Genomic DNA, 57,671 nt, shown 5'->3' with positions numbered 1-57,671 from the left:
CGGGATTATTCCCGGCGTTTGACGATATTCAGCTGGTACAATTCGGGATGCATATACAATTCGTCGAAATCGAAAATCTTCCCGTTTTTCATATAAACTGTATTTGCGATCTTGATGATCGGCATCTTGGGATCGCAGCGCAGGATTTCCGCAATGTATTCGGGCGGGAAAATCGCCGAGATATTCTGATAGTCACAGTCGATGTCGTAGCCGTTTTTTTCGGCATAGTCGTATTTTGAGGATTCCAGAATTTTAATCGACATGTCGGGATGCAGATCGACGGCCATGTAGGTACGTTCAAACATGATCGGTACGTCGTCGGCCATCCGCGTCCGCTCGATGTAGTAAATCCGATCCTCCGGCCGGATGCCGAGAATCCGCGCGACGGTCTTGCCGGCGGTGGTCACGGAAAAGGTATTGACGATGGAGGTCGGCACTTTTCCCATGTCCCGCATATCGTCGCTGAAGCTTTTGATCAGCGGGGTGCGTTGGATGACGTTGGGCTTGGCGACGAATGAACCGCTGCCCTGATTGCGGTAGATGTAGCCCCGGGTGGTCAGATTGCCCAGGGCCTGACGGACGGTTACGCGCGAGACGCCGTATTCCCTGGACAGCTCAGCCTCGGTGGGAAGCAGGTCGTCCGTGACGTATACGCCGCTGTTGATTTTATCAATCAGATCATTTTCAATTTGTTTATATCGCGGAATCCGCGCTTGCTTTGAGCTTGCCATGGTTTCACCTTCTGGGCCAATCATAGCATATTTGTATTATTATGACAAGAAAGAAAGGGGTTAATAGTAATACAAATTGAGAAAATGTGACTTGAATTGACAATAAATTACAAAATTTGTATTGATAAATTATGATATTGATAATACAATGGACTCGGAGATAAACCTTGAGGGGTTTATGAGAAATAGGGAGGAAAAACTTTATGTCTTTAATTCAGGCACTCCTGATAGGCGTATTCGCTTATCTCGGCCGAAACCAGGTACCATGGCTGTTTGGTACGACTGGCGGATTCTACTGTGTCGGCAGACCGTTGGTAGCGGGCGCTATCGTCGGTTTGATTCTGGGGGACGTCACCACCGGCGTATTGTGCGGCGTGGCGGTTCAGGCCATGTATCTGGGCCAGATCGTCGCGGGCGGCGCAATGCCGTCTGACGTGAACTACGCGGCGTTCATCGGTATTCCGTTAGCGATGGTTGCGGGCGGCGGCGCGGAAGCAGCGATCGCGTTAGCCATTCCGTTAGGCGCGTTAGGCACCGCGATGCACAACTTCACGATGACGGTCAACTCGTATTGGGTTCACCGGGGCGATAAATGTGCGGAACAGGGCAATGTTTCGGGAATCGCCCGCAACAACCTGTGCGGCACAATTCTGCATTTAGTTGAACGCGTCAGCGTCGTAACGATCGCCTGCTACTTCGGCGCTCCGGCTGCGGAAGCGATTCTGCACGCGCTGCCGCCGATCGTCTTACAGTTTTTGCAGGTTGCCGGCAAGATGCTTCCGGCGCTGGGCTTCGCGCTGCTGCTGAAGCAGATCGTTGCCGAAAAGTGGATGATCGTGCTGTTCTTAATGGGCTGGATCATCACTCAGGCGACCGGCATGACGACTACCGCGTTAACCATTATGGCCGTCGGCGTCGCGCTGCTGTTCGTTATGGCGAAATATAACGGCGCCGGCAACGCGGCTGCCGCTGATGAAGGAGGAGATTACGATGAGTAAGAAACTGGACCGCAAGGACGTTAAGAACGCCGCATGGACTTGGATGTTCTTCCACCACTGCGCGCAGAACTTTGAACGTATGCAGGGTTTGGCCTTCTGTCATACGATGTCGAAACCTCTGGAAAAGTTATACGGCGATAATCCGGAGGAACTGGAAGCGGCGCTGACCCGCCACATGCAGTTCTTCAATACGGAACCGCAGTTGGGCAGCGTCATCCCGGGCATCACGATCGCTCTGGAAGAAGCGCGGGCCAACGGCGGCGAAGTCGACGCGGAACTGATCATGGGCACCAAGAACGCCCTGATGGGTCCGTTTGCCGGCATCGGCGATTCCATCTTAATGGGAACCTACAGCCCGATCCTGCTTTCGATCGCGATCGGTTTGTCCGCCGGCGGTTCGCCGATCGGCGCGATCTTTTTTGTGATCGCCTGGCTGGGTACCGTCATTCCGTTAAAATACTTCATGTTCATGAAGGGCTATGATTTAGGCATGGATGCCGTCAAGCTGTTGATGAACAAGGAAATCAAAGACAAGATCACGACTGCACTGACGATGGTCGGTCTGATCGTTATCGGCGGCGTCGCTTCGACGACCGTGGCTGCGCCGATCAAGTTTGTCTTCACGGCAGGAGAAATGACCGTTTCGATTCAGGAAATCCTGAACAAGATCATGCCGACTTTGGTCCCGATGTTAGTCACCGTGGGCTGCTGGCTGCTGGCGGACAAAAAGGGCTGGAACAGCAACAAGCTGATCCTTGGCATCCTGGGTCTGGCTGCCGTCATGGTTCTGTTAGGCATTATGTAATTCACGACAGTCAGGCGCTGATTGCGCCTGTCTGTTTCATCAGAAAATGAATCTTCATTCTCTGATGAAACAGAAATGAGTGTAAACAATAACGATAAAGGGAGGAAATAGACGTATGGATTATAAAATTCTTTGGACGGATATGCACAGCAACATCCACCACGAACAGATGAACGAACTGCCGCAATGGTTTGACCAGGTACAGAAGATGATGGATTTCTGGCCAATCGCCTATTATCCTTATACCATGCGCAAGGATGAAACGGGGCTGGGCGTGGAAGACCGTTATCCATTAGACGTAATTGAAAAAGATTGGGAAGCACTGCGCGAGTTTACGGAGAAAGTCAACGCCGCCGGATTCCCGATGTTTATGGGCTACGAGTGGCAGGGCGCCGGACAGGATGGTGATCACAATGTTTTCTGCAAGGATAACCGGCAGAAGATGGAATATCCGCTGCGCTATGCGGATCTGGTCCAAGCGTATGCGGGCAAGGACGTGATCGGGATTCCGCATCATCTGGCTTATCAGCTGGAAAACCGCGGCAAGAACTGGGCCACGCATAACGAAGCCTTCTCGCCGTTTGTGGAAATCTATTCTTCCCACGGCAGCAGTGAAAACGACAACGGCCCGATTGAAATGACGCGCCATGTCCACATGGGACCGCGGACGGGCGAAACCTGTGTTGAACGGGGGTGGGAAGATGGCTACAAATTCGGCGTCATCGCCTCGGGCGACAACCATTCCGCTCCTTGCGTCTATGGCTTTGGCTACATGGCCTGCTTAGCCGAGGGCAACACGAAGGAAGCGATCTGGGACGCGATGCAGAAGCGTCATACCTACGGCGTATCGAAGGATCGGATTCAGGTCAGGATGCAGGTCGACGGCAAGCTGATGGGCGATGTCATCGAACCAAATCCGAAAGCGAAACTGACGCTGGACGTGATCGGCAGCGACGCGATCGACCGGATTGAAGTCATTGAAGACAATCAGGTTGTGGAGATGATTCCGCATACCTCCACCTGGGAGCGCAAGCCGCTGGGTGAGACGATCCGTTTCAAATTTAAAGTGGAATTCGGCTGGGGACCGGACCGCCGGATTTTCCCGGACATCGCTTCGCGTCAATGGAAAGGCGCGCTGGAAGTTCCAGGTGGAAAACTCCTCAGCATCGAAAAATGCTGGAGCAACTTCGGACAGGATCTGCACGACGTGACGGATAACCGCTGCGAATTTGATCTGACAACGTACAAGACAACGGCCACTGGCAAGTGGATGGGACCGTCGGCTGTCACGACGGAAGGCTTTATCTTTGAAGTGGAAACCGATCGGGAAGGCACGGTGCTGCTGAGCGTCGACGGCGTTGAATATCCGCTGGCAGTCGGGGATCTGTTAAAGACCTCGCGGGTCGTGGAGCTGGAAGAGGAAGCGCGTCAGCTGGTGAAAGATCGCTTTAACTTCACAGATTATTACCGGACTGATCCGTGGTGGCATAACGCGTATAAATTCAAAATCGGCCAGGCCGTTGTGGAAAACGGCTATCATGTCCAGCTGGAAAGAACGCTGGATCTGAGCGACGTCAAGCACCTGCGCTTACGGATCTGGGAAAGAAACGGAGGATGCGCCTGGACAAGCCCGGTCTTTGTTGAAAAGAAAGGGGAATAGTCATGAATATTCTGTATATCCACACCCATGACAGCGGCCGGATGGTAAGCCCCTACGGCGTAAACGCGCCGACGGACAATCTGTTGGCGTTTGCCAGGGATGCCGCTGTGTTCACCCAGGCATACTGCGCGGGGCCGACCTGTTCGCCCAGCCGCGCGGCGCTGCTGACAGGGACTTATCCGCATCAAAACGGGATGCTTGGTCTGGCTCAGCGGGGCTTTGGACTGACCGACTATCGACGCCATCTGGCGCAGTTTCTGGGGCGTCATGGCTATCATACTGTCCTGTGCGGCATCCAGCATGAATCCGGCTGGTATCTGGATGCCGATGCGCCCGGCAAGCTGGGCTACAACGAGGTGCTGACCGCTTCCGCAGATCCGTATAAAAAGGAAGACCTGCATCTGTGGGACGCCATCAACGCCGATCATGTCTGCCAATGGCTGGATCAGGCCAAAGCGGACGAACCGTTTTTCCTCAGCTATGGCATGCACAGCACGCATCGCCCTTATCCGGTTGAGATCTGCGAGGCGGTGGATGAGCGCTATGTACGCCCGCCGTTTCCGATCGACGACAATGGGGAAACCCGGCACGATCAGGCACAGTTTCTGACTTCAGCCTATTACATGGATCAGAATTTCGGCAAGGTGATCGACAAGCTGAAGGAAACAGGGCTGATGGAGAAAACAATCGTGATGTTCACGACCGATCACGGCGTTGCACTGCCGTTTAATAAATGCAATCTGACCGACAGCGGGATCGGCGTATCGCTGATCATGCGGGTGCCGGGGGCGAAGGCCAACGGCCAGGTGATCGACGCCTTGGTTTCGCATGTCGACGTGATGCCGACGCTGTGCGATCTGCTTCAGCTGGAAAAACCAGACTATCTGGAAGGCACCTCGTTTGCGGAAGTCTTCGAGGACATCAGCGCGGAGCCGGTCTCCGAGATCTTTGCCGAGGTGAATTTCCATACCAGCTATGAACCGATCCGCTGCGTGCGCACGCGCCGGTATAAATATATCCGCTACTATGATGAAAGCTGGACGAAGCTGAACCTGTCGAATATGGACTCGTCGGCGTCCAAGGATTTCTACATGCGCAACGATTTAGCTACGCAGACAAAAGATACGGAAGCGCTGTACGACTGTTATTACGATCCGGGTGAGCGGAAGAATCTGGCGCAGGATCCGCGCTATCAGGAAATTCTGGAAGACCTGCGTGAAAAACTCAGAACGTTCCAGATCCGGACGCAGGATCCGATCCTTCACGGTGAGCTGGAAATGAAGCCGGAGTACAAGGTAAACAGAAAAGAATGCGTCAACGCGTCAAGCAAGGATCCGCAGGATTACGATCCGCGCGGGCGCTGGCAATAAATAAGCGAAAGTAAAGCGCTGAGAAACGGAAAATTCCGCTCCTCAGCGCTTTTTGTATAGGAATCCTCCGGCAGCTCTGGAATTTATGATAGAATAAGACCAACGATGCGGGAATGATTAACATTATTTAGAAAGGGAGGATCGGCGGATGGCAAAGCTTTTCTATTTTATTCCGGCTGTGCTGGCCGGCTTGTTCTACGGTTTTTTCGGAGGAGTGTTCGGCGATTTTGGAGCGATCAGTCCCCTGGCTTGGGTGTGTACCGCACTTCTCGCGGCTGGCGCTGTCCTGATGGCCAGGAAAATCGCGTTGGGTTGTCTGTTTAGGATTGCGGTCGGTGCTCTGTTGATCGGAATGGGGCTGCGAGAAACCGGGCAGATCGTGAAAGAGTGGCCGGCGGGGATGCTGTTGATCGCCTATTCGTGCGGCTCAGGCTGGCTTTGCTGGAAATCCGCGGCCAAGCGCGAGGCTTGATCATGCGGCTGCTGTTACGCTTAGCGTCCGCGGAGGATGCGTCGGTCATCTGGGAAATGCAGAAAATTGCTTTTCGCGAGCTGTTGGAACGGTATCAGGATTACGATACCAGTCCCGCCAATCAATCGCTGGACCAACTGCGGCTTCGCTGTTCGCAAAAAGACCGTTATTATTATTTCATTGACGTAGATGGGAACCCGGTTGGCGTGCTCAGCGTCACCGACAAGCAGGATGGAAGTCGTAAGCGCCTTTCCCCGATGTTCATTCTCCCGCAGTTTCAGGGCCGGGGCTATGCGCAGGAAGCGATTCGACAAGCTGAGAAAATCCATGGCGAGCGGGGATGGGAGCTGGATACGATTTTACAGGAGGAACGTCTGGTCCATCTCTATGAGAAAATGGGATATCGGAAGACAGGAAAAACCGCGGCGGTGAATCCCCGGATGACGTTGGTGTTTTATCAGAAACTTTAGCTTGCTTACGCAGATATGAAGAAAGAAAAGCCGTTGGATTTCATGATCGAAATCGGGCGGCTTTTTACAAGATGCATTGAATTCACAGGGAAATCCGATTGTAAACCGGAATTCTCCATCATTCCTTTCGCAAGACCGGATTGCCTGAACGATTCATCAGGAGCCGGTCTGTTTTCCTCAGAGCTGGCAACCGGAGTATTTCAGACTGGAATCCTGCGATAGGGATTATTGACCGGGTTTGATTTGAAACGAAACCGTGTAGGTTTGATTCTGCTTAATCTGATATTCTTTTAACGGCTCTGCGCCCCAGCTGCCGTTGCCCAATCCGCGCTGGGCAGCGTCCAGATGCAGCAGCGGCTGATCTAACTTTTGCGCGTCCTTCAGATGCGCGGCGGAGGCGAGTGAAAGTTCATCCCAGGTCATGATGTTCATGCCGACGGGTTCGTCAAACGTCAGGGTCAGCGCGTTCGTTTCACCGTTGAGCGTCAGGCTGCGGACCTCTGTCCGGTTGCCGCTGTCCTGCGGTTTCAGCAGCTGATCGTTATAGAAATCATTAATCTTTGCCGTCCATTGTCCCAACCGGGAACCGGTATGGCGGTCGATGTAATTCTCTTCGGGTCCGCGGCCATTGTAGCGGATCTCGTTTAACGAAGCGTCCAGACTGAGCGTCAGCCCTGCCCGGGCGAGTGGACCGACCTTCTCTTTCGACGGCACTTTCATCGTCATCGCCACTGCGACCTGACCGTTGCCTTGAATGGTAATCTCCGTTTCCAGACCGGTGTTGAATTCGTTGATCGTCCCGGAAGCCTTGATCGACAGCTGTTTTACTTGGCCGTTTTCTTCTTTGCGCTGAATCGAAGGCGACTTGTATTCAACCGCTTTGCCAGCCTGCCGGACTGCTTCGGAGAACTGCGGATCGCCGGAGGTTTCGGCACGGTAGAACGACGGCTGCGGACCGCCGGTCAGAAAGGTCTGATCGCCGAGCCGGTAAGCTTCAATTTCCATTTTTGCGGGATTCAGAATCATTTCAAAGTCCTGATTTTGTTCAGTCTGGCCCTGAATCGTCCATTTGCCCTCCTGCTCGCTTACGGTCAGCGAAAGATCCGGGGACACGGATGCCGCAGGCTTGCCTTCCTGCAGAACAAACTGTTCAAACGCCAGGATATCGCCCTGTTTTCCACCATAAGCATTGGCCCAGCTTTGATCCTGGCTGTATTTCACGTCGATCTCCAGAATCACTTCCGCGTCGGAATCATAATCCGGCAGCGCGACGTCGATCGTTTTGGACATCCCGGGCGGCAGTGCTTTTTCTGCTTCGCTTAAGGCTGTCGTATGGAACAGCGTGCCGTTCTGGTAGAAGTTCAGCTCGACCGCAAAAGCATTCAGATCGGTCGCCAGAAATTCGTTGGTCATCGTTAACCGGCGCTTTTGGGAATCATAGGTGAAGCTGACGTCCTGCTGGACCTTCTTCACTTCCTCCAGCTCTGCGCTCGGGGTGCGGTCGGCATTGACTAAGCCATTGCCGCAGAAATCACCGTCGTTGAGCGGCGTCCCCCAGTCGCTGCCGTAGCCGTAATAGAATTGGCCTGTGGCTGGATCGCCGGTCAGAATCGTCTGGTCGATGAAATCCCAGATGAAGCCCCCCTGCAGCTGCGGACAGGTCTTAAAGAGCGCGAAATACTCCGCTAAATTCGCGACGCCGGTGCCCATCGCGTGAATATATTCAGACTGGAAAAACGCGTGCTTGTTTTTCTTAGCGTAATCCTTGAGCTGATCCAGCGTCCAATACTGACTGCTGGCCACATCGACCATCGACGTTTCGCGGGTATCGCCGATCCGGTTGTCGCGCTCATACACACGCAGACGCTTCGGATCCCGCTGAAGGATCCACATCGAAGTGTTGTAAAACGGATAATTTTCATTCATTTCATATTCGTGATACGTCGCTTCGTTGCCCAGCGACCAGAACAGCACGCTGGCGTGGTTTTTATCCCGTTCGACCATGCTGACGGTCCGGTCCATGATCAATCCGTTGTAGAGCGGATTGTTGCCGGGAACGCCCAGCTCCTTCTCTCCGATATGCGATTCAATGTTGGCTTCATCCACGACGATCAGCCCCAGCTCATCCGCAACGTCGCAGGTCAGCGGATGATTCGGATAATGCGAGGTGCGGAAGGCGTTGATGTTGTAGGCCTTCATCAGCTTCAGATCGGTGATGATTTCCTGCGCGCCCAAGGCCCGGCCCTTGACTGGATCGGTTTCATGGCGGTTGACGCCTTTGAGCATCAAGGGTTTCCCGTTGAGAAGCATCTGCTGGACACCGTCGACGGTCTGAACTTCGATTCCGCGCAGCCCGATCCGCTGGCAAACGCTTTCCATAACCTCGCCCGCTGCGTTTTTCAGCGTGAGGACAAGCGAGTAAAGATGCGGCTGATCGGGTGTCCACAGCTTCGGCTGATCAATCGTGAAATGAGCGCTCAGCGTAGTTCCCGTCTGATTTTCAGTTGTTTCCAGTACGGGTAATTCCGGACTTTCGAGGTTCAGGGGCTGATTGAACACGGCGTGGCCCTGATCGACCAGCTCCATTTCCAGCGTCCAGCCTGCCTGCGGCTGCTGCGAAAGATTACGCAGATCGACGTCAACCTGAACCTGCGCCTGGGCGTAGTCCTCAGCGAGATCGCTCTGTACAAACAGATCGCGGATTTCCACCGCTTCCCGCCCGATCAAGGTTACATCGCGGAAAATTCCGGACAGCCGGATAAAATCCTGATTTTCAAAGTAGCTGCCGTCCGACCAGCGGTAGACCTCGACTGCGATCGTATTGACGCCTTCCTTTAAGTAAGGCGTGATATTGAACTCCGCGGGTGTGTAGCTGTCTTCGCTGTAGCCGATCGGCTGACCATTGATATAAACATAAAACGCCGACTCCACACCTTCAAAGCGCAGGAAGACATGCTTGTTCTGCAGCCCTTCATCCAGCGTAAACTCGCGCTTGTAGTGACCGACGCTGTTGACGGCGGTCGCGGCGACGGGCTGCCCCTGTGCGCCGTATTGGATCGCTTCATAGTTCAGCCACGGATAAATCTGATTGATGTAAATCGGAGGCTCATAGCGGAAGCTGCCGTCTTCCTTCCACTGAGTCTGAATATTGGACGGTACGTCGATCTGATCCCAATCCGACGTGTCCCAATCTTCCCAATACCATTGCGCGTCGTAGCCCGCCAGGTTTTTTAAACGGTCCGTCGGTTTGGCGGCATAGTAAAACGCCCAGCGGCCATTGAGCGACTGAATCCGCGAGGACGAGGCGGCATTGATTTCATCCAGAGCGCTGGTCTCTGCCAGAAGCGCCTGCTGGGATGAAGGATAAGGCGTCAGGGCAGCCCGGGCCGGTTCCCGGTGAAGCTGCCAGACCTCCATCTGATCGTACCATTCCTCGCCCGCAAACGAAGCGTCGGTCGGCAGCGGTTCAATGCTCGGCCGCGGCGTACCCTGCGGTTCGACAAACTGATCCATTTTCGATGAACAGCCGCCTAAGATCAGGCCGCTGATAACCAATCCAAGTATGATTTTTTTCATGAAAACCTCCGAAATTGTTATCATCACTATACCATAATTCACAAAGCGAGAAAATGCCGGCTTGCTGGAAGATCATGAAAAGCTGCGCTTCCCGAAAGTCTGCGAATGTCAAAGCAGGAATACTGCAGGTATGGAAAACGAGGCGGATGCAGCGTTTGGATAGAAATAGGATTTTCAAGGAGGATCCTCGAACAGAGAGGATGAAAGGCTCAAAGTTATCGCAAAAGCGGTGAAGTTGTTGGAAGAAGGCTGTATTTTTCCGCTATTTGAGCTACAATAAGGGACGTCTAGGAGGGTGGATATGAGAGAAACATTAATACAGCTGCGGCAGGTGATGGAACAGAAACATGTGGATATCGTGCTGATTCCGTCGTCTGATTTTCACGGCAGCGAATACATCGGCGATTATTTCAAGGCCCGGGCGTGGATGTCGGGCTTTACCGGTTCGGCGGGGACATTGGTCGTCACGCGCGATCAGGCGGGATTGTGGACTGACGGCCGTTACTTTATTCAGGCGGAACGGCAGCTGGCCGGTTCGGGGATTACTTTATATAAGATGGGGCAGGAAGGCGTGATCGACTTCCCGCAGTTCATCGAGCAGGAAATGCCGCAGGGCGGCTGTCTGGCCTTCGACGGACGGATGGTCAGCGGGGCGCTGGGCAGCCAGCTGGAAGCAATGCTGGCAAGGAAGCAGGCACAGATTTTAAGCACGGAGGATCTTGTGGATTTGATCTGGAAGGACCGGCCGGGCTTATCAGAAGCGAAGGCGGTCTTGTTAGAAGAACGTTACAGCGGCCGGACGACGGCGCAGAAGCTGGATGAAATCCGTGCGGTCATGCGCAAGGAAGGCGCTGAGGCGCTGTTGATCTCGACGCTCGATGATCTGGCGTGGCTGTTCAATCTGCGCGGCGACGATGTGCTGTACAATCCGGTTGTTTTGGCGTATGGCTGCGTGACACTGGAGCAGGCCGTGCTGTATCTGGATCCGCGCAAGCTGTCGGAATCCGACCGGCAGGCGTTGTTCGATCTGAATATTGAAATCAAGGATTACGATACATTCCTTGGAGACGTTGCGGCGCTACCGGCGCAAACGGTCTGGGCTGATCCGCAGAAGCTCAATTACGCGATCCTCCGCGCGATTCCCCGGCACTGCCGGCGGATTGAGAAAACCAATCCGATTGTCTTAAGAAAAGCGATCAAGAATGAAACGGAGATTGAAAACCTGCGGCGTTCGCATCTCAAGGACGGCGTCGCGGTGACAAAGCTGATGTACTGGCTGAAAACCCGTGTCGGCAAAGAAGCGATGAGCGAATGCTCAATTCAAACGAAGCTGCATGAGCTGCGCGCCGAGCAGGAAGGCTTCATCGAGGAAAGCTTCGGCACGATCTGCGCCTATAAGGCCAACGCAGCGATGATGCATTACAGCGCTGATCCGCAGCACGAGGTGCCGGTCGCGGCGGAGGGTTTGCTTTTGATCGACTCGGGCGGTCAGTATTGGGAAGGCACGACGGATATCACCCGGACGTTTGCGCTGGGGCCATGTTCGCCGGAAATCAAAAAGGTCTATACAACGGTGCTGCAGGGGATGCTGAACCTGTCGGAAGCGCGGTTTCTGTATGGCTGCAGCGGAATCAATCTGGACATCCTTGCCCGCGGACCCGTGTGGCAGCTGAATCTGGATTATCAGTGCGGTACCGGTCATGGCGTCGGATATCTGTTGAACGTGCATGAAGGCCCGCATGGAATCCGCTGGAAGAAGACGGCGGCGCTGAATGAAATGGAACGGCTGGAAGCGGGAATGGTGGTCACCGATGAACCGGGCGTTTACATCGAAGGAAAATTTGGCATCCGGATTGAAAACGAGCTGATCGTCCGCTGCGGCGAGAAGAACTTCTATGGTCAGTTTATGGAATTTGAAACGACAACCTTGGCACCGATCGATCTGGACGCGGTTGACCCGCAGGTTCTGACGCCGGCTGCCCGTGAGGCACTGAACCGCTATCATCTGCGCGTTCGCGAGGCTTTAACGCCGTATCTTAATGAGGAGGAAGCGCAATGGCTGAAAACCGCAACCCGGTCGATTTAAGGGAGCAGTCTGTCAGTCCCCGTCCGATCCGAATGGTTTGTCTGGATCTGGATGGAACGTTATTCAATGGAAAAAAGGAAGTCGGCTCGCTGAGCCGCCAGCAGATCCAGCGTTGTCTGGATCAGGGCGTGGAAGTGGCCGTGGTGTCCGGCCGGGCTTATCAGTTCGCCTACAAGACGGCGCAGATGATCGATCCGCGGTTATCGGTGATCGGCTTTGTCGGTGCTTACCGGTCCTTTCATGGTCAGGCTCAGGGGGAACCGATTCCCCGGGCGGCGCTTAACGAGGTGCTGACCCTGCTGAAACGTGAAGATTGTCCGGCGTTTATGAAACAGCTGAACACGATCTGGTGCAGTCACGACGTCCCGCTATCCGGCGATTATGTGGCCTATACCGCCGATCAGCCGCCGCAGCATCGGATTGTGGTGCATTCCAATCAGGATCTGCCCGCCATTGCGCGGCAGAATCCGGATCCGGTTTATAAACTGTTGATCCGGGCGCGCGGCCGGACGGAAGCGATCGCGCAGCAGCTGCGGCCGCTTTCCGGTATCCGGATCTTCATCTATCCATACGGCGATATCGAAGTGATCAGTGCCAAGGCGGACAAAGGTATCGCGATCCGCAAGGCAGCTGATCAGCTGGGGATCGACCCGGCTCAGATTCTGGGCATCGGCGACAGCGTCAACGACCTGCCGATGTTTGAAGGCTGTGGCCTGCGCGTGGCGATGGGCAATGCCGTCGAACCGGTAAAAGCACGCGCGGATTACATCACGCTGACCAACGACGAGGATGGGGTCGGCGAGGCCCTGCGGCAGCTGGTCCAATAAAATAGTGGAGAAAGAATACAGTTGTGCTGAACGCCAGCTGTATTTTTAATTAGAATGTTAACAATCAAGCGAGTATAATTATAGAATCAAAGATAAAGATCAGCGCTATATCAGTAAAATTGCAGCTTATCTTTTTACGTTCACACGGGTATGATGAATCAACAGGAAGGAAAAACAGAAATGAAAGTGGATCGTTTGGAATGTTTTGTGCATGTGGCCGAAACGTTGAATTTCTCTAAGAGCGCTCAGGCGCTGCATTGTTCGCAGCCCTCCATCAGCCGGGTTATTCATCTGCTGGAACAGGAGCTGGGATTTGAATTGTTTGAACGGGATCGCAATCAGGTCGCTTTGACGCCGGCCGGAGCGGTTTTCTATCCTCAGGCTCGGCAGCTTCTCCATCAATATCAGGCAGCCGTGGAGGAAGCGCGGAAGGCCCATCAGGCGATGCTGACATTAAAAGTCGGCGTGATCGGGTTTGCGGAAGCGCCGCTCATGAGGGCGTTGGAAAAATTGACACAGGCAATGCCGCAGGTGCGGCTGGATATGATTCCAGTCGATTTTACGCGCGGACTAAGCCAGGTTGAAAGCGGTGAAATCGACTGCTGCATGAACTGGCGCAAGGACGTCGATTCCCCATCGCTGGTCTATCGCGAGCTGTTTTGCGGAGAATTGAAGGCTTATCTTAATCTCCGCCATCCGTTGGCTTCGCAATCCAGCGTAACGTATGACGAACTGGCCGCATGGCCGCAGATCGTGTTTGCGCGCGGGCGGCAGAGCTGGCGGTACAGCGCTTATCTGGAAAAATTCAATCCCTCGCTGCGGGCTTCCATCGTCTTGACACCGGTTAAGGATGTACCCGCTTCCCGGCGGCTGCTGGAACTGAATCAGGGTGTCATTCTGGCGCCGGAAGGCGGTATCCTGGCAGACAGTCCGCTGATCAAAGCGGTGCCGATCCGCTCACAGACACCGGAAACCGTACATCTGGGATTAGTTTACCGCAAAGACGCGACCAATCCGGTATTGAAACAGCTGCTGCGTTATTTGAAATCATCATAAGCCTATTCGATACTCCTATCAGAAAAAGCATGACTTTCTTTTATAATGTGAATGTGTGGATTTACACAAACAGGAGGAAAGAAAGATGAAGAAAAACGGGATTTCAAGACGGGAATTCCTGAAGGGCAGCGCGGCGGGCGCCGTGTCGCTGGCAGCGCTGGGCTTGTTGAGCGCGTGTGGGGAATCGGCGGAGAAACAGCCGGCAGCGACGCCGACGGCCAATCCGGAAGCTACATCCGAAAACTGGCTGGGTCAGCAGCCGCAGATACAGGATAGCGACATTAAAGAAACATGGCAGACTGAAGTGCTGATCGTCGGCGCGGGCAACGGCGGCATGATGGCGGCGGTCAAAGCGGCGGATCTGGGACTGGACTTCCGGGTTGTCGAACAGAACAGCTTTGTCTGCGATACCCGCAACTGGTATGCGGCGGCGGATTCCGCAGACGCGTTAGCCGCAGGCAAGCCAATCGACCGGCAGCGCGCGATGACGGAGCTGTCGCGGTATGCTTCCGGAAAACTGGATCAGAGCGTCGTTCGGGTCTGGCTGGATGAATCTGCGGCCATGCACGATTATGTCAAGGCGATCATGGATTCCTATGGCTATGACTGCTACTTTGAAGCCGATACCGGCGAAGCAGAGGAAGGCACCGATTATTACCATGCTCCGACCCAGCATAATTACAATCCACGCCCAGACAGCGAGTGGGCGGATACGCCGCGGAACAAGTTGTTTGTGGATTACATCGAGAAAAAGGGCTATCATGTCGATTTTGAGCATGCATTGATCGAATTGATCAAAGAAAACGGCGCGGTGACCGGGGCAATCGTTCAGAACAGTGCTGGCGAATATATTAAAATCACCACGAGCAAAGGCGTGATTCTGGCGACCGGCGGATATGAAGGCAATCCGGATATGATGGAGGCGTTGTCTCCGCTGGCGGTATCCTGCACAACCGCAAGCAGCTATTTCGCGATGAATCATGGCGATGGAATCAAAGCGGGCTTGTGGGCCGGTGCGGATATGGACAAGGAATCCGCTCCGATGTTATTTGACCGCGGCGCAGTAGCGCCGGGCGTGAACGCCGGATATGTTGAAGCCTCTAACGGATCCAAGCAGTTCCCGGGCACGATCTATCAATGGAATCCGGGCACGCAGCCGTTTATGAAGGTCAATCGCGATGGCGTCCGCTTTGCCAATGAAGGCTGCCCGTACAACGATATCGTTTTCGCTGCGGCGAATCAGAAAGGCGGCGTATACTGCCAGGTCTATGATGGGGATTTCCAGTCAGACTGGCAGAAGTTTCATACGCTGGGCTGTTCCTCACTGACCCGGATTATGCCGGAGCGAATAGCGGAACAGATGGAGAAGTATGTCGAGGAAGGCATTATCATGAAAGCTGATACGCTGGACGAGCTGGCGGACAAGCTGGGTTTTGAAGGCGAAGCCAAGGTTCAGTTCTTAGCTCAGTGCGATCGCTACAACGCGATTTATGATCGAGGGGAAGACGATGAATTCTTTAAGTCAAGTCATTATCTTTCACAGCTGCGCAAAGCGCCGTTCTATGGTGTATGGCTGGGCGCCAGTCTGTTGTGCACCGGCGACGGTCTGAAGATCAACAATAAGATGCAGGTTCTGGATAAAGAGAAGAACGTCATTCCGGGCCTGTATGCGATCGGCAACGTTTCCGGTAGTTTCTTTGCGAACAACTATCCGGAACTGTTCCCGGGTCTGGCTTGCGGACGGACGCTGACCTTTGCCTTGAAAGCGGTCAACGTAATCGCGGGTGAAGACCAGATTTAAAGCTGATCGTATTCGAGAGTCAAGCACGGTTTCTCATTCAGAAATCGTGCTTTTTTAGAAATCTGGATAAGAATTGAAATAAGAAAATCCGTATGCTAATGCGTTATTTTTACAGGAGCGTGAGATCAGCGTTTCAATTTATGATTGTATGGAATAAAGAAGAAGTTCTTTTCAACATTGATCTTAAAGACCTGATCTTGATTATTCTTTTGAAAACTTGCGATAGGAAAAATATGAATTGAGTGATTGGTTTGATGATGGAAAAACTTCCATTTTCAGTAAAATTAATCCAACTATTCTTGACCGGAAGCAATGTGGAAACCGTAACGGTTAACGATTGAGAACATTGGACGTTTACATGCTAAATTAACAAGAATAACAGGATCCTTTTGATGTTTGCGGACCTATTTCCATTTGATGACGAATAACGCTTGTTATGTTTATTATATCGCATGTAGAATCGGATATTCGGCGTTAATCAAGGAATCATGCAGGAGAATGAATCAAAGGAGTAGAAAAATCTGTCGAAATCTGGTTAAATGAAATCAGAAAAATGAGGTGCTTTATGAAACTGATATCATGGAATGTTAACGGGTTACGAGCCTGTATCCAAAAAGGCTTTATGGATTTTTTTAACGAACAGGATGCAGATATTTTCGCGCTGCAGGAAACCAAGCTGCAGCCCCATCAGATCGAACTAGAATTGCCGGGTTATCATCAATACTGGCACAGTGCGGAAAGAAAAGGGTATTCGGGCACCGCGGTGTTCACAAAACAAAAGCCGCTGTCCGTGCGTTATGATTTTGACGAAGCGGAAGGGGAGCATCCGAAGGAAGGCCGTGTGATCACACTGGAATTTGAACAATTCTATTTTGTCACCGCCTATGTGCCGAACTCCAAGGAAGAACTGGCCCGTCTGGATTACCGGATGCAGTGGGAAGACGCGATGGCGCGGCATCTGGCAAAGCTGAACGAAACCAAGCCGGTTGTTTATACTGGAGACTTGAATGTGGCCGTGGAGGAGATCGATCTGAAGAATCCGAAGACGAATCATTTTAACCCGGGCTTCTCCGATCAGGAGCGCCAGAAGATGCGCGATCTGCTGGGCCTGGGGTTTGCGGATACGTTCAGAACCTTATACCCGGAAAAGGTTGAATACTCCTGGTGGTCCTATCGCTTCAATTCCCGCGCGAAGAACGTCGGGTGGCGGATCGACTATTTCATCGTTTCCCAGCGGCTGATGAATCAGGTGAAGGACAGTGTTATCTATGGGGATATCCTGGGTTCGGATCATTGTCCGGTCGGGGTTGAAATCGAATTTTAATGGACTTAATTCATGGAAGATAAAGACGGATCAAGCTGCTTTTAACGCAGCTTTTTGATTTCCTGTCCAAGCCGCAGTTAAGGGCTGAGAATCGTAAAGTGAGAATAAAAAAATGATCATCAGGAAATCGCATTCTGTTTGCGAAATCAGAAAAAACAGAGGAATTCTTATTGGAGAATCCTGTGGTAAAAAGTTCAGGGATCCGGGAAAACTTAAAAGAAGCCGCGGGTGTAGCGGATGAATTCTTCCATGATCGGCGTAACCGGTGCGTTCTTATGCGTAATGATCAGGAATTCATAATCCAGATCCAGATCCTCAATCGGCCGCTTCACGATTGAGGGCGGAAGCGGGATCGAATCGCTGCCGAAGAAGCTGACGCAGCGGGTGCTTTCGATCAGCTTGAAAATCAAGCCCATTTCCGCCGGGGAAAAGACCATCGTCGCCTTTAGTCCCTGTTTTTGACATATTTGTTCCATCCGGGCATTCAGAGCATTCTCGGTGTTTAAACCGATCAGCTTCTGACCGCGGAAGTCCGCCAGCGACAACACCGGCTTGGCGGCGAGCGGATGATCCTGACTTAACACAGCGAAGACGGGATGCCGGTAGTGATACTGGACTTGAACCATCGGCGCGTTATACAGCATCGTGCAGAAATAAATATCAATTTCGCTGGATTGCAGCGAGCGATTGTAGGAATCGTCCGGCGCGCTGTAAATCTGAAAATCGACCTCTGGATGCGCCATGATGAAACGGGTCAGAAAATCATCCGGAAAGTTGATTAACAGCCCCGTCGGATAGCCCAGCGACAGCGTCTGCGGACTTTCGTTTTTCATGGCCTGCAGATCGGCGATGATGTTGTCATGCATCTGTAAATAAGGAAAGGCCGACTGGCGCAGAGCTTCGCCATAACGGGTCAGCTGCAGTCCGGCCACGCCGCGGATAAACAGCGGCACGTCCAGTTCTTCCTCCAGCTTGTCGATCGTTTTACTTAACGCCTGCTGGGAAAGGTAAAGTTTTTTCGCGGCTTTGGAAAAGCTGCCCTCCTGGGCGGCGGTGATAAAACAATGCAGCTGTTTGGGATTCATGGCGTTTTCTCCTCTTCTTTGCTTCAGCTTATCATGACTTAACAGGGGATACAACTTTTAATTGTATCCCCTAACTTTTATCTGTTTGTCAATTCACAAACAAGCCTTTTATAATGAAGAAAGAAAAGACAAACAGGAGGGAAAGTATGTCAAATTCAAACAAGATCAAAGGCATCAGCCGCCGGGACTTCTTAAAGGGCACAGCGGCCGGAGCACTGGGCGTCGCGGCTGCGGGGCTGTTAGGGGGCTGCGCTTCCACCACGGAAAAACAGGAATGTCCGCCATGTGAATCAACGTCATCCGCATCTTCTGCAGGCTGGCCGGCAGTTGAAGCACTGGAACCGAAGGTTCCGATGGAAGGCGTCGTGGCCTTCGTGAAGGAGCCGATCGCGGATTCTGAAATTGTGAAGACTGAAAATGTCGATGTCGTGGTGTGCGGTATGGGCCCGGCCGGTTTCGCGGCGTCCATCGCCAGCGCGCAGCAGGGGTTAAAAACCGTCGTTCTGGAAAAAGGCCAGGTCGGCACGTACCGTTCAGCGACGATCGGCGGATTAACCGACCGGATTCATAAAAAATACGGCGTGGAGTTCGACACGAAGCAGTGGCTGGACGATGCGATGGTCAATTCCATGTTCTATGGCAATCAGGCGATCTATCAGCGGTGGATCGACACGCAGGAGGAAGCGATCAACTGGTTCCTCGATCTGTTCGGCCTGCCGGATGAGGATTTCAAGCTGACCTTTGCGGCCGGGGATTTCCCGGATTTCTACGAACCTTACGACATCACATCGCTGAGTCGTTCCTGGAACACGTCGATCAATATCCCGCTGGCTCCGGCGGAAATCGTCGAGCTGCTAACAAGCAAGGTCAAGGAAGCCGGCGCGGAAGTGCTGATGGAAACTCCGGCCTGCCAGCTGATTAAAGAAGATGGAAAAGTCGTCGGCGTGATCGCCAGGACGGCGGAAGGCTATGTGAAATATCTGTGCGCCAAAGGCGTTGTTCTGGCGACCGGCGGTTATGAATTTAACCCGACCAAGCTGAAGGAATGCTGCCGTCCGCGTGATCTGGCATTGAATCACTGGATGAACGGCACGGCATCCAACACTGGCGACGGTCATGAAATGGGCAAAGCGGTCGGCGCGATTGAGGACGAATATCCGCATCCGCTGATGCTTGATCCGGCGCAGCTGATGCCGTATCTGCGCGTCAATAAGCTGGGCAAGCGGTTTACGCCGGAATATGAACCGTACAATCATCTGGCGCTGGCGATGCAGAACCAGCCGGGCGCAATCAACTGGTATATTACCGACGGCGATGCCGCGGGCGCGATCGACAAGATGTGGACGCCGTCGTCTTCCTGCTATGGACCGAAGGAAGTCTGGGTCGGCGCGGCGACAAGCGAAAACGCGTTAAAAGCCGATACGCTGGAAGAACTGGCGGGCTTGATGGGCGTGCCCGCCGACGCGTTTGTCGAAACGATCAATCATTGGAACGCCATGTGCGAAGCCGGCGAGGATACCGATTTCCACATGCTTCCAAGCATGATGCATCCGATCAAAACTGCGCCGTTCTATGCGAATCTGGAAGGCGCCGCGGCGCTGTGCACCGCCGGCGGGTTGCAGATCACGCCGAATTCAGAAGTTCTGGATACGGAATTCAACGTCATCCCGGGTTTATACGCGATCGGCAATGTTTCCGGTTCGATGTTCCACGGAACCTATCCGCACAATCTGAACTGCATTTCTCACAGCCGCTGCATTACGTTCGGTTATAACGTCGCGAAGCTGTTGGCATCGAAATAAGAATTTATTTCTGACGGATGCGATCTATTCGCTCTGAGTTCTCTTCCTGTTTTGGTTTCAGGAATCGAACCCAGAGCTTTTTTTGTCGAAGTGATCAAAGCCGAGCTGGCGCGGAGTGAGCGGATTTCCTGATGCTTTGGCTGGTTTCTGTAATTTCCAAGGCAAGCTTGTGCCGAATTCCTTTCAAGTTTTTAACAATGCAGACTGCGCTCCGTTTTCAGCGTTTCATCTGATATAATAGAGATGAATTTCATCAACATAAGAAAACGAGAAGGATAAATAAGGAAAATGTCAAAGTGAGGAAGGAGTATCCGCAATGAGAAAGAAACTTATTCTGGTACTGGCTGCCGGCTTTTTATTCACCGGGTGTACGCCAAAACCAGCGTCGCCGGCGGCCGTACCGACCGCAAGTGCGGAAGCGGAGCGTCTGGCTGGAACGAAGCTGACCGACGAAACGATCAGCGCGATGTTCAAGCGGCTGAAAGAGGCTGAAATCTTCATTGACGAACAAGGCGAGGCCCAGCCGTTTGAGCTGTGGCGCAACGCGAACAATCTGGTCGTGCTGTATGTCGGCCAGCGCGATCATCCGCTGCTGATCTGGGATCCGGTCAACGATACCGCGGAGCTGAATTACACCTGTCAGGATGTGGTTTCCTTTCAGGAAGACGGCGTAACGAAGCAGGCTTATGTGGAGCTGATCTGCGATGGTTATCAGAGTACGTGCACGGCGGCGGTGACGACGTCCTCCAAGACGACGCGCTGGCCGGTCGACGCTCCCGATGAACAGGTGACTCCGGCCTTGGCCGAAGCAGTGCAGCAAGCGGCTCAGACGCATCAAACGGAAGTGGAAAAAAGCCGGGAACAGGCTGAAAAGGCCTTGTTTGAGCTGCGCACGGTGATTCTGAATACGCAGGATTACGAATACGCGCAGCTGAAACCCTACTCCCGGAACAGCGGCGGGTTTGCGAAGCAAGAGGATCCGCAGACGTATCAATTCTCTATCGGGGAGCTGAATCCGACGCTGTCCGGCGAGGAGATCGCGTTTTATTTCGCCGCGCTGACCGGCCAGGAATTCACCCGCCCCGATCAGCTTCAGGCCAATGAAACGCTGCTTCTGAATCTGATGGCGGCGTCGAAGACCTATCTTTGCGAAGGGGAACCCGATCAGCTGATCTGTCCGGCCAGCGGCATGGGCGGAGATCCACTTTTACTGAATCTGCCGGAAGCTGTCGCGGAGGAGTTGCTGGCAGTGGTGCGCATTGGGGATGTGAACGCAGTGTCAACCGCGCTCTTAGGCCGGACGCTGCCGCTGGCGACCTTTGAACACGAAGGGATTATTTACGATGCAGATACCGCTGAGGATTGTATTCTGATCCGCAGTGCCGCAGGAGCGCCGGAAATTGAAGCAGCGGCGGAACCGATAGCGATCGTGACGGAGCGACGGACGGAAGGCGAGCGCCAGATCGTCCGCTATGTCCGGGGCGAGGAGATTGAAAACACAAGTTTTATCCGGGATGAACAGGGCAACGAATACTATATTCCGGCGATTCGGGAAATGGCGCAGGATCCGGATTCTCCGCTGGTGATCTGGGAAATGGCTTGCGAACCGAATACCGATGCTTCCCAGCCTTGCCGCCTGATCTATCAAAAGCGAATTCAGTAACGATGAGAATGGGACAGGCGGGGCCAAGATTCAAGCGAAACGTTGGCGAACGCCGGGAAACGTGCTAAACTGAAAAGCAGTAAACAGGAGGAATAGAACACAATGGAGATTCAAGAACGGGTAAAAAGCTATGAAGAAGCGATGCTGAACGATCTGGCAACGCTGGTTTCGTATAATTCAGTCCAGGGCGAGCCGCAGCCGGACGCGCCGTTTGGCGAGGTGCCGGCAGCCTGTCTGGATAAAGCGCTGGAAATTGCGGAGGGTTATGGTTTTGCGGTCAAGAATGTCGATCATTATGCCGGCTATGCTGAAATCGGCGAGGGTGAACAGGTGATCGGCGTGCTGGCGCATCTGGACGTCGTACCGGCAGGCGAGGGCTGGAAGACCGATCCGTTTACGCTAACCCGCGACGGTGACCGGGTTTACGGCCGCGGCACCAGCGACGATAAGGGCGCGGTGGTCGCTTCGATGATCGCAATGAAAGTATTAAAGGATATGAACGTGCCGCTGACCAAGCGAATCCGGCTGATTCTGGGCACCAACGAAGAAACGGGATCAAAATGTCTGGCGCATTATGTGGAAAAAGAAGGGCATATCGACATGGGCTTTACGCCGGACGGTACGTTCCCGGGCGTGCATGGAGAAAAAGGCGCGCTGGGACTGGACTTTGAAAGCGTCCGCACACAGATCAAGGAAATCCGCGGGGGCGTGGCATCCAATGTCGTCTGCAACCACTGCACGATGATCGTTGACAGCGAAGCCGTATCGGAAGAAGCGCTGCGCCTAGCGCTGGAAAAACATCCGGTGACCTTTGAAATCAAACCGGAACAGGGCGATCTGATCGTCGACGTTTACGGAACGGCGGCGCATGCCAGCACTCCGAAGCTAGGCGTCAACGCGATCGGCGAACTGATGGCGGCTCTGGCGGAAGTGGGAATGCAGGATGATTTTGTTGAATTCTACAACCGCCGGATCGGTACGAGCTGCGATGGAGCGGGCTGTGATTGCCAGGTTGAGGATGAATATGGTCCGCTGACCTTCAGTAACGGTATCATTAAAGCGGAAAACGGCGTCATCCGCGGAACCATCGACATCCGGTTTCCGGTGACGATGAATTCCGGGCAGATCGCCAGCCGGATTGAAGTCGCGCTGGCCGGGGAAGCACAAGGAAAAATCACCGTCCGCAGCCGGACGGAACCGCTGTTCTTCCCGATCGATTCACCGCTGGTTTCGCGTCTGCTTCAGGCCTATCAGGAAGTCACCGGCGATCTGGAATCCAAGCCGATCACGATGGGCGGCGGCACCTATGCGAAGGGAATTCATAACTGCATCGCCTTCGGCTGTGAATTCATGGGCGAAGACTGCCATATTCACGACGCCAACGAGTTTGTGCGGATTGATTGTCTGCTTCAGCAGGCAGAGATCTACGTTCATGCCCTGATGAAGCTGCTGGAAGCATAAAACAAGATAAACCTTTTTGTATATTGATGAACCGGATTTGTTTTGAGAATCCGGTTTTTCTCTTTTGTCAGATCTTTTGCTCTTGAGTAAGGCGTCTTTGAGGATTGATCAATGTGTGAAGAAATCCATGATTTTCACCGCATACTAACACGAAATGTTAATGTGCGATGAAAATTCGCTGTTCCTTATAAAATTTAGACTCATAAAAACCAAGATTTATAAGAGGAAGCAGCGAATCAAAAAACACGAAAAACAAATCAGACTGCAGGCACAGATTCACTAAAAATGGTACAATAGAGATCGGAAAAGAAACGAGGGATGACCTTTGAAAACAGCGAAGCTGGCGATCATGTATGATTTTGATAAAACACTGTCGCCGAAAGATATGCAGGAATTCAGTTTTATTCCTTCTCTGGGCATCGAACCGGCGCAGTTCTGGAGCGAGGTAACCGCACTGTCGGAAAGTCAGAAGATGGACGGCATCCTGACGTATATGTATATGATGCTCAACAAGGCCAATCTGATGGGACAGCCGATCCGCCGCAGCGATTTCGTTGCGCTGGGGAAAAATGTCAAGCTGTATCCGGGGGTGGAAAAATGGTTCCGCCGAATCAACGAATACGGCCGGCAGCACAATATTGAAATCGAGCATTTCATCATTTCCTCGGGTCTGACGGAAATCATCGAAGGCACGGCCATCGCCGGAGAATTCAAAAAAATCTATGCCTGCAAATATTGCTACAACGCCAGCGGCGTTGCGGTGTGGCCGGCAACCGTCGTGAATTACACGACCAAGACGCAGTATATTTTCCGCATCAACAAAGGTGTTCTGGATGAAAACAACGACAACGATCTGAACCGCTACACGCCCGATCAGCTGCGCGATATCCCGTTTACCAATATGATTTATATCGGCGACGGACTTACGGATGTGCCATGTATGAAGCTGGTTACCGTCAATGGCGGCAAGTCGATCGCAGTGTATGGCAAGGACTCAGAGAAGAAAAAAGCGGCTGCGCAGCAGTTGGTTGAAGATCACCGGGCAGATTTCATTGCGCCTGCGGATTACAGCGAGAATCGCGAATTGGATAAGATCGTGAAAAGTATTCTTGATTACACCGAAGCCCGGATTCAGATGGAACGGCTGATGAGAAAAGAACAATCAAATAAAAAATAAAAAGCGGGCAAACGGATGGTTTGACTCCTGCCCGCAATGAGGATGAGCGAGGACCTGACGAAATTTGGAAGATTTCCAAGCTCAGGGAATACAGGTTTGTAATTTAATCTTTGTCGCTGGCGCATAATCCTCGCTGATGAATTTGAGATCAGGATTTCTAACAAAAACGTGAAAAGCGATAAACAAATCATCGTGTCTCAACCTTGGAAAATCTGATGAACAGAAACTGCTTTGGGAGAAATAAACCTGAAGCAGTTTTCATTGGATAAACAGCTTGAAAATAATTCTGTTTTATGATTAACTGGAAGTAAGGAAAGAAATGGGGATCTGATCATGGAATTCACATTAACCCGCAGCCAGGCCCGGCAGTTTTATGTCTTATGGCAGGGCTTGTCCGGCCCTTACCGCTGGCGTACCAACACAGAGATTGTGACGCTGATCGCTCAGCTGGGATGTCTGCAATTTGATCCGATCGACATCTGCGGCCGCAATGCGGATTTAGTGCTGCAGGCGCGGGTCGGTGGTTATCGGAAAAGTCAGCTGGAAACCTTATTGTATAAGGATCGGAAGCTGATCGACGCGCTGGATAAAAATATGGCGATCTATGCGGAACAGGATTATCCCATGTTTGCGCGGAACCGAATTCACACTATGAGCTATCACCGGGTGAGTGAACAGATCGAAAACGCCGCGGCACAGATCAAACAGTTCATGCGGACGCATCCGGTTATTTGTTCGCAGGATTTACAATGGAATGAAAATCTCGTCTGGGTATGGGGACGGACGGCTTCGCTGGCAGCAGTTGCTTTGGAAGTGATGCTTTACCGCGGGGACGTCGTGATCCATCACCGGCGCGGCACAATCCGCTATTACAATCTGACTTCCGCGCGGTTTCCCTGGCTGGATCCGCTGGCGGATCCGTTTGCGAGCGATGAAGAATATTACGGATGGCGCGTGGAACGCCGGATCCGTGCCCTGGGCTTGTGCTGGAACCGGCCTTCCGACGCCTGGCTGGGAATTGAAAAAATGAAGGCTCCGGAGCGTCAGGCTGCGTTTGCCTTGTTGCTGAAGCAGGATCGGATCATTCCCGTAACGGTGGAAGGGCTGGATCAGCCGTTGTTTACCGTGCCGGAAGCACTGCCGTGGCTGGAAATGGTCATGCGGAAAGAGCCGTACCGCAAACGCATGGAGTTCTTAGGCCCGTTGGACAACGCGCTGTGGGATCGCCGCCTGATTGAAGCACTGTTTGATTTTCAATATAAATGGGAGATTTACACCCCGAAAGCACAACGCAAATATGACAGCTATGTGCTGCCGGTGCTGTGGGGTGAGCGTTTTTTCGGACGGATCGCGCTGGAAACCAAATTGGCAGAAGGAAAATTAGTCGTAAAACATTTCTGGCGGGAATCGAGAGTCCGCGATAGCCTGACACTGCGCCGGACTTTGAATCGGACGCTGGAGCGCTTTGCCCGATTTCACGGCTGCACTGACATTGACGGTTTATTCGAAGAGAGCTAACGATGAAAAGAAAACGTCCCGTATTTGAACAGGGCGTTTTTAGTAGCTATCTTTATAATGGTAATTGAATTTTAAAGATGATAAATCCGCTGCTTATACTGTTTTTCAATTTCAATGCTGCGCTCGGTGCCGCCATCCACATTGGCGCTGAGTCTGACCGGCGGTTGAAAACCGCGGGCAAGCATCAGTTCCACTGCTTCCAAAATGGTGGATTGAAGCAAAGCTGCCGCGGCAATGGAGGAAGTTCCGCAGATCTTGACCGGCAGTCCGTCGACCGGAATCGCGGCATCCCCTTCCACGGAAAGATTGTCCAGGATCACGTCCGCGAATTCATAAAGCAGGCGGCCGCTGCTATGCCGACTCGTCAGTTTTTTAGAGGATTCCAGCGATGTGACGACAATGAGTTTTGCGCCGATGTCTTTGACTTTCATCGCAATTTCAATCGGCAGCGGATTACGTCCGGAATTAGAGATAATGATCACAACGTCTTCCGGAAGCACTTCGACCTTTCGCATTAAGATATTGCCGGAGCCTTCCAGAACCTCGTAAATTCCCATGGCCGGGTCTTTAATCACCTTCGCGGCAAATAAACCGCCTGCCCGTCCGGCGACTTCGATCGCGGCCGCGTAGGAATGACCGCTGCCAAAGGACTGCAAAATTCCGCCGGTCATGATGGCGTCCGCAATCAATTCCGCGGCTTGATGAATATTCTCCTTTTGACTGATTTCCAACCGGCGAAGCAGATCTTCGATGGTTTCAAAATAACGATTACGTTCCATCAGCCAACTACCTTCAGCGCGGATAAGAGTATCGCACCGATCATGACGATAAAGATGAGCTTGCCTGCCGTCATGCCTTTCACTTTAGATAAGCGATAACACAGAAGAACCAGGATAACCTGAGGGAGATAAGGCATAATTTTATCAAGGTTTTCCTGCACGGACAGACTGACCTCGCCGGATTGGAAAGTATATGGAATTTTCAGCTTGATCACAGAGGGGATCAAAGCTCCGACGACGATCAATCCCAGAATAGACGCGCCGTTGGTGACGTAAGCAAGCTGGTCTTTCATCGTGGTGATCAATTTAGCGCCCTGGGCGTAGCCCAGATCGAATAACTTTGTTCTGAAAAACAGAACGGCGATGTTCCAGACAACCCAGATTCCCATGCCCACGGTACTGCCGGCGATCGCCATGTTGCCCGCAATCGCGCCAAAGATGGTTCCGGCAATGACGCCGAAAATAACGTCGCCGACTCCCGCAAACGGTCCCATTAATGCGGTCTTTAACGAGGTTGCGGTTTCCAGCGCGGCGATGCCTTCCTCTTCCTCAATCGCCACGTTCATGCCAATGATGATCTCAGACATCTGCGGCGTCGTATTATAAAACTGGATATGGGCACGGCAGGCTCGATCGAGTGCTTCCGGATCGTCTTTATAGATTTTTTTCAAGGCTGGAAGGATGGCATAGAAATAGCCCAGTCCCTGCATTCTTTCGTAATTATGGCCCAGCTGTAATCCGAACATGTGACGCAGATTAATCCGTCGCAGTTCTTGTTTTGTAAAAAGCTTATTCATCCAGATCACCTCCCTGGCGAATTGCGGCCCAGCGTTGATCTGCCTGGCGGGTGTACATATAATCCAGCAGGGTAATGACCAACCCGAAACCGGCGACGCCGATCAGCGGGATTTTCACATAGGCGGCCAACAGGAACCCCAGAATTAAAAATGGAAGTTTAGAGCGTGTCGGCAGGTAGTTTAACAAGATGCAAATGCCTACGACTGGAATGACGCCGCCGGCCACCTGCAAGCCGGTCATAAACCATTGCGGAATCCAGCCCATCACCGCTTCGACAAAGCTTTGCCCAAAGCAAAGAACGAAAAAAACTGGTACGGCACGCGACAGCCCCGGTGCGATCATGCCGAGTAAATTTTGGAATGCCGCTTTATCGTAATTTCGTTGTTCGATGAAATGATCGGCCCGGTGAAGGAAGAAGATATTGGCGTAGCGTGCCAGAATATCGAGTTGGATCATTAACAGGGCGACGGGAATCGCAATCCCCAGCGCTAATTCCGGCGTGGAATTCAAGCTCAGCGCCGTGCCGACGATCGCTCCGACTGTGGTATTGGGAATGGAGGTGCCTCCATAAGTGTTGACTCCTAACGTCATTAATTGAAGCGTACCCCCTAAGACTAAGCCCGTTTGCGGATTGCCGAGAAGCAAACCGGTAAACCAGCCGGCCAGAATCGGCATGTCCATGCCAATTTTGAAGGAGCGGCTTTCGTTCGGCTGAATGAAAGCATAGAGCGTGATCAATGCAATTTGCCAGGGATGTATCATATTCTCTCCTTTCTGGTTTTTACAACCTTTGAACTAATTTAATAGTATATCTAATGTATTATTAAATCAATACATAATGTAATATATTATAATATTTTTCTGTTTTGGTGAAATATATCAGAAAACATGGTAAAATAACCTAAGAGGTGTTCTGTGTGGATAAACAAAGTAAATACAACATCATCGTCAAAGCGATTATTCACGATATAGACCAGGGCGTGCTGCAGGCCCGCGACCGGCTGCCCTCGGAAAAAGAACTTCAGGAGCGTTTTAACGTTTCACGAGTTACCGTAAGGAAGGCCGTCGACGTTCTGATTGAAGAAGGATACGTTATCCGGGATTATCGCAAAGGGACGTTTATCAGTGAGCGGATTACCTATAAAAAGATGAATGAAATCGTCAGTTTTACCCGCTCGGCCTTATTGCGGGGCGATGTGCCTTCGACGATCGTACATTCCATTACTGATGTAAAACCAGATCCCTTCTTAATGAAGTACCTGCGGATTTCTGCGGAAGAAACTTTGACGCGGATTTGCCGAACGCGTTTGACGAATGGATTTCCATTGATCTATGAGGAATCCTACTGGGTTACAGCCATGACCGGAGTCATTGGAAAAACGGAAGCAGAGGGCTCGTTATTTCAATATATAAAAAGGGCCAGGAAGATTGTGCCTGTTTACAGTCTGCAGGAATTAGATGCGGTTGGGGCGTCAGGCGCGATTGCTCAAGCACTTCAGGTTCGCGATCAGTTTCCTTTACTCCGTTCCCTGATGGTTTTTTATGACGCGCAGGACAGGCCTTTTGAACTGGCTTTTAATTATTATCGGACTGATCGCTGCAAATTGTCGATGGTCAGAACTTTGAACGAGGATTAAATCAAAAGGAGAAAACACGATGGAATTCTTACGCTGCACGATGCCCGCTTTTGCCGTTCTGGGAAAAGAGGACAGCACCCAAAACACGAATAAGAACTGGATTCAGCGATTGTGGAAAAACTTCAATGAACATTCCACTGAAATTTCGCAGCTGGCTTTGCGGGATGAACAGGGAAATCTGGCCGGTTTCTGGGGCGCGATGACGAACTTTGACCGGACATTCCAACCTTGGGAGAATCATTTGACAGAAGGCTATTATCTGGCGGGCGTGCAGGTGCCGGTTGAAACGGAAGCTCCGGAAGGATGGACAAAGTGGATCATTCCCGCATTTGATTATCTCTATGTTCCAGTCGAGGGCGATGCCTCTGAAGTCCTGCGGACAGGTCTTGATGAAATAAAGAAGCAGGGGCTGACGCTCGCGGGCGCCATCCAGGAATTCTATTGTCCGCAGAAAAACGGTGAGATGTTCTTGTTTTTTCCCGTTTGCTGAATGTCAAACCAGCGATCATGCCGAATCCTTGCACTATGGCGCAGGGATCTTTTTGAATCCTGCAAAACAGTGAAAAACAAGGAAAAACAGTCCAGAAAACAGAAACGCAACGCAAAGTTGACAAAGTGCATTTTTAGAGAGATAGATTGAATGTTCGAAATGGGATAGGATGAGGACATCCAAGAACTGAGGAGGAAATAAAAATGAATTTTGGAGAAAAACTATTCAAGCTGCGCAAAGAAAAGGGCCTGTCGCAGGAAGCGCTGGCCGATCAGCTGGGTACAACCCGGCAGGCTGTCAGTAAGTGGGAGAACAATCAGGGATATCCGGAAACCGAGAAAATCCTGTAGCTCTCCCAGCTGTTTGGGGTATCGACCGACTATCTGCTTAAAGCTGAAAAAGTGGAGCGAGCCGCCGATGAAAAAGGCTATTATGTCAGCCGGGAAATGGCGAATGGCTTTCTGGCCAGCGAGAAACGGGTCAACCGGTTTCTGGGATTGGGTTTCTTATGCGGAGCGCTGACCGGGATACCGATTATTCTGTTTGAAAATCAGCCGGCGATGAAACTGCTGGGCGCGGCCGGGATCGGGGCGTTGGGCGTTTGCGCGCTGATTGTCGCGATGTTTGCGGAACAGGAACAATACAAAGTGCTGAAAGAAGAACCGCTGTTGTTCGATCCGGAGGTGCGCAGTTCCCTGATGGAAGAATATGTTGCGCTGAAAAAGAAAGCGACTCTGATCGCGATGCCGTCCACGATTTTGTTTGTGTTGGGAATTTTGGCACTGGTCTTTTCCATCCGTGGAATTTTCCCCTGGTCATCCCTGTCGGTATTGATTTTTCTGGGATTGGGACTGGGACTGTGTGGCTTTGTCATCTCTCTGGGTACGATCGAAACCTACGAGATTCTGGTAAAAAATGAACAATATGCCACGCGTTTTCTGTTTAAGGCAAAGCGCAGAATCAAGGAGAAGATCGCCAAGCTCTGAACTCTTTGAGGAAGCAGAAATCAACTCTATCCGTCTTAATTATTTCTGACTTGGATCGTCTGAGCGAAGCCGCCGCTTTCCAGCGATGTAAATCGCGGCAGTCCTTTCGTGAAATTCACCCATATTCAAGATAAAAGCCCAGGCCGAACCCGGGCTTTTTACTATCTTGGAGTGAATAGACAGGAGTGAGAATGTGGAAAAAGTGAATGTCGCCGTTCTGGGCGCAACCGGGGCGGTCGGCCGGACGATGATCCGGATTTTGCAGGAACGCCGGTTTCCGATGCGTTCGTTAAAGCTTTTAGCCAGTCCCCACAGCGCCGGCAAGGTGATCGATTTGGGGGCGAAGACAGGGATTGTCGAGGAATTTTCTCCAGCGGCTCTCAAGGACGTCGATCTGGTGTTCGGGGCGGTGGATAACGATCTGGCAAAGGAATACGCGCCGTTGATCCGCCGCAGCGGGGCTTTGTTTGTCGACAACAGCAGCGCTTTCCGACTGGATGAGGATGTGCCGTTAGTCATCCCCGAGATCAATGCCCGGGATATCCGCTGGCATCACGGCATTGTTGCCAATCCCAACTGCGCGACGATTCTGGCGATGATGGCGCTCTCGCCGATCCTGAAGCTGACGCGCGTAAAGCGGATGATCGTCAGCACCTATCAGGCCGTCAGCGGCGCGGGTATGAAGGGGATGGACGAGCTGGAACGCCAGATCCGCGATCCGTCCGCAGCCCCGGAGGTGTTCCCGTTTCCGATCGCGTTCAATGTCATCCCGCAGATCGGTGATTTCGATGAAAACGGGATCAGCGCAGAGGAATGGAAGATGCAGAACGAAGGCCGCCGGATCCTTCATGATGAAGCGCTGCAGGTCAGCTGCACCTGTGTGCGGGTGCCGGTGTATCGCTGTCATTCGGAGTCGATCTATGTGGAAACTGAAACAGAAGTTAGTCTGGATGCGATTCGTCAGGCTGCCGAGGAATGTCCGGGGCTTGTGCTCAACGAAGCACCGTATCCGACACCGAAGGAATGCACCGACAGCGACGCGGTGGTGATCGGACGGCTGCGTCAGGATGGGGCATGTAAGCAGGGACTGCATCTGTGGTGCTGCTGTGATCAGCTGCGCAAGGGGGCAGCGACCAACGCCGTGCAGATCGGCGAATGGGCCTGGCAGAATGGATTGTTGAAGAAAGGAGTGTAGCGTTTGATTCTGGAAAAATATCAGGGCTGCGGCAATGATTTTCTGATTGTTGACGGCAGCCGGACGCCGGTGATCGATCCCCAACAGGTCGCTGCGCTGTGCGACCGGCACCGTGGTTTCGGAGCGGATGGTCTGATCATCGCCCGGCGGGATCCGTTAAGCATGGAATTGTGGAATCAGGACGGAACCCGGGCCGGAATGTGCGGCAATGGTCTGCGCTGCTTTGTGCATCATGCGTACCGCAAGGGCTGGATCAGGGCGGATCGTCCTTATCGAATCGGAACTGGCGACGGATTGCGGAGCGTGTGGATTTGTTCAACCGAGCCGTTTATCTGTCGGGTGGAAGCGGGCATTCCGGATTTTGACGCGAAGCGGATGACGAATCAACCGCTGCTTCCAGGGTTGCTTCACGCCCCTTTTCTTTCTCAGCAGCAGTCCTGCAGCTTCTGGCTGGGCGTTCCCCATACCGTGCTCTTTACGCCGGATCCGGAAGCCGTCAGCGAGGAACAGGCCTGTACCCTCGGCAGACATCCATTCTTTAAGGAAGGCACGAATGTGGATTTCGTGCGTTTGAAGGAAAACGGCGAGCTGCAGGTCAGGACATGGGAGCGGGGTGTCGGCTGGACCTTGGCCTGCGGAACCGGCGCATGCGCCAGCGCCGTCGCGGCGGCGATCTTCGGCCTCTGTCCGCTGCCTTGTAAGGTTCGCTGTCCTGGCGGTCTGCTTCAAGTGGAACAAGCGCCGGACAAACAATGCTTATTAACCGGCCCGTCGGTGTATATCGGAAAGGTGGAGGTCAAAGCGTGCGAATGAAAACCGAAGAACTGATTCAGAAGCTGCATGATCACCCACGCAGCACAGAGGTGCTTTTGCTGTTTAACGAAGACTCCCCGACGCACTGGACAGACGCCGCGGTCTATGGCGAATCGTTCAAGCTGGTAATCGGCGAATGGGACAGCCTGCGCCCTCAGCTGCAGGCCCAGAAAGACCGGCTGCGCGATCTGCGGTTAGTCTGTCCGCAGCGCCAGAGCGCCTGGCCGTTGCTTGCGATTCAGGATCTGCCTTGCCGGATTGAACCGGGAGCCTGGATTCGGGATGCGGCGGAGATCGGGGAGAATGCGGTCATTCTGACGGGCGCGGTGATCAATGTTGGCGCGCAGATCGGTGCGGAAACGATGGTCGACATGAATGCGGTTGTCGGTGCGCGGGCAGAAATCGGCCGGCGCTGCCACATCGGCGCCGGGGCTGTTGTAGCGGGGGTGCTGGAGCCGGCTAGCGCGGAACCGGTGGTGATTGAGGACGACGTTTTGATCGGCGCTAACGCCGTGATTCTGGAAGGGGTGCGGATCGGTCAGTCCGCGGTGATCGCCGCCGGGGCGGTCGTTACGGAAGATGTGCCGCCGGGATGGCTGGCGGCTGGCGTTCCGGCCCGTCTGATCAAGCGAAAAGACGAACAAACCCGGAAAAAAACTGAAATTGTGGAAAAGCTGAGGGATAGTTCGCGGTGAAAACGGAAAACCTGATATAATAGAGTTCATCAGGAGGGTTTTCCATGGATAATGCACAGCGGTTTCTGAACGCGTTCGCGATGATCGAAAAGCAGTTGAAGCAGATCACCGGCGTCACACGGTATTCGCGTTTTTATCAGTTGTTGAACCAGGCGTCCCGCAGCAGCGGGTTAGTCCGCAAGTATGAAATGGAGCTGCAGGAATATGCCGATCTGCGCAATGCGATCGTGCACCAGCGCTCCGACGAGGGACATATCATCGCGATTCCCATCGACGAGGTCGTTACGGAAATTGAGGAGCTGGCGCGGAAAATCTGCGAACCGCCGCGAGTCAGCGCACATTTTCTCAAGCCGGTGAAAATCTGCGATCCCCAGACGGAAATCCGGGAAGCGGTAGATATCATGGAAACGATGGGCTCCTCCAAGCTGCCGGTCTATGCCCAGGGCGGATTTCACGCGCTGTTAACGATGGAGATGATCGCCCGCTGGACGCTGCACCAGAGCCGTACGAACAAACCGCTTTCCGGTGTGGTCAGCGATTGTCTGTATTTTAAGGATAAAAAAGAGCGGGTTCTGTTTCTGCCCCGCACGGCGGATGTCACCGAAGCACAGGATTTGTTTGAGGCAAGCCTGCACCGCGGCGTCAGCATTTCGGCAATCCTGATCACAGAGTCCGGAAGTGCTCATCAGAAGCCGATCGGGATCATCACGGTCGCCGATCTGCCGCTGTTGTATGAGCTGGATAAATAGGGGAACGGAAGGGGAACGATGAACTCCCCTTTTAGTTTAGCCAGCATCATGATTTCCTTGTTTCAGCCGGCAAGAATAGACAGGCTTAACAGAATAATAGCGAGTAGGCCAATCTCATCGCTGAATTGAATAAATGTACTCAAGAAGAGAAGGAAAAGGTTGAAATTCCATCCGGAATGCCTATACTCAAGGTGTAAGGTATTGCTGAAAGGCGGCACCCGTCAACCGCTATCTCTTACGAGCATGGCGGCAGACAGATGAGCGCTGAATCACTTGGGGAGTAGTTGCAGCGCTTTTTTTTTGCCCCTATAATTTTTAAGCGGCATTCAATCACTTTGATCGTGCATTCGATCAAGGGCAATACAACTTTCAAAATTACAGCATCGAAAAGTTCCAGGAAATGTTCCATAGAATTGCCCTCCTTTGACGACAGATGACAAAAATCTGTCGGTTTGAATTGAATTGGAAAAGACCAAAAGTCGACTCTATTCGGACGGGCATCCGCGGTTCAACAAAACCCTGCCCTAATAAGATTGCGGAAAAGTTAAAATTCCTCTCTAAGAAAATGATGAAATTGTTTTTCACAAAGCAATTAAAGTTTCCTTTTCGGGTCCAGTTTTCATTTTCACTGTGTTCTTTTTAATCCTTAAATGAAGTCGAAAATTGTTGCTTGAAGGAGAGAAGGATCAGAAGTTTGTTGTTTCTGACCGCGATTCAGTGTAGAATCCAAGCTCACAACAAGTTTTCTTAATCCGAGGATCTCAGCGAACAAATTTTCTCGCAGTTTTTCCAGTGAGGAGTAACAAAAGTTGCGAATAAAATGCTAAAAAAACTTGACAGAAGGACACAGTTTTTATAAACTATATTTACGCCGACTTAGCTCATCCGGTAGAGCAACGCACTCGTAACGCGTAGGTGGTAGGTTCAAGTCCTATAGTCGGCACCATGAGAAAAGGATATCCCGTTGAGAAATTCAGCGGGATTTTTTTATGCTTTTCATTCAAAACAACGGAACTTTGATACAATAGAATTAATGAAGAAGCAGATAGAAGAAGCGGCAGGGGAAGAAAAATGGTCAATAAGAAACTGTTAGAAATCGGTGATCGGCTGGGAATGAAATATCCACAGATAGAAATGTTAAATAATGAGTTCAGACGGGATTTCAGATTTTTAATTTTTATGCTCTTCATGGCCGGAGTTCTTTTCTATATGAATGTTGTTGGGCAGAAAGCGCCGCAGGTGTTGTCGATGGCGGATCTTGGCTATACTGAGGAAGTTGTGGAAAGTAAACAGGTGAACACGGATGGCCGCAATGATCAGCGGTATCGGCTGAGCCTTAACGGTTGGGATGATGGGGCAAAAATACGAATCCATATAAATTTGGAAATTATTGATTTCGCAGAAGAAAACGATCCGATCGCAGGCTTTGCCCGGGAAAGCGGTCTTCCTTGTTCAGCGAAATCCTGTTCATTGGCAGCGCTGGAAGGTCTGGTTATACTGGATGCGGACGTCTGGAACGCGGACTTTGCGGCTGCCAAGCTCAATCCCGACACGGATCCCCCGCTCCAGACAGATTACAGAAATACGATCTATCTTCTGAAATCCAACAGGATGATCTCGTTCAGCTATGATCAGCCGATTGCGTTTACGGAAGCGAAGCGCAGGGTTATCACCGCGATGTTTGCAGAGCGGAACTTATTTGATCACTGAAGAAGCTCGGATCCCCTTTGCAATGAAATGTTTGCATGCGCAATTCGTCGGTCCCGGGTTCAAGTCCTGTGTCTGGCTGACTGTCAGCTTCATTGGATGATGAAAATGAGGCAAGCGAAAGACCGATTATAAAAAATGAAGGACAGAGAAGAGTAAACCGTGTATAATAAAAGTAATCCATAACTCAGCACTTTTGAACCGACGACGGAATGACTGTGATCAGAAAAACCGGTAAGGAGTTTAAAAATGCCATAAAGAAAATCATTTTCGAATAACGTGAAATAAGCCTGGAAACAGTGCGTTTTTCTGTTGTCTGATCAAGCGTTCACGGCGGCGGATCATCGGACATGAGTTTATGGAAGGGCCGGGTACCGGCGAAGGAGGAAAGCATGGCGATCATTCAAGGCTTGGAATGGACCTTCAACACCGTTGCGGAGGAATATGACAAATGGAGTCCCGAATATGTCTCGGAATTATACGAGGATTTGTTTGCTTATCAGCCGCTGACTTCAAACAGCGAAGTGCTGGAAATCGGGATTGGAACCGGCCAGGCCACAACGCCGATATTAAAGACCGGCTGTCGCCTGACCGCAGTCGAGCTGGGTGATCAGCTGGCAGCGCTGACGCGGAAGAAATTCAGTGATTATCCCGATTTTACCGTTGTAACCAGCGCTTTTCAGGATTATGAAAGTCCGGAGAACCGCTTCGATCTGATATACTCCGCGGCGGCTTTCCATTGGATCCCGGAAGAAATCGGTTATTCGAAGGTGTATGCCCTGTTAAAACCGGGCGGTGTGTTCGCACGGTTTGCCAAGCATGGAAACTATCGACAAAGCAATGCAGCGTTGTATGAAGAAATTCAACAGGTTTACGCCCAATATATGGCCTATTCCGCGCCAACGCCGCCGTTTACCGAAGCGGATGCGAAAAGAAGATCCGAGATCAGTCTGCGGTATGGCTTTGTGGATCAGAAAATCAGAATGTATACCAGGAAGCGATCCTATTCGGCGCAGGATTATGTTTCGCTGATCGCCACGCAGTCGGATCATATCATTTTAGACAAAGCGGTGAGAGCGGATTTCTACGCTGCAATTCAAAATAAGATTGATCGTTATGGAGGCAGAATTGAGCTGGTCGATACGATTGATTTGGAATTAGCCCGAAAGCCGTGAGTCAGTGAGGAAGGTTTCAACTGGAGTGCAATAAGGTAAAAAGGAGAGTGCGATGATACTGACACATCATGAACAAGCTCTGCTTCTGCTTCGCTTTCTGCAGCAGCGGCAGCGGAAAGCGGAGCTGGAACAAACGTTGGTTTTGGCGGAAGCGCAGGGCAGTCCGCTGGTGATTTTGCCGCGGCAGCATATTTTTTCCTGGAAGAAGAAACTGAAAGTCGACGCGCAGGCTGTGCGTCGGGAATTAAGTGAAATTGAAAGGCATCCGCTTTCCCTGTCATCACAGGAATGTCTAAAGATTGCAGCGCAGCTTTTGCAGGATGCAAAACAGTTGGGAGATCGAACGGCCCAGGACGGTGCGGAGTTGCTTGTTCAGGCGCTGAAGCTGGAAGCACTGGCAAAGGAATACGACGCCGTGATCTCACAAAGCTATGATACGCGCGAGGCGGAAGGGCAACGAGTTCCGTTTACCGGCTATGTCGGGTATGCCCCCAACGTTCAGATTCCCTACGATCTGCCAAGAATGCGCGAGCTGGGAGAAGCGCTGAAAAGCAGCTTGAAAGAAACGCAGCGCTTTGGGCATCAATTCGCCTGGAGCCGGGAATGGGACGTTCAGCTTCTCTTAAAGGAAGAAGTCGAAGGCTTCAAGGATATCCAGTTAAACGCCGCCCGCTTTCACGCCCGGGCCCGCTCGGAAATGGAAACGGCGAGTCGGATCCGCAATGCCTTAGAAAGCTTCCTGCCGCGGTTTCTGGAAGCTCTGCTTGAAACCTGAAAATCCGGGTGAAGATTACCGTTGATCGACGTTTATTTCGAGATCAGAAGAGCGATTAGAAATGGCAGGTAAGCATTGGAGTGCGCTGAATTCCAATGCTTTTTTTCTTTCAGAGTGTCCCTGAAAATCATAAAACTTTCACAAAAAGGATTGACAACAACGTGGGAATCGATAAAATAGATAAAGGTAGACGATCGTCTATAAAAGGAGGAAAGAAGAAATGAAGAAATTAGTTGCCCTCGTTCTGGCGGCGATGCTGCTGACAACGGGGTGCTCAACCAAAGCGCCGGAAGCCACCGGCGGCATGAAAGCGGGAACCTATAAAGCCTCGGCAGCCGGCTTCCATGGCGATATTACGCTGGAAGTCACGGTAGATGCGGAAAAGATCACGGATATCCAGGTGATCGAGCATTCAGAAACAGAAGGAATCGGCGCGGCAGCGTTACCGGAGTTAGTCACGAAGGTTCTGGACAGCCAGTCCATCGGCATTGACGGCGTATCCGGCGCGACGGTCACGTCGAATGGTTTTAAAGCGGCGATGGAAGACGCGTTAACTCAGGCAGGCGCGGATATGGATAAAATGACAAAATCCGCGGAATCTTCTTCGACGACAAAAGAAGAAGTGACGTTGGACGCGGATATCGTCGTCGTGGGCGGCGGGGCAGCAGGTCTGACCGCGGCTTTGTCTTCGCAGCAGAACGGCAACAACGTTATCCTGTTGGAAAAGACGGGCGTTGTCGGCGGCGCGAGCGCCATGGCAGGCGCCGGCACCATGGCGACCGGCAGCCAGTGGCAGAAGGAAGATGGTTTTGAAGATTCACCGGAACAGCTGAAAGCGGATATGTTGAAAAACGGTCATAATAACAATGACGAAGCGACGCTGGATATTTATGTCAATACGACCGGCGCGGCGTTCGACTGGCTGGTTTCCGAAGACGGTGCGAATGTTCCGTATGAGCGAGACGGCAAGCCAACCCGCAGTTATTCCGGCACCGGCCGCGGCGCTGGGGTGGTTTCCAGTTTGGCGGATACTTTTAAAACAGCGGGCGGCACGGTGATGACGAATACGCCGGCTGTCGAGCTGATCGTAGACAACGGCGTAGTCAAAGGGGTAAAAGCCAGCGACGATGCGAAGAACTACACGATCAACGCCAAAGCGGTGATTCTGGCAACCGGCGGCTTCGGCGCTAACGACGCCATGGTTCCGGAGGAATATAAGCAGTTTGTTTACGCCGGTCATGCGGGTGCAACGGGCGATGGCCTGAAGATGGCGGAAGCAGTGAACGCGGATACCTTCAATATGGAATTCGTCAATACGCAGCCAAACTCGATGATTCTGCCAAGCGGCTTAGGCCAGTATTGCAACCCGGGTGTCGGCGCGGCTTATTCTGCTTCCGGGGCGTTCCTGGTCAATCAGGATGGCGTGCGTTTCGCAAACGAAAAGGGCAACGCCTGGGATCTGATGCAGGAAATGAAGAAGAACTCGGCCCAGTATCTGATCATGGATCAGACATCCTTTGACGCTTTCAATAAGGGCATGACGGGATCGAAGATCTATTCGGATGAAGATGTTGAGAAGTGGCTGGCCAACGACGGTGAAGGCAATCCGTTTATGGTCAAAGCGGATTCGTTAGAAGATCTGGCAAAGAAGATGAACCTGCCGGAAGGCGCGTTAACCGAAGCGGCGACGAAGTTCAACGAAACGGCAGCCAAGGGTGAAAAAGATGAATTCGGCCGCGAACTGACCGCGCCGTTAAGCGAAGAAGGTCCATATTACGCATTGCAGCAGTATATCCGTTACTATGCGACATTGGGCGGACTGCGTATCAACGACGGGATGCAGGTACTGAACACGGAAAAACAGCCGGTTGAAGGCTTATACGCAGCTGGTGAAGTTGTCGGCGGACTGGAAGGCGACGTCTACATGGGCGCTACGCTGTTCGGCTGGGCAGTAACCAGCGGATATAACGCAGGCAACGCCGCTTCCGCAGCGATTGCGAAATAAGTTACAGACTTCATAGATTTAATAAAAAAGCCATAACCAAGGTTTCTGATACAAGTCAGCAGCCTGGTTGCGGCTTTTTTTATTCTTCTTGCAGCCTAAAGAGAATCCGTGGAAGCAGGATTTGAAATAGATCAAAATGTTCCGAGGTCGATCGAAAGAGATCAATGTGAATACTCTATAATGAAACGATCGCAAAGTGAGGGAGACTTCCTTGAATAATTAAGGTTGGAAACAAGAGAAATTGAAGGAGAGTAAAATAGAAGGTACAATACTGAAAATTAATAAAATATAAGTATAATGAGTAAATCGAAACCGCCATTTCCTCTGTGAATGTGAATTTACAAGGAGACACTTCGCTGTTAGAGTTGCTGGATGCGTTAGATCGAGATCCCACGATTGAAGAATTAGGCGAAATTTCATTTTTCATCAAGATCCGGCAGCCCGATTCAACTGAACAATCATCGGGCAGGCCTCAATTTCCACGGATTGTTCTCTGCCTTGATAACGCAAACGACAGGGAATCTGTAATCGAAATGCTGCATTCTTATTTTCCCAACTGGCTCCTCGTTTACGAATAATTTTGTTTCGCCTTGTGCAAAAGCAGTCTGTATTTGACAGAAAGTGAAGGAAGACTGAACACATTGAGAATCGTAATTTTGGCTTTTATTCCATTGATATAATAAAAGACTGTATTCCCAGAGAAGCTTATTTCCAGTCAAAGCAACTCCATATAAGGGAAACCAGTCTTTTATTTTTAACGTTTCCGGCAAGTGTCGATCAACAGGTCATACAACGCTGCCGGCGCCATCGCCGGCACCTTGATCATCCGCGATGGAGACAATTTCAGCCAACGCTCACAAACCCATTGCAGCGGCCGCCAGCTTTTTGACAAGGGCGCGGCACATCGGTAATAGAGGAAAAACCGGACTTCCTGTCCATCCCAGACTAACGGCCGGTCATTGACCCAGAAATAAAGCTCGCTCTTTTCCAGGTGCGCCGTTTCGCCGCCGAGGAACATGATCTGATTGACGATGGGAACACAGGTGATCGCAGAAGCGGAAAGAGACCGCCGTGCTGAAATCACGGGAATCGCATCGAACAACCGGGGCAGGTCTTTTTTCTGCCGCAAGCGGATCGAATTGGAAACGATGGTAAAATTGCGGCCCAGCCAGTCCCGCAGCGGCGTATACGGATCAAAGCCGCTGTCGATGATCTTCTTGCGCGAACGCGGCGGTTTGAAGTAAAATACATTTTCCGGCGGAATTCCCGGCAGATCGGGAATATCCGTCCAGATCAAATCAGAAGCCTCGCGCCGGAGCTGAAACAGCGCGGTAAATTCAACCGGCTTGAACGTAAACAGCGCGGAAGTCCCGGTTAAAATCGGGAAAAGCTGTTGGATCGTTTCCAACCATTTCCCAGCCGCGCCAATTCCCTGCCGGGAAATGATCCAGACGGTGAACACGGATTCCGTACTTAAAGGCTTTAAATAAGGAAACAAACATTTCGCCGCCTGCTGCTTAAAATCATGAGACAGGGGGACGCGCATGCAATCCTCAACACAGCGGGTCAGCTCCAGCGCCAGATTCTCACTGAGGGGATCGCTGAGCAGATCATCGCTCGTTAACGGAAAAGGCGGCATGGCGAACGCCCGGCGGATATCCAACTGCGTCAACCAGCTGGATACACGCTGACGGAAGTCTGGATCCGCTGTAAAATCAAATGGATAACGCCGTGCGAACCGATCCAGAACCGGCGAGGCGATCGAAGTGGAAACTGCCGCCGCTTCCGGAATGGAAATATTCAATCCCCGCAGTGCGGAAGTCAGCACTTCCAAAAAACGCCGGTTTTCTCTGGAATCCAGGAATTCGTTCCCATCCAGATGCTGAAATAAGACCTCAACAAACAATGCCGACTGCTTATCGCGAGGCGTCTGCCATTGTTCGTCAGTCAAGGTCAGCCGCAGCTTCGGATCACGCCGGCAGCGGCAGAGAACCAGACCTGCGATCAAAGCCTGACAATCCGAATAGGATAATGTCAGCTGCGGAACGGACTTCAGACATTCCTGAATGATGGGCCACAAGGTCAGAACAGTCTTCCGCTCCTGCCGGAAATCATCGGGCAGCGGATGGAAGCGATCCAATCCCGCTTCCGGCTGGCTTGCCAGCAATAACGACTGCCAGATCAGACAGTACCGCTTTTTCAGTTCATTCCCCTCCACGACAAAGCCCACGGCTTCCGGATGCAGCGTCAGTTCAAAGGTGGCCAGCTGCTCCTGAGCCACCGCCGCAATCGCGGGCAGCTGATTTTCAGGGATCGCAAATTCCTGACAGAGCTCGGACCAGGATAACGGTTGGGCAGAGGCCAGAATTCGGCATAACAGGATCGCAGCCAAAATCCGGAAGTCGTTGCGTTCATCCCAATGATATTGTTTCGCCAGCTCATTGAAAAAAGCTTCCACCTGCTGCGGTTGGGTAACGATCAGCCGGTAACCCTGTCCCCGCCGGCCCGCAATCTGACACCCCGTCTGAGCATTCAGACAAACGCTTAAGCGGCCCAGTTCACGCCGGGCAGTGTCGGCAGACAAACCGCAAAGATCAGCCAGTTTCTCGCAGCTGATCGGTTTTTTATGTGTTTTTAAATAACGAAGAAGTTTTGCTTCGCGTTCTGTGATTTCCATACTCTTTCATCTTTGTCCTTTATTCTTTATTATAAAAAAGAAACGAAAGAAGGGCAACCTGCCAAAAAGAAACGAAGAAGCACAACCCGTCAAACCTTGAAGCAAATACAGGGATAGGGCGGACAGCGGCTTTTTCAGCAATTTCTCTGATCGTGGATTTTCCAATTTCAAGCGAGTGTGATGAAAAGTGATTTCAGCTTCATTGCGATTCGCATGGGAAATCGCTTTATGTTACCGTTTTTGCCGGCTTTCTGCAGGGAGGTGAAAATAAGTAGAAAAGAAGACTTGACAACCCGAGCCTACAACTGTAGACTTTGGGTAGAAACAGAGAGAAAAGGAGGATTTGGATATGCGATTGACATCCGCTGAATTTCGCTTTATGGATCTGTTGTGGGAAAGGGAGCCGGTTTCATCGGGAGAGCTGGTCGCGGTGTGCGATCAGAAATTCGGCTGGAAGAAATCGACGACCTACACCTTCATCAAACGGCTGCAGGAAAAAGGCGTAATCGCCAATGAAAAGTCGATTGTCCGAGCACTTTACAAACGTGACGAATGTGAACGTGAGGAAAGCGGCGAAGTCGTCGATCAGGTTTTCAAAGGCTCGCTGCCGCAGTTTGTCACCGCTTTTCTGCAGGACCGGAAGCTGTCTGAAAAAGAAATCGACGAATTGAAAGATTTGCTGGACCGTCAGAAGAAGAAATAATGAATACGCTGACGACTCTTTTTCAGACGATCTTAAACATGAGCCTGGCCGCCAGTATCGTCGCTGCCGCGGTCATGGTTGTGCGGCTGCCGTTAAAGAAAGCGCCGAAAATTTTCTCCTACGCCCTGTGGGCGTTCGTTTTCATCCGATTGGTGCTGCCGTTTTCGTTTACCAGCCAACTCAGCGTGCTGAGCGTGGCGAATCCGGCCGTTTCCGAGCGGGGCGGAGTGCTGTTTGTCGTGCCTTCCGCCAGTCAACCGGTATCGGCCGTGCCGCGGCCGGTGATCAAAACCGGCGATCCGGCGGTCAATCTGCCTCAAACAGAGCTTAATGCTGACGCCGGTATTTCCGACAGTCACAAGCCGACACTGTCCCAACCAACTTTGCCGCAGTCCGGCGCCGAAGCTTCAGCACCTTCTTCGACAGCGACGATTTCGCCGCTTTTGCAGGCGGCCAGCGTGATCTGGGTGATCGGGATGATCGGCTATGCCGGTTTGCTGATCGCCAACAGTCTGGCGCTGCGTCATCGGCTGCGCTTTGCGATGCGCAGCCGGCAGAACATTTATGAATGTGAAGCGATCACTTCGCCGTTTATCTATGGTCTGGTCCATCCGAAAATCTATCTGCCGATGGATCTGGATTCCCGCCAGCGTAAATATGTGCTGACGCATGAACGTGTGCATCTGCGGCGGCATGATTATGTGTTTAAAATGATCGGGTCGCTGGCGCTGATGTTCCACTGGTTCAATCCAATTTTGTGGTATGCTTACATCCTCATGAGCAAGGATATGGAAATGGCTTGCGACGAAGCGGTATTGGGCCAGTTGGGAAGCGGCGGCCGGGTGAATTACGGTATGACGTTATTGCAGTTTGCCTCCAGGCCGACGATCACCGCGCTGTCGTTCAGCGAAAGCAATACGAAGCTCAGGATCAAGAATATTCTGAATTATAAGAAACCAACGTTCTGGGTGCTGGCGGCCGGGATCGCGGCGTGCCTGCTCTTAGCGGTGCCGTTATTGAGCAATCCGGCTTTCGGCAAGGATCAGCGCCGGATTAACGAGCTGCTGAAGGAAGCGGAAGCGGCGCAGATCGAAAGCGTGAGTATGACGGTCAATCTGAACGAACCGTATAACCAGTATCAATGGTCGATCATTCCGATGATGGATCAGGATCAGGTGATCGTGCTGGGCGAACAGAATTTGGAGCGGAAGGTGGCGGTCGCTTATGACTTTAAAACCGGGGAAGTTGAAGCCGCCGATCTGAAAACTTCGGTCTGGGGCGCGGAGCAGTGCGCGGGCTTAGGCGATCTGTTTTATCATTTGTATGTGGATGATTTTGTCATTCCGGAAGCGCTGAACAATGTCAATCTGGCGTTGGGCGATCATCTGACGTCCATCAGCTACTGCACGGTGTTCGAGCCGTTGGGCCCGATTTCACTGAGCTATGGATCGAATTCCGATCAGCTGATAGCGCAGTTCACGAAAATGAACGAGCCGGGTTCCGGCCAGCTTGTTTACGATAAGAACTCGGGCCGGTATTTGATTAACAGCGCGGCGGAACAGCTGGCATTGCCGGAATCGTTCTGGGATGAGTTTGTCGATCGCATTCTGCTTTATGATCAGCAGGAGATCGTCCAGAATTCCACGTGTGCGGTGTTGGAAGACGGACGGTTCAGCTGTCCGGAAAGCTTCGGGGTGCTGCCGCTGGGTGCGCAGCAGGTAGCGCCGTTAGTGGCCTGGAATGAAACCCATGAGCTCAGCGAGGATTACGGCGTGATCGGCTGGGATCTGATCGACGATCAGACCGAAGACCGCACGCGGATTCCGGTTCTGGCCATGGCTGAAGGCACGATCCGTGAGATCGGCGAGGATGAACAGGGCCGTCGCTACCTCGTGGTCGATCATCCGAGCTTGGGGATCAGTGCGTTCTACGGCGGTTTGAATGATAGAATATACCGCACGGAAGGCGAAGAAATCTATCATCCGGGTCAGCTGTTAGGCTATCTGTCGACGGACAACCTGCCGGAGGATCAGCGGCCGGCGCTGCATTTCGCGGTGATGTCCGGCGGTGAAACGCTGGGCGATCTGGTGCCTTATCTGCAATATGCGATGGCTTCGCCGGTGAAGATCAACGTTTTTGAAGTTCTGGATCTCACGTTTGAGATCAATGAGGAAAAGCTGGCGCTCATGGATGCGATTGTCGCTGAATCGAATGCCTATTCCGAATATGCCGGTCGGCGCGCTGTCATTGAGCGGACGTATGCTCAACAGAAAGGGATTTCGCTGACAGCGCAGGCCAACGATTTTCCGACGCTGAATATTTCGCAGGAGGTCGGAACGAACAAGCTGTATATTGACCGCGGCTACCGGCTGAATGAAACAGTGCGCAATGTGATTCCGGGTGCGGATGGAAACTTTTTGATCAACGTGAATCTGGACCGCAGTCCGACGATGGGCAACAATACGACGTATGAATGCAATGCGTATTTTCCAGAACTTCAAGTGTGGCTGAACACAACCTATAATCCGAGTACCGGGCAGTATTTAGCCACCGATCTCAACATGGAAGACGAAGCGCTGATGGAAGCGACATACGCGGTGTTCGACGAACTCAACGGCAGAATTCTCAGGACCGATGAGCGGGCGCTGGATCTGGCTTTGCAGCTGATCCAGGTGATGACCGACGAACAGCCGGCAGAATATAATCTGGAGCCGATGGCTTCCCTGTTTGAATAACTTTAATCACAACCGAGTTTCTGACATCCCGCAAAAAAACAGCTTTTCCATCGAGTTGTGAAAAGACCGGCTTGATGACAGAGGAAGAAATACTGACTTCGTTGTCCATGAAAATAAGAGCTTTAAAGAAGCTGGCTGCACAAAGTGAAATCATACTTTGATCGGCCGGCTTTTTTTTGCGCAGATTAACGCCGGTGAATCTGAGCGATTACCGGGGAATTCCCTTCATTACAGCCTGGCCCAAACCTCAGCGTAAAAATACGGCGGCCAAAGAAATCAAGGAAGTATAAATAAAGCTTATATATAATGAATTATAGCTTATGGATTAGAAATGATTATTGGACAAATTTTAAAATCAGCGGTACCATTTTTCATGTGGAAGCGCTATCAAGCGTAAAACAAGGAGAAAGAAAAATGAAACTGAAGAAACTCTCTGCACTTCTGGCAGCTGGTTTGCTCTGTTTGACGGCAGTCACCGGTTGCTCGCAAACCCCGGCCGCTCCGGAACAGGAAGCGACGCCAACGTCAGGTTCCGATGTCACAACAATGCGCGTTGCGACGTGGAACATCGACTCCAAGGCTCATCCGGACATCAAGGAAATGTCCAACATCATCCATGAACGCGGCATTGAAATCATGGGTTTCCAGGAAATTGATATCCTGAACACCCGCAACGACTACGACATGGCTCAGGACTTTGTCAACGACAATTATCCCTACGTCCACTTCGCCAAGGGACGTGACTTCGCTGACGGCTATTTCGGCGTCGGTACGACTTCTTCTTTAGAATTCCAGGAAATCAGCTCAGTTCCAATCGAGAGCACGGGCAGTAAAGCCACCAAGACGCTGGAACGCGTCGTCGTAGAAAAAGAAGGCAAGCAGATTGCGTTCTATGTCACGCACACCAGCTGGGAAAACAACGATCTGCGCCGCCGTCAGTTTACGGAAATCATTGAACGATTGGCTGCGGATCCGATTCCATACAAGATCCTGGTCGCGGACTTCAACGCTGACCAGAGCCTGTATGAATACGACATCTTCAAAGACAATTATAATATTTCCAACGGTAAGGACGGCGTCTGGTTTGATTCGTTCAACGGCACTGACGATTCAATGAAGGTCATGACCGTTGACAACATCATCACAACGAAAAACATCAACATTACGCACGTCGAAACTTATCACTCTGATATGGCTGACCATGAACTGATGTTTGCGGATATCGAGCTGCTGGACGAAGCGGCGCCGATGATCGAACATGACCGCGCGCTGGGGCAGGATGTCACGGCGACCAGCACAGCCGACGATTCCCATCCGTACAACATGGTTGACTGCGATGAAAAGACAGTCTGGCAGTCCGGCGAGGGCGAACAGGAAGTCGTCCTGACGCTGGATCGTCCGTATACCGCGAAGAAACTGGGCGTCCAATGGGGCGAAAAAGCACCGGAAAGCTTCCATGTTGAAACTTCGATCAACGGCACGGATTACATTGCGGTTGCCGATGGTACAAAAGACACGACAGAAATCGCTTTGAACGGCGAAGTCAAATATGTCAAGCTTGTTCTGGACGCGGTTGAAGGCGGAAGCCAGATCGCAACGTTAAGCTTCTATGGCGACTGGATCACACCGACGGCCGGCAGCGATGCAAGTCTGCTGGTTAACGGCGATATGGAAAGCGAAGAAGGCTGGACCTTAACCAATGCGACGGAAGAAGGCAATGCGGAATACGCGCTGGCTTACGAAGAAGTGGAAGCAGGGAATAAAGCGGCGAAGATCACGAAGACCGGTGCGGATGCCGGCGACGCTTCGATCGAACAGACTGTTGAAGTACAGCCGAACGAACGTTACCAGTTAAGCTTCATGCACAAGACCGATACGCTGCATTCCGGCAACTTCTGTTACGAAATCAACCAGATGGATGCGGAAGGCAACACGATTTCCACACATCTGGCGAAGCTGACGGACAACCTGAACATGAGCGCAGATTTCCGGAAATTTGATTACAACGTCATCACCGCGGCCAATGCGGCCAGCGTGAAGATTGCGCTGCATGTCGTGGGTGAAGGCGAAGGCAGCCTGTGGCTGGATAACGTCACATTCAAGGAAGTTGTTCCGACGGAATGTGTCTATGTCCAAGCTGATAAAACAGCGCTGAAAGTCGGCGAAACCGCAACTCTGAGTGCGGATGTTCTGCCGAAGAGCGCCAATGATATCCACATGAACTGGGTATCGTTAGACGAAAGCATCGCCACGGTTGATGAGAATGGCAAGGTCACTGCGAATGCGGCGGGCAAGGTCTTAGTCGGTCTGCTGAGCGACAGCGATCTGTTAGCGGAAAGCTACGTTCTGATCACCGTCGAATAATCAAAATAAGATTGAAGAAATGGCGTCCCGAAGGGGCGTCTTTTTTTGCGCAGAGAGGGTTAGCTCTGGGCAGGGCAGAGAATCTGAGAGCTTTTAAATACAGGATGAAGGGATAAGGCGAAAGACTTTGAATCCCAGACTGAATTGCGTTGGCAACTTATCCGGCCGCAAGAATAAGCTGGAGTAGTGGTTTGTTCAATTCCGGCGTCTTTGTACGAATCGTGCCGGAATTATGCTATGATGATAGAAAAGAAATGAGGGATGTGCGATGTTGACACTTCGATTACCGGATCAATCTGAAATTCAGGTTCAGCCGGGGTTGACGATCGCCCAGCTGGCAGCGAAGCAGGATGATCCGCTTATGCTGGCAGGCGGAATCTTAAACGGGAAGGTTCATGATTTGAACTATCGTTTGAATAAAAGCGGGGCGTTTGAATGGATTCGCCGGGATAGTCTGATCGGTCAGATGATGACGGAACGCACGCTGAGCTTTTTATTGATCACGGCGGTGCGGCTGTGCTTCAACGGCACGGATGTTTTAATCGAGCATTCACTGGCGGGCGGCTTATATGGCACGCTGATTCGGGAAAAACCGGTCACATCGCAGGAATTGGAACAGATCAAGACGAAAATGCAGGAAATGATCGACAAACGGGAGCCCATTTACCGGCGTGTTGTTTCCAAGGCGGAGGCTGTGGCGCACTTTGAAGCGCTTGGGATGCACGATAAAGCCAGTCTGTTAAGACAGCGGACAGCGGCGAAATGCAGCGTTTATACCTGCGCGGGAGTTGACGATTATTTTTATGGCGTGATGCTGCCGGATGCTTCGTGGATCACCCAATTTACATTGCAGAAGGTCCATCAGGGGTTCTGGCTGAGCACGGAAAAAGAATTTGTTGATCAGCCGAAGTTGTTTGAAGTTTACCGTCAGTTTGAACAGCGGGGCCGGGAAACGGGAATTTCGATGATCTCTCAGCTGAATGAAAAAATCCGCGAGGGATGTCTGCCGCAGATTATTGCAGACAATGAAAGCCGGGTGGCGCGGGATCTGGACCGTCTGGCGGATCAAATCACAGCTTGCCCTGAGTTGAAAATCGTGTTGATTGCCGGCCCCAGCTCCGCCGGGAAAACGACGTTTTCCCGCCGCCTGGCTCTGGCGCTGCGTCAGCGCGGAAGGGATCCGATCGCAATCTCGATGGACGATTTTTTCCTTAACCGCGAAGACAGTCCGCGGCTGCCGGATGGAACGCACGATTATGAGAATATCGAATGTCTGGATCTGAAACTGTTTAACGCGTCGATGGAAGCGCTAATTGGCGGTTTGCCGGTCGTGCTGCCGACGTATGATTTCAAGCTGGGCGAGAAACGGTTTGTCCGTGATCCGCTGACGCTGAAGCCGGCTCAGATTCTGATTCTGGAGGGGCTGCATGCGCTCAATCCGCGCAGCTCGGAAAACATTGCGGAAAGCGCGAAGTTTCGCGTGTATATCAACGCCCTGACGCATCTGAATCTGGATCGGCATAATCGGATTACAACGACGGATTATCGTTTAATCCGACGGATGACGCGGGATTATCAGTTCCGCGGGCGCAGCGTACAGAGTACGCTGGACGGTTGGGAACAGGTGAAGGCTGGAGAGGATCGGTATATTTATCCGTATCAGGAACAGGCAGAGTGCTTGTTCAACACGTCGATGGATTATGAGCTGCCGATTTTGAAAACAATTCTGGCGCCGTTATTGGATCAGGTGCCTGTGGACGCGCCGGAGTATATTGAGGCTAACCGGATCCGCCGGCTGCTTGCGTATTTCGATGGCGGCGATCCGGCACTTGTGCCGCATGATTCCATTTTGGCGGAGTTCATCGGCGGCAGTGTGTTTGAGGAATAATTCGGGAAACTTCTGGTCGAGCGGTTCCTGCTTCCGGTTGATTGCCGGATGGGTCATCCGGGGTTATGATGGAAATCAGAAGCGAGGAGGAAGCTTATGAAACAATCTGGAAAAACGATGGGCATGATCATCGCCCGGCTGCGCAAGGCGCAGGGAATGACGCATGCCGAGTTGGCGGAAAAGATGCAGGTGACGGATAAAGCGGTGTCGAAATGGGAACGGGATTTATCCTGCCCGGATATTCAATCGCTGCCGCGGCTGGCGGAAATTCTCGGGGTCTCTGTGGAGGAATTAATGCAGGGCGAAACCCGTCCCGCGTCGTTAGTGAAGCGAATCAACGAGATCGTAGATCTGGTGCTGAAGGCGCTGGTCGTCGCGATGGGCATCGCGCTGATCGTGTGTTCTGTTTTAAAGACGCTGAAACCCACGAGTGGGTTCCAGCTGGCAGATCTGGGGCTGGCCAGCGCAGGAATTCTGTTTCTGCGGCAGGGGAAGGAGACAATTTAGGTCAGGTTTTCTTTCTGCGTTTGAGAATCAGCGTACAACAAGCGGATGTTTCAATAAAATACACGATGCTTTATAAACGCAAGGCAAATAAAAAGATGGGGTTCCATCTTTTTATTTGATATTTCCTCAGAAGAAATCTTTGAATGTCATTACTGACCGCGTGAAATTATTTTATTTATACAGCGGACCATAAGCCGCGCAGGCACGGTAATCGGCGCTCTCCAGATCCTTCGTGCCGAAGGCCGCCCAGCTGTGCGGCCGGAACAGATCGTTGTCGCTCAGGTTGTGCATCGAAACCGGGATTCGCAGCATGCTTGCCAGCGTGATCAGATCCTTGCCGATATGGCCATAAGTGAAGGTGCCATGGTTGGCGCCCCAGTTGGCCATGACGGAATAGACATCCTTAAACGCTGAATTGGCTTCGTCTAAACGCGGAACAAACCAGGTCGTCGGCCAGGTCGGATCGGTGCGCTGATCGAGAATTTTGTGCATTTCATCATCCAGAACGACCGTCCAGCCTTCGGCGATCTGCATGACCGGGCCGATGCCCTGAACCAGATTCATCCGAACCATCGTAACCGGCATTTCTGCGTGGGTGCGGAAATGGGAGGAGAAGCCGCCGCCGCGGAAGTAGCCGAGATCCGCCGGACACCAGTCGGTCGCCTTCAGACAGGCGTCGATGTCCGCGTCGGTCATTTCCCACCAGGTTTTCATGACGCCCTGGCCGTTTTCATCCTTGGCGCAGCCGGTGGCGTCCAGCGCCGCCGCACCGGAGTTGATCAGATGGATGAAGCCGTTGGCCGCCCGGCCTTCCGGTTTGCGTCCGACGACGCGCTCGACTGCTTCCGGACTCCAATAGGTGCGCACGTCCGCAAAGATGGAAGCACGATGGTTCAGCAGCTTTTCAAATAACATCGCGACGCCGTTGAGCGTATCGTTTTCCGTCGCCAGCACCAGCGGTTCTTTTTTGCCGTTCCAGTTGAACGAGGAGTTAGTGATCGCCTCGGCGAAGTCGCCGTTAGGCATGTAGTCGGTCCACATCCGCTGACCCTGGAAGCCACCCGCGATCGCATTGCGGCCGATCGCTTCCTCATGCCGGCCGATCGCATTCAGCTTGTCGTTGCCCAGCATGATGTCGCGGATGATCATCGTCATCTTCGTGACGAACTGCCACTGCTTTTCCTTATCCTCGGCGCTGTACGGCTTGGCGTTCTTGTCGAAGCCTTCCGGACAGTTGGCCTTAACCCAGGCGTAAGCCCGTTCGTATTCTTCATGATCGTAGATTTCCAGATTGACGCGGCGGATGATTTCCGACATGTCCACCCATTCGGCGCGGATGCCTAAATACTTCTGGAAGAAATCCGGGTCGCAGCAGCTGCCCATGATGCCCATCGCAATCGCGCCGATGTTGACATAAGCTTTGTTGCGCATTTCGCCGACCGCAATGGCGCAGCGGGCGAAGCGCAGGATCTTTTCCTGAACGTCGGCCGGAATTGAGCGGTCGTCGGCGTCCTGAACGTCATGACCATAAATGGAGAAGGCCGGCAGCCCCTTCTGGGCATGGGCTGCCATGACGGCTGCCAGATACACCGCGCCCGGACGTTCGGTGCCGTTGAAGCCCCAGACGGCCTTGACGGTCGTCGGATCAAGATCCATCGTTTCTGAACCATAGCACCAGCACGGCGTGACCGATAAGGTGCCGCAGACATTTTCACGGCCGAACTTATCTGCGCACAGCGCCGCTTCCCGGCCGCCGCCGATCGTTGAATCAGCGATTACGACCTGCACCGGCGTACCGTCGGAATAGGTCAGGTTGGCTTCAATCAACGCCTTGGCGGCTTTCGCCATGCCCATCGTCTGTTCTTCAAGACCTTCGCGGATGCCGCCCCAGCGGCCGTCGATGGTCGGACGGATTCCAATCTTGCATTTACTTAATTCCATCTCTGTTCTCCTTTTTTGTTTTTTATTTTATATCTTCATGAAGAGGATCGGATCAGGCCACTTCGTTCACCGCGGCCTGAGCTTTGAATTGTTTCAGCCGGGTGATCTGGGAAGTCATGGAAGCTTGTGGAACGGCCGTCATGATTTTCTCGCTGTGCTGGATCAGATCGGTGATCTGGGCATGATCCGCGACCAGCCCTTCCGCGATCAGCTGCACGGCGATGTTGCCCAGCGCCGTGGCCTCGACGGGTCCGGCAATCACGCGTTTTCCGGTGGCGTCGGCGATCTTCTGGCGCAGCGTTGCGGACTGACAGCCGCCTCCCACCATATATAAGGTATCGGAAGGCTGCCCCGTCAGGGCTTCCAGCTCGTCGAACGCCAGCTTCATCTGTGCGGCCAGGCTCTGGTAAACGCACCAGAACAGCTCGCCATGCGTCTGCGGCAGCGGCTGACCGGTCGCTTTCAGATAATCGTGAATTCGCCTGATCGTCTGGCCGAATTCGCGGAAGGTCGGCGCCTGCGTGTCGATCAGGCCGTCGTAGCTCTGGGCTTTGTCCATCATCGCTTCAATTTCATCGTAGGTCAGCGCCGTTCCCTGACGCTGCAGCTCGGCCTTGCATTGCTGGATGATCCACAGCCCGGTCAGGTTGCGCACCAGCCGGGTTTTGCCGCCGGGACTGCCTTCGTTGGAAACACCCAGCTGGGCGCTGGCTTCGGTAATCACCGGCTGATCGAGAATCTGACCCGTGATCGCCCAGGTCCCGCAGCTTAAGAATATCGGATGGTTTTCCTCCGTCGGCAGCGCGTAGATCGCACTGGCCGTGTCATGCGCTCCGCACAGCAGCACGTCGATCTCCCCGCAGCCGCACTCCGCGGCAATTTCCGGTTTTAACGTTCCCAATATCTCGCCCGGATAGCGCAGCGGCGCAAATAAATCCGGCTGCAGTCCTAACCGCTCAAGCAGTTCTGTATGAATACCGGTACGCTCCGGATTGAGACATTGCGAGGTCGAGGCAATCGTGAACTCGCACGCCTGCTTTCCCGTCAGAAAATAGCCGATCAGATCTGGCATGAACAACAGCTGATGCGCCCGCTCCAGCACTTCCGGCCGCTGGTTTTTCAAGGCTGCCAGCTGCATCAGCGTGTTGATTTCATCCGGCGTGTTGCCAGTCTGGGCAAACAGCTCCTGCATCGAAATAGTTTCACTCAGCGTCTTCAGAATCCCGCGGGTCCGCTCGTCCCGATAGCAGATCGGATTTTCGATCAGCCTGCCGCTTTCGTCCAGCAAGCCGAAATCCACGCCCCAGGTGTCGATTGCCAGCGATTTCACCGTGTAGCGCTGCGCGGCAAGCGCAATGCCTTTTTTGATTTGATTGAATAAGTTTAAGACGTCCCAATACAACGAACCACAGCAGGCCACCGGCTCGTTGGCAAAACGGTGGATCTCATGACAGCGAAGCGTCTTTCCATCGGTCTGCGCGGCGATCACGCGGCCACTGCTGGCGCCTAAGTCAATCGCAAGTACGCACGGTTCCATCGCTATTTCCCGGAATATTTCTTATAGCCCGGATGCTTGCCGGTGACGTGATACGTCGTGTCGCGCATGGTGATCAGCCGATCAATGTTTTCCCGCGAAATGTCCTTCACTCCGCCTAACAGCCTCGCGTTCAGCATGATCTTGGCCGTCAGTTCCAGCGTTTCCATGCGGTAATACGCGGTGATCAGATCACAGCCGACGGTCAGTGCCCCGTGGTTTTCCAATAAGATGACGTCGTGCTCCTTCAAAAACGGCGCGATGCCTTCCGGAACTTCGTCGGTCGACGGGGTGCCGTACGGCGCGATCGGAACCGAGCCGATCGCAATGACCGATTCGATCATCGCGTAATCGTCCATCGGTACGTGCGCGCAGGCAAACCCGGTCGCGGTGGCCGGATGCGCGTGAACGACCGCGCCGACATCCTCGCGCTCTTTGTAGCAGCGCAGGTGCATCTTAATTTCGCTGCTTGGCCGATAACCCTCCAGCGCTTCCAGCACCTCGCCTTGGCCATTGATTTTGATCAGCTTTTCCGGCGTGATAAAGCTTTTTGAGATGCCGGTCGGCGTCGCTAAATAAAGGTCCTCGCCGATCTTGACGGACACGTTGCCGTCGTTGGCCGCAACCCAGCCCTGCTGCCACATTTTGTGACAAACGTCGCAGATCTGTTCGCGGATTTCCTGTTCATTCATGATGTTTCATCCTCCCTATACGATAATTGTGGCATAATCTTCCAGCGCATGCAAGCGTTGAATGAAACCGCTGCCACCGTAAAAAAGACAGGCTGAAACTCAAGTTGGAAAAAACGTCGTAATGAAGCGTTTCTATGAAATCATCGTGAAGAATGTTCGAAAGAACGATCTTTGAACTTTCCGTGAAAACGTTGAAAAATGATGAATTTCATCACTCCTTTCAGCGACGCGGGAAAGGAAAAAAACAAACATATTGTATTCCGCGAAAGTGATATTTTACTGAGTGATAAGATAAGCAAAAGATCAAAGAAAGTTCTTCCTATCCGAAAATGATCGTTTGCCTGCCTTTTAAATCAAAGGTCCGCTGAAAGAATCATTGCGGCGACTTCAATTTCATCAAATACAGCTGGCGGCAAATCATAAAATAGAGAGCATGAAAAAGACGAACATTCTCAGTTCGTCCTCACTTTCGATCAGTCTTTCAATCCAACGTCGGAAGTCTTTGCTTCTTTCAGCCACCGCCGGTAAGTCAGATCAATCCCCAGCGCGCCGAGCGGCGCGGTGATCAGGATTGCCATCACCGCCGCGCTTAAGACCAGTTCGCCGCAGGCCAGTCCCAGACTCAGCGGAACCGCACCGATCGCAGCTTGAACCGTCGCTTTCGGGCAATATGCGATCATGCAGAAAAGCCGTTCCTTCCGATTCAGCGGTGTTTTGATCAGACATAACGCTACCGCCGTCATTCTGAAGAACAACGCCGTGAAAATCAAAAGAATCAGCGATCCCCCGGCCTTGAACAGATACGCCGGATTCACGACCGCGCCGACCAGAACGAATAACATCATTTCCGCTCCGACCCATAAGCGGGAAAATTTCTGCGACAGACGTTCGGCTAAAATGGTATAACGGCTGTAAATCGCAATTCCCATTGCCATTACCGCTAACAGACCGGAAAACGGCAGCATCGTTTTCAGCCGGGTTTCCGTTTCCAGCAACAGAAACGCCACGCTCATCAGAATTAAAACCTTCAGGGAATCGCGCAGATGAATCTTCCGGAAAAACCAGCACAACATTAGCCCTGTCAGGGCGCCGGTCAAAATCCCAACCGTAATTGAAACTGGAATTTGAAACAGCGCCGCGGCGGAAAGCGGACCGCCTTGAGCTAAGGCGAGGAAGCTGGAAAACAACACGATGACAAACACGTCGTCGGCCGAGGCGCCGGCCATGATCATCTGCGGAATGGATTGTTCAGTTCCGCGTTTTTCCTCCATCAGCTTCAACATCCGCGGTACGATGACCGCCGGGGAAACCGCTGCGATCACCGCGCCCATGACCGCGCTTTCCACTACGGATAATCCCAAAAGCTTCGGCCCCAATACAACATAAGCAAGAATTTCCAGAGCGGCTGGTACAAAGCAAAGCAGAACCGCCGGCCGGCCGACCCGTTTTAAATCGTTCAGATCCAGCGCCAGTCCGGCCCGCAGCAGAATTAACACCAGCGCCAGCTGCCGCAGCTCCGCCGCAATCCCCATCAAGCTGTCAGAGTACCAGTTTAAGCCATACGGCCCTAATAAAATCCCGGTTAAAATCATTCCGAGTAACCCCGGCAGCCGCAGCCGTTCCAATATCTGACTGAACAGAATTCCTACTAAAAATAAGCATGCGAGACTGGTCAACATTTTTTTCTCCTCCTATGATTTCTCCTGCTTTCTACCGATAATCCACAAAAAAAGCTGATGACCTATGCGAAAAACACACAGAAGTCATCAGCTGATACAGCGGTTTAGGCACATTGCCTGGGGAGACATCATTCCCTGTTCTTTATTTAAACGGATTTTGGACACATTGTCAAGATTGTAAAAAATCCTTCAGTTGTGGCGAAAAGCCGCAGCGTGTATAATGAGGTACAGGCGAAAGCCTGCTTTTGGGATAAAATCAGTTAAAAACGATTGAAAACCCGGTGAACGGCGTAGAATAATCACGAAACAGGAGGGGATATTATGATCGAAACTCCGGCTCAGGCAGTGATCTTATTTTTTATTTACAGTTTTTTAGGGTGGGTTTGCGAGTGTCTCTATTGTTCCATCGGTCAGCGCAAATGGATTAACCGCGGTTTTTTAGCGGGACCTTACTGCCCGATTTACGGCTTTGGCGGCGTTTTTGTTTTAACGCTGCTGGAGCCGGTTGCGGATTCGTACGGGATGGTATTCCTCTGGGGCGTCGTGATAACCAGCACGCTGGAATATCTGACCAGTTTTGTGATGGAGAAAATGTTTCATACCCGCTGGTGGGATTATTCCCGGTACCGTTTTAATCTCAACGGCCGGATCTGCCTGTTGAATTCGACGCTGTTTGGCTTGATGTGCCTGTTTGTGGTGTACGTCATTCACCCGCCGATCTATAACGCCGTCCAGCGGATTCCGCTGCCGCTGTTGTGGGCGGTCAATGCCGCGTTGTTGATCTATTTCTCCACCGATGTGTTCAAGACGGTGCATGCGCTGCTAAGGCGGAACAAGGAATTTGTCGAACTGGAAAAGTGTATGCAGGAGCTGCGTGAAGCGATGAAGAACGTCGATCAGGTCGGTGAAGACGTGCCGTTTTACGAGCGGATTCAGGCCGTGATGGATTCGACGGATGCGGATGAACAGCTCTCGGCGATCATTGACAAGATGGTCAGCCGAATCGATTTGATTCCCAAGCGGACTTTTAAAATTCGTTCACGTCTGAACAAGGCATTCCCGCATCAGGTCAACCGGGAATTTTCCAATGAATTCCGCGCCTGGGTGGATCAGACCCGCAACCGCACAAAGAAGGCGATCAACGATAAAAAAGAAGCGATCGCTGAAAAGATCGAAAACACGCTGGGCCGCTGATTGCGGCCCTGTTTTCATACGAAGTGGATACCACGTGCTATGCGCGTGGTGCCAGAGCTTAAAGTGTTAAA

46 protein-coding genes, 1 tRNA gene and 1 riboswitch are annotated in these 57,671 nt (G+C 52.2%); of the genes, 35 read left to right on the top strand and 12 right to left on the bottom strand.

What is annotated here, in order from left to right; all coding sequences use genetic code 11:
* Positions 1–5: 5 nt before the first annotated feature.
* On the bottom strand, positions 6–731 hold the full coding sequence (locus I2G61_RS04800; RefSeq protein ID WP_072683797.1) for a GntR family transcriptional regulator: 726 nt from the start codon (positions 729–731) through the stop codon (positions 6–8).
* Between the two features lie 203 nt (positions 732–934).
* Between I2G61_RS04800 and I2G61_RS04795 the strand changes: the two genes are divergently transcribed.
* The 6 genes from I2G61_RS04795 (at position 935) to I2G61_RS04770 (ending at position 6,506) form a co-directional block, all read left to right on the top strand.
* The gene (locus I2G61_RS04795) at positions 935–1,729 is read left to right on the top strand and encodes a PTS sugar transporter subunit IIC (protein ID WP_072683796.1); all 795 of its coding nucleotides are present in this window, start codon (positions 935–937) and stop codon (positions 1,727–1,729) included.
* Positions 1,722–2,534: a PTS system mannose/fructose/sorbose family transporter subunit IID gene (locus tag I2G61_RS04790; RefSeq protein WP_229100679.1), complete on the top strand. Its 813-nt coding sequence runs from the start codon at positions 1,722–1,724 to the stop codon at positions 2,532–2,534. The genes I2G61_RS04795 and I2G61_RS04790 overlap by 8 nt, the downstream gene beginning before the upstream one ends.
* Before the next feature lie 115 nt (positions 2,535–2,649).
* Positions 2,650–4,194 (top strand): DUF3604 domain-containing protein, encoded by a 1,545-nt coding sequence (locus tag I2G61_RS04785; protein ID WP_200798766.1) that lies wholly within the window; start codon positions 2,650–2,652, stop codon positions 4,192–4,194.
* Positions 4,195–4,196: 2 nt separating this feature from the next.
* Positions 4,197–5,564, top strand: a complete 1,368-nt coding sequence (locus I2G61_RS04780; RefSeq protein WP_195548009.1) for a sulfatase — start codon at positions 4,197–4,199, stop codon at positions 5,562–5,564.
* A gap of 148 nt (positions 5,565–5,712) precedes the next feature.
* Positions 5,713–6,036, top strand: coding sequence for a hypothetical protein (locus tag I2G61_RS04775; RefSeq protein WP_195395678.1), 324 nt, complete (start codon positions 5,713–5,715; stop codon positions 6,034–6,036).
* Positions 6,037–6,038: 2 nt separating this feature from the next.
* Complete coding sequence (locus I2G61_RS04770; protein WP_195548008.1) at positions 6,039–6,506, top strand: GNAT family N-acetyltransferase; 468 nt, start codon at positions 6,039–6,041, stop codon at positions 6,504–6,506.
* Between the two features lie 225 nt (positions 6,507–6,731).
* On the opposite strand, the gene I2G61_RS04765 is transcribed toward I2G61_RS04770, so the two are convergent.
* On the bottom strand, positions 6,732–10,082 hold the full coding sequence (locus I2G61_RS04765) for a glycoside hydrolase family 2 TIM barrel-domain containing protein (protein ID WP_195548007.1): 3,351 nt from the start codon (positions 10,080–10,082) through the stop codon (positions 6,732–6,734).
* A gap of 301 nt (positions 10,083–10,383) precedes the next feature.
* On the opposite strand from I2G61_RS04765, the gene I2G61_RS04760 reads away from it, so the two are divergent.
* The 5 genes from I2G61_RS04760 to I2G61_RS04740 all read left to right on the top strand — a co-directional run bounded on the left by I2G61_RS04760 (position 10,384) and on the right by I2G61_RS04740 (position 17,176).
* Positions 10,384–12,168, top strand: coding sequence for an aminopeptidase P family protein (locus I2G61_RS04760; RefSeq protein ID WP_072683790.1), 1,785 nt, complete (start codon positions 10,384–10,386; stop codon positions 12,166–12,168).
* Positions 12,138–12,995, top strand: a complete 858-nt coding sequence (locus I2G61_RS04755) for an HAD family hydrolase (protein ID WP_072683789.1) — start codon at positions 12,138–12,140, stop codon at positions 12,993–12,995. The genes I2G61_RS04760 and I2G61_RS04755 overlap by 31 nt, the downstream gene beginning before the upstream one ends.
* A gap of 180 nt (positions 12,996–13,175) precedes the next feature.
* Positions 13,176–14,051, top strand: coding sequence for a LysR family transcriptional regulator (locus I2G61_RS04750; protein WP_072683788.1), 876 nt, complete (start codon positions 13,176–13,178; stop codon positions 14,049–14,051).
* 85 nt (positions 14,052–14,136) lie between these two features.
* Positions 14,137–15,852, top strand: a complete 1,716-nt coding sequence (locus tag I2G61_RS04745) for an FAD-binding protein (RefSeq protein WP_072683787.1) — start codon at positions 14,137–14,139, stop codon at positions 15,850–15,852.
* A 565-nt stretch (positions 15,853–16,417) separates the two neighbouring features.
* Positions 16,418–17,176 (top strand): exodeoxyribonuclease III, encoded by a 759-nt coding sequence (locus I2G61_RS04740; RefSeq protein WP_195395671.1) that lies wholly within the window; start codon positions 16,418–16,420, stop codon positions 17,174–17,176.
* Between the two features lie 212 nt (positions 17,177–17,388).
* Here I2G61_RS04740 and I2G61_RS04735 read toward each other — a convergent pair whose 3' ends face one another.
* Complete coding sequence (locus tag I2G61_RS04735) at positions 17,389–18,261, bottom strand: LysR family transcriptional regulator (RefSeq protein WP_072683785.1); 873 nt, start codon at positions 18,259–18,261, stop codon at positions 17,389–17,391.
* 146 nt (positions 18,262–18,407) lie between these two features.
* On the opposite strand from I2G61_RS04735, the gene I2G61_RS04730 reads away from it, so the two are divergent.
* From I2G61_RS04730 to I2G61_RS04710, 5 genes are all read left to right on the top strand, one after another.
* Complete coding sequence (locus I2G61_RS04730) at positions 18,408–20,063, top strand: FAD-binding protein (RefSeq protein ID WP_229100678.1); 1,656 nt, start codon at positions 18,408–18,410, stop codon at positions 20,061–20,063.
* A 316-nt stretch (positions 20,064–20,379) separates the two neighbouring features.
* Entirely contained in the window at positions 20,380–21,726 is a 1,347-nt protein-coding gene (locus tag I2G61_RS04725; RefSeq protein ID WP_072683783.1) for a hypothetical protein, read from the top strand.
* A gap of 102 nt (positions 21,727–21,828) precedes the next feature.
* Positions 21,829–23,187: a Sapep family Mn(2+)-dependent dipeptidase gene (locus I2G61_RS04720; RefSeq protein WP_083538447.1), complete on the top strand. Its 1,359-nt coding sequence runs from the start codon at positions 21,829–21,831 to the stop codon at positions 23,185–23,187.
* A 325-nt stretch (positions 23,188–23,512) separates the two neighbouring features.
* The gene (locus I2G61_RS04715) at positions 23,513–24,364 is read left to right on the top strand and encodes an HAD family hydrolase (RefSeq protein WP_229056744.1); all 852 of its coding nucleotides are present in this window, start codon (positions 23,513–23,515) and stop codon (positions 24,362–24,364) included.
* A gap of 333 nt (positions 24,365–24,697) precedes the next feature.
* The gene (locus tag I2G61_RS04710; RefSeq protein ID WP_072683782.1) at positions 24,698–25,882 is read left to right on the top strand and encodes a DNA glycosylase AlkZ-like family protein; all 1,185 of its coding nucleotides are present in this window, start codon (positions 24,698–24,700) and stop codon (positions 25,880–25,882) included.
* Positions 25,883–25,953: 71 nt separating this feature from the next.
* Here the strand turns inward: I2G61_RS04710 and I2G61_RS04705 are convergent, their stop codons facing one another.
* Genes I2G61_RS04705 through I2G61_RS04695 form a run of 3 tightly spaced genes read right to left on the bottom strand, consistent with a single transcriptional unit; the run spans position 25,954 to position 28,221 of the window.
* Complete coding sequence (locus I2G61_RS04705; RefSeq protein WP_072683781.1) at positions 25,954–26,661, bottom strand: SIS domain-containing protein; 708 nt, start codon at positions 26,659–26,661, stop codon at positions 25,954–25,956.
* A complete protein-coding gene (locus tag I2G61_RS04700; protein ID WP_072683780.1) occupies positions 26,661–27,458 on the bottom strand; it encodes a PTS system mannose/fructose/sorbose family transporter subunit IID in 798 nt (265 codons plus the stop codon). Before I2G61_RS04700 ends, I2G61_RS04705 begins: the two co-directional genes overlap by 1 nt.
* Positions 27,451–28,221, bottom strand: coding sequence for a PTS sugar transporter subunit IIC (locus I2G61_RS04695; protein WP_195395666.1), 771 nt, complete (start codon positions 28,219–28,221; stop codon positions 27,451–27,453). Before I2G61_RS04695 ends, I2G61_RS04700 begins: the two co-directional genes overlap by 8 nt.
* Before the next feature lie 155 nt (positions 28,222–28,376).
* On the opposite strand from I2G61_RS04695, the gene I2G61_RS04690 reads away from it, so the two are divergent.
* The 8 genes from I2G61_RS04690 to I2G61_RS04660 all read left to right on the top strand — a co-directional run bounded on the left by I2G61_RS04690 (position 28,377) and on the right by I2G61_RS04660 (position 34,024).
* Complete coding sequence (locus I2G61_RS04690) at positions 28,377–29,096, top strand: GntR family transcriptional regulator (protein ID WP_195395665.1); 720 nt, start codon at positions 28,377–28,379, stop codon at positions 29,094–29,096.
* Positions 29,097–29,115: 19 nt separating this feature from the next.
* Entirely contained in the window at positions 29,116–29,586 is a 471-nt protein-coding gene (locus I2G61_RS04685) for a GyrI-like domain-containing protein (RefSeq protein ID WP_072683777.1), read from the top strand.
* A gap of 203 nt (positions 29,587–29,789) precedes the next feature.
* Positions 29,790–29,936 (top strand): helix-turn-helix domain-containing protein, encoded by a 147-nt coding sequence (locus I2G61_RS16385; RefSeq protein ID WP_229056743.1) that lies wholly within the window; start codon positions 29,790–29,792, stop codon positions 29,934–29,936.
* 51 nt (positions 29,937–29,987) lie between these two features.
* Positions 29,988–30,572 carry an XRE family transcriptional regulator gene (locus tag I2G61_RS04680; protein ID WP_229056742.1) on the top strand — a complete coding sequence of 195 codons (585 nt, stop codon included), beginning with the start codon at positions 29,988–29,990 and terminating at the stop codon, positions 30,570–30,572.
* A 193-nt stretch (positions 30,573–30,765) separates the two neighbouring features.
* Positions 30,766–31,767: an aspartate-semialdehyde dehydrogenase gene (locus tag I2G61_RS04675; RefSeq protein ID WP_072683776.1), complete on the top strand. Its 1,002-nt coding sequence runs from the start codon at positions 30,766–30,768 to the stop codon at positions 31,765–31,767.
* Positions 31,768–31,770: 3 nt separating this feature from the next.
* Positions 31,771–32,580 (top strand): diaminopimelate epimerase, encoded by an 810-nt coding sequence (gene dapF, locus I2G61_RS04670; protein WP_072683775.1) that lies wholly within the window; start codon positions 31,771–31,773, stop codon positions 32,578–32,580.
* Positions 32,577–33,275, top strand: a complete 699-nt coding sequence (dapD, locus tag I2G61_RS04665; protein ID WP_072683774.1) for a 2,3,4,5-tetrahydropyridine-2,6-dicarboxylate N-acetyltransferase — start codon at positions 32,577–32,579, stop codon at positions 33,273–33,275. Before dapF ends, dapD begins: the two co-directional genes overlap by 4 nt.
* A gap of 44 nt (positions 33,276–33,319) precedes the next feature.
* On the top strand, positions 33,320–34,024 hold the full coding sequence (locus tag I2G61_RS04660) for a CBS domain-containing protein (protein ID WP_072683773.1): 705 nt from the start codon (positions 33,320–33,322) through the stop codon (positions 34,022–34,024).
* A gap of 235 nt (positions 34,025–34,259) precedes the next feature.
* Here the strand turns inward: I2G61_RS04660 and I2G61_RS04655 are convergent, their stop codons facing one another.
* Complete coding sequence (locus I2G61_RS04655) at positions 34,260–34,433, bottom strand: hypothetical protein (protein WP_229056741.1); 174 nt, start codon at positions 34,431–34,433, stop codon at positions 34,260–34,262.
* Positions 34,434–34,894: 461 nt separating this feature from the next.
* On the opposite strand from I2G61_RS04655, the gene I2G61_RS04650 reads away from it, so the two are divergent.
* The 5 genes from I2G61_RS04650 to I2G61_RS04630 all read left to right on the top strand — a co-directional run bounded on the left by I2G61_RS04650 (position 34,895) and on the right by I2G61_RS04630 (position 39,686).
* Positions 34,895–34,970 (top strand) — tRNA-Thr (locus I2G61_RS04650).
* A 263-nt stretch (positions 34,971–35,233) separates the two neighbouring features.
* The gene (locus I2G61_RS04645) at positions 35,234–35,734 is read left to right on the top strand and encodes a hypothetical protein (RefSeq protein ID WP_139248570.1); all 501 of its coding nucleotides are present in this window, start codon (positions 35,234–35,236) and stop codon (positions 35,732–35,734) included.
* A 347-nt stretch (positions 35,735–36,081) separates the two neighbouring features.
* Positions 36,082–36,906 (top strand): trans-aconitate 2-methyltransferase, encoded by an 825-nt coding sequence (locus I2G61_RS04640; RefSeq protein ID WP_229056740.1) that lies wholly within the window; start codon positions 36,082–36,084, stop codon positions 36,904–36,906.
* Between the two features lie 52 nt (positions 36,907–36,958).
* Positions 36,959–37,681 carry a hypothetical protein gene (locus I2G61_RS04635; protein WP_072683770.1) on the top strand — a complete coding sequence of 241 codons (723 nt, stop codon included), beginning with the start codon at positions 36,959–36,961 and terminating at the stop codon, positions 37,679–37,681.
* Positions 37,682–37,901: 220 nt separating this feature from the next.
* Entirely contained in the window at positions 37,902–39,686 is a 1,785-nt protein-coding gene (locus I2G61_RS04630) for an FAD-dependent oxidoreductase (RefSeq protein ID WP_072683769.1), read from the top strand.
* 754 nt (positions 39,687–40,440) lie between these two features.
* On the opposite strand, the gene I2G61_RS04625 is transcribed toward I2G61_RS04630, so the two are convergent.
* Positions 40,441–42,363 (bottom strand): HTH domain-containing protein, encoded by a 1,923-nt coding sequence (locus I2G61_RS04625; RefSeq protein WP_195395663.1) that lies wholly within the window; start codon positions 42,361–42,363, stop codon positions 40,441–40,443.
* A gap of 349 nt (positions 42,364–42,712) precedes the next feature.
* Between I2G61_RS04625 and I2G61_RS04620 the strand changes: the two genes are divergently transcribed.
* From I2G61_RS04620 to I2G61_RS04600, 5 genes are all read left to right on the top strand, one after another.
* On the top strand, positions 42,713–43,066 hold the full coding sequence (locus I2G61_RS04620; protein WP_072683767.1) for a BlaI/MecI/CopY family transcriptional regulator: 354 nt from the start codon (positions 42,713–42,715) through the stop codon (positions 43,064–43,066).
* Complete coding sequence (locus I2G61_RS04615; protein ID WP_072683766.1) at positions 43,066–45,801, top strand: M56 family metallopeptidase; 2,736 nt, start codon at positions 43,066–43,068, stop codon at positions 45,799–45,801. The genes I2G61_RS04620 and I2G61_RS04615 overlap by 1 nt, the downstream gene beginning before the upstream one ends.
* A 414-nt stretch (positions 45,802–46,215) precedes the next feature.
* Positions 46,216–48,165: an Ig-like domain-containing protein gene (locus I2G61_RS04610; RefSeq protein WP_195395661.1), complete on the top strand. Its 1,950-nt coding sequence runs from the start codon at positions 46,216–46,218 to the stop codon at positions 48,163–48,165.
* 268 nt (positions 48,166–48,433) lie between these two features.
* A complete protein-coding gene (locus tag I2G61_RS04605; protein WP_072683764.1) occupies positions 48,434–50,053 on the top strand; it encodes a nucleoside kinase in 1,620 nt (539 codons plus the stop codon).
* Positions 50,054–50,149: 96 nt separating this feature from the next.
* A complete protein-coding gene (locus tag I2G61_RS04600; protein ID WP_195548006.1) occupies positions 50,150–50,560 on the top strand; it encodes a helix-turn-helix domain-containing protein in 411 nt (136 codons plus the stop codon).
* Between the two features lie 171 nt (positions 50,561–50,731).
* Here I2G61_RS04600 and I2G61_RS04595 read toward each other — a convergent pair whose 3' ends face one another.
* The 4 genes from I2G61_RS04595 to I2G61_RS04580 form a co-directional block, all read right to left on the bottom strand.
* Complete coding sequence (locus tag I2G61_RS04595; RefSeq protein WP_072683762.1) at positions 50,732–52,501, bottom strand: L-fucose isomerase; 1,770 nt, start codon at positions 52,499–52,501, stop codon at positions 50,732–50,734.
* 52 nt (positions 52,502–52,553) lie between these two features.
* Positions 52,554–54,038 carry a rhamnulokinase family protein gene (locus I2G61_RS04590; RefSeq protein ID WP_072683761.1) on the bottom strand — a complete coding sequence of 495 codons (1,485 nt, stop codon included), beginning with the start codon at positions 54,036–54,038 and terminating at the stop codon, positions 52,554–52,556.
* 2 nt (positions 54,039–54,040) lie between these two features.
* Positions 54,041–54,727, bottom strand: coding sequence for a class II aldolase/adducin family protein (locus I2G61_RS04585; RefSeq protein ID WP_072683760.1), 687 nt, complete (start codon positions 54,725–54,727; stop codon positions 54,041–54,043).
* A 473-nt stretch (positions 54,728–55,200) separates the two neighbouring features.
* On the bottom strand, positions 55,201–56,406 hold the full coding sequence (locus I2G61_RS04580; RefSeq protein WP_072683759.1) for a sodium:proton antiporter: 1,206 nt from the start codon (positions 56,404–56,406) through the stop codon (positions 55,201–55,203).
* A gap of 71 nt (positions 56,407–56,477) precedes the next feature.
* Positions 56,478–56,551: riboswitch (Fluoride riboswitch) on the bottom strand.
* A gap of 176 nt (positions 56,552–56,727) precedes the next feature.
* On the opposite strand from I2G61_RS04580, the gene I2G61_RS04575 reads away from it, so the two are divergent.
* Positions 56,728–57,600, top strand: a complete 873-nt coding sequence (locus I2G61_RS04575; RefSeq protein ID WP_072683758.1) for a putative ABC transporter permease — start codon at positions 56,728–56,730, stop codon at positions 57,598–57,600.
* The last annotated feature ends 71 nt before the right edge of the window (positions 57,601–57,671 follow it).

Origin of the sequence: Holdemania sp. 1001095H_141210_F2 (genome assembly GCF_015558105.1) — a bacterium.
GTDB lineage: Bacteria > Bacillota_I > Bacilli_A > Erysipelotrichales > Erysipelotrichaceae > Holdemania.
The sequence above is the reverse complement of the archived record's forward strand: the minus strand, read 5'-3'. Positions and strand labels throughout refer to the sequence as shown.

Bases quoted from the DNA above. Each gene is read 5' to 3' on its own strand.
- I2G61_RS04800 (WP_072683797.1), bottom strand. From the start codon at position 731: ATGGCAAGCTCAAAGCAAGCGCGGATTCCGCGATATAAACAAATTGAA.
- I2G61_RS04795 (WP_072683796.1), top strand. From the start codon at position 935: ATGTCTTTAATTCAGGCACTCCTGATAGGCGTATTCGCTTATCTCGGC.
- I2G61_RS04790 (WP_229100679.1), top strand. From the start codon at position 1,722: ATGAGTAAGAAACTGGACCGCAAGGACGTTAAGAACGCCGCATGGACT.
- I2G61_RS04785 (WP_200798766.1), top strand. From the start codon at position 2,650: ATGGATTATAAAATTCTTTGGACGGATATGCACAGCAACATCCACCAC.
- I2G61_RS04780 (WP_195548009.1), top strand. From the start codon at position 4,197: ATGAATATTCTGTATATCCACACCCATGACAGCGGCCGGATGGTAAGC.
- I2G61_RS04775 (WP_195395678.1), top strand. From the start codon at position 5,713: ATGGCAAAGCTTTTCTATTTTATTCCGGCTGTGCTGGCCGGCTTGTTC.
- I2G61_RS04770 (WP_195548008.1), top strand. From the start codon at position 6,039: ATGCGGCTGCTGTTACGCTTAGCGTCCGCGGAGGATGCGTCGGTCATC.
- I2G61_RS04765 (WP_195548007.1), bottom strand. From the start codon at position 10,082: ATGAAAAAAATCATACTTGGATTGGTTATCAGCGGCCTGATCTTAGGC.
- I2G61_RS04760 (WP_072683790.1), top strand. From the start codon at position 10,384: ATGAGAGAAACATTAATACAGCTGCGGCAGGTGATGGAACAGAAACAT.
- I2G61_RS04755 (WP_072683789.1), top strand. From the start codon at position 12,138: ATGGCTGAAAACCGCAACCCGGTCGATTTAAGGGAGCAGTCTGTCAGT.
- I2G61_RS04750 (WP_072683788.1), top strand. From the start codon at position 13,176: ATGAAAGTGGATCGTTTGGAATGTTTTGTGCATGTGGCCGAAACGTTG.
- I2G61_RS04745 (WP_072683787.1), top strand. From the start codon at position 14,137: ATGAAGAAAAACGGGATTTCAAGACGGGAATTCCTGAAGGGCAGCGCG.
- I2G61_RS04740 (WP_195395671.1), top strand. From the start codon at position 16,418: ATGAAACTGATATCATGGAATGTTAACGGGTTACGAGCCTGTATCCAA.
- I2G61_RS04735 (WP_072683785.1), bottom strand. From the start codon at position 18,261: ATGAATCCCAAACAGCTGCATTGTTTTATCACCGCCGCCCAGGAGGGC.
- I2G61_RS04730 (WP_229100678.1), top strand. From the start codon at position 18,408: ATGTCAAATTCAAACAAGATCAAAGGCATCAGCCGCCGGGACTTCTTA.
- I2G61_RS04725 (WP_072683783.1), top strand. From the start codon at position 20,380: ATGAGAAAGAAACTTATTCTGGTACTGGCTGCCGGCTTTTTATTCACC.
- I2G61_RS04720 (WP_083538447.1), top strand. From the start codon at position 21,829: ATGGAGATTCAAGAACGGGTAAAAAGCTATGAAGAAGCGATGCTGAAC.
- I2G61_RS04710 (WP_072683782.1), top strand. From the start codon at position 24,698: ATGGAATTCACATTAACCCGCAGCCAGGCCCGGCAGTTTTATGTCTTA.
- I2G61_RS04705 (WP_072683781.1), bottom strand. From the start codon at position 26,661: ATGGAACGTAATCGTTATTTTGAAACCATCGAAGATCTGCTTCGCCGG.
- I2G61_RS04700 (WP_072683780.1), bottom strand. From the start codon at position 27,458: ATGAATAAGCTTTTTACAAAACAAGAACTGCGACGGATTAATCTGCGT.
- I2G61_RS04695 (WP_195395666.1), bottom strand. From the start codon at position 28,221: ATGATACATCCCTGGCAAATTGCATTGATCACGCTCTATGCTTTCATT.
- I2G61_RS04685 (WP_072683777.1), top strand. From the start codon at position 29,116: ATGGAATTCTTACGCTGCACGATGCCCGCTTTTGCCGTTCTGGGAAAA.
- I2G61_RS16385 (WP_229056743.1), top strand. From the start codon at position 29,790: ATGAATTTTGGAGAAAAACTATTCAAGCTGCGCAAAGAAAAGGGCCTG.
- dapD (WP_072683774.1), top strand. From the start codon at position 32,577: ATGAAAACCGAAGAACTGATTCAGAAGCTGCATGATCACCCACGCAGC.
- I2G61_RS04660 (WP_072683773.1), top strand. From the start codon at position 33,320: ATGGATAATGCACAGCGGTTTCTGAACGCGTTCGCGATGATCGAAAAG.
- I2G61_RS04655 (WP_229056741.1), bottom strand. From the start codon at position 34,433: ATGGAACATTTCCTGGAACTTTTCGATGCTGTAATTTTGAAAGTTGTA.
- I2G61_RS04645 (WP_139248570.1), top strand. From the start codon at position 35,234: ATGAATGTTGTTGGGCAGAAAGCGCCGCAGGTGTTGTCGATGGCGGAT.
- I2G61_RS04640 (WP_229056740.1), top strand. From the start codon at position 36,082: ATGAGTTTATGGAAGGGCCGGGTACCGGCGAAGGAGGAAAGCATGGCG.
- I2G61_RS04635 (WP_072683770.1), top strand. From the start codon at position 36,959: ATGATACTGACACATCATGAACAAGCTCTGCTTCTGCTTCGCTTTCTG.
- I2G61_RS04630 (WP_072683769.1), top strand. From the start codon at position 37,902: ATGAAGAAATTAGTTGCCCTCGTTCTGGCGGCGATGCTGCTGACAACG.
- I2G61_RS04625 (WP_195395663.1), bottom strand. From the start codon at position 42,363: ATGGAAATCACAGAACGCGAAGCAAAACTTCTTCGTTATTTAAAAACA.
- I2G61_RS04620 (WP_072683767.1), top strand. From the start codon at position 42,713: ATGCGATTGACATCCGCTGAATTTCGCTTTATGGATCTGTTGTGGGAA.
- I2G61_RS04615 (WP_072683766.1), top strand. From the start codon at position 43,066: ATGAATACGCTGACGACTCTTTTTCAGACGATCTTAAACATGAGCCTG.
- I2G61_RS04610 (WP_195395661.1), top strand. From the start codon at position 46,216: ATGAAACTGAAGAAACTCTCTGCACTTCTGGCAGCTGGTTTGCTCTGT.
- I2G61_RS04605 (WP_072683764.1), top strand. From the start codon at position 48,434: ATGTTGACACTTCGATTACCGGATCAATCTGAAATTCAGGTTCAGCCG.
- I2G61_RS04600 (WP_195548006.1), top strand. From the start codon at position 50,150: ATGAAACAATCTGGAAAAACGATGGGCATGATCATCGCCCGGCTGCGC.
- I2G61_RS04595 (WP_072683762.1), bottom strand. From the start codon at position 52,501: ATGGAATTAAGTAAATGCAAGATTGGAATCCGTCCGACCATCGACGGC.
- I2G61_RS04590 (WP_072683761.1), bottom strand. From the start codon at position 54,038: ATGGAACCGTGCGTACTTGCGATTGACTTAGGCGCCAGCAGTGGCCGC.
- I2G61_RS04585 (WP_072683760.1), bottom strand. From the start codon at position 54,727: ATGAATGAACAGGAAATCCGCGAACAGATCTGCGACGTTTGTCACAAA.
- I2G61_RS04580 (WP_072683759.1), bottom strand. From the start codon at position 56,406: ATGTTGACCAGTCTCGCATGCTTATTTTTAGTAGGAATTCTGTTCAGT.
- I2G61_RS04575 (WP_072683758.1), top strand. From the start codon at position 56,728: ATGATCGAAACTCCGGCTCAGGCAGTGATCTTATTTTTTATTTACAGT.